Below are 44,062 nucleotides of genomic sequence, written 5' to 3'. Positions count from 1 at the left end.
ACAGAAAAAACAAGCGCACGGCGAAACCAGCAGTAAACCTAGGATAAAACCACCCCCCCCCCCCCCCCCCCCCCCCCCCTCGCCCCCGTCGTTCTCCGGTCGCGCTACTCCGTGTCGCGGCCGCCGATCAGGCCCGGTTCCAGGGTGACCCCGGGGAACGGGTTCGTCGGCGTGCTGCCCCCGCCGGTGGTGCCGTCCGTGGTGGTGCCGCCGGGCTTGCCGTCGCCACCCGGCTTGGCGGGCTTGCTCGGCTTGTTGGGCTTCGTCGGGTTGGTCGGCGGGGTGGGCCGGCCGGTGCCGCCGGGGTTCCCGGTGTCGGGGATGCCGACCATGACGAAGCTCGGGGCCTCGCGGCCGGCGAGGGCACCGCTGACCGCCTGCTTCCAGATCGGGCCGGGCAGCCCGCCGCCGTACACCTTGTCGTAGTACTGGCCGCCGATGGTGATGTTCTCCATCGACACCTGCTTGGAGCCGCCCGAGCCGACCCAGGTCGCGCCGGACATGTTCGGGGTGTACCCGACGAACCAGGCGTTGTAGCGGTTGTCGGTGGTGCCGGTCTTGCCGGCGCTCTGCCGGTCCGTCAGGCCCGCCGCCGTACCCGTACCGGAGTCGACCACGCCGAGCAGCAGGCTGTTGATCGTGTCGGCGGTCCGCTCCGACATCATCCGCTCGCACTTGGACTTCGGTACGGACAGCGCCTTGTTGTGGGCGTCGGTGATGGACTCGATGGAGACGGGGGTGCAGTACACGCCGCGGTTGGCGAAGGTCGCGTACGCGTTGGCCATGGTCAGCGGCGACATGCCCTCGGTGCCGAGCGCGATGGCCGGGACCTCGGGCAGCTTGGTGCCGTCGGCCGGGACCACGCCGAGCTTGGTGGTCATCTCGGTCACCGGGCACACGCCGGTCTCCGTGATCATCTGCACGAAGTAGGTGTTGACCGACTTGGCCATCGCCTGGTTCATGCCGTACGGGCCGACCTCGGACTCCTGCTCGTTCTCCAAGCGCTCGTGGGCGGTGTTGACCCAGGGCTTGTCGCCGCAGGTCTGCACCGGGCTCGGGTACTCCATCTGGTACGGGGAGGAGTACACCTTGCCGGGCGAGATGCCCTCCTCCAGGGCCGCGGCCGCGACGAACGGCTTGAAGGTCGAGCCGGTCGGGAAGCCGAAGCTGGATCCGCCCATCCGCTTGTCGACGGAGAAGTTGATCTGCGTCTCGTTCTTGTTGAAGCCGTACGGCTTGGACTGGCCCATGGCGACGACCCGGCCGGTGCCGGGCTGCACCAGGGTGACGGCCGTGGCGACCTTGTCGTCCTGGCTGACGTGGTCCTTGATCGACTCGTTGACCGAGTCCTGCGACTGCGGGTCCAGCGTCGTACGGACGGTCAGGCCGCCCCGGTTCCAGAGCTTGGCCCGCTCCTCGCGGGTCTTGCCGAACACCGGGTCGGTCAGGAACGTGTTGCGCACGTAGTCGCAGAAGAAGCCGGCGCCCTTGACGGCGGTGATGCAGCCGTTCTTGGGCCGGGTCACCTTCAGCTGGACGGGCTTCTTCTTCGCCTCGTCCGCCTCGGCCTGCGAGATGTCCTTCACGTCGACCATCCGCTGGAGGACGACGTTGCGGCGCTTCATCGCCTCCTGGCTGTCGTTCACCGGGTCGTACCGGCTGGGCGACTGCACGAGGCCGGCGAGCAGCGCCGACTCGTCCAGGGTGAGGTCCTTGGCCGGCTTGCTGAAGTAGCGCTGGGAGGCGGACTCGATGCCGTACGCCTGCTGGCCGAAGTACGTGATGTTGAGGTAGTTCTCGAGGATCTTCTTCTTCCCGAGCTCCTCCTCGACCTGGATCGAGAACTTCAGCTCGCGGATCTTGCGCCCGAGGCTCTTCTCCTGGGCCTCGCGCACCTTGGTCTCGTCGTCGCCGGCCTCCTCGACGAAGACGTTCTTCACGTACTGCTGGGTGAGCGTCGACGCGCCCTGGGCGGCGCCGCCCTCCTGCGCGTTGCGGTTGACCGCGCGCAGGATGCCCTTGAGGTCGACGGCGCCGTGTTCGTAGAAGCGCGAGTCCTCGATCGCGACGATCGCCTTCTGCATGTACGGCGAGATGGCCGTGAGCGGGACCACCTGCCGGTCACGCGAGTAGACCGTGGCGATCAGGCCACCCTCGGCGTCCAGAATCGTGGTGCGCTGACTGAGCGGCGGGGTCTTGAGATTGGCCGGGATCTCGTCGAACCCCTCGACCGTGCCCTTGGCGGCCAGCCCGAGGGCCCCGGCGCCCGGGATGGCGATGCCTGCCAGTACGACTCCGGAGAGAACGGACAGCCCGAGGAACTTGGCGGCCTGCTGCGGCCCCGTGAGCCCGGCGCCCGAGCGCTTCTTACCCATGGAGGGCAGCCTACGTTCTCATTCGCCGGACAGGCGCGAATGCCTTGGCCTAAGCTGTCCCCAACTGTCACAGCAGTGCGGTGCGACATCAACCCCTCGGCTTGATATTCACCCTCCCCGAACAGGGTGGACTTATGTCCGAATCTCACCGCCCACTCTGACGGCCGTCCGCCCCCAGTCCGCCGATTTCATCCTCATCGCCGGAATGGTCCGGCATGTCGTTCGATCACTCCGTCGGGTGATCTGCCGCTTACCCATAGTCCGTTCGGACCATTCAAGATTGGGCCCGTCGGGGGTGTTGCGCCGTCCCCGCCTTCCGTAACGTCCTCAACTGGCAGCGGTGAATATGCCGCTACCGCCGTGGGGGAGCCTCGATTCGGGAGAGGACGGCGCCGGGATGGGCTGGGTAACCGACTGGAGTGCGCAGGCAGCCTGCCGCACTACCGATCCGGATGAACTGTTCGTTCAAGGAGCGGCACAGAACAGGGCCAAGGCGGTGTGCACCGGGTGTCCGGTGCGGACCGAGTGCCTGGCCGACGCGCTCGACAATCGTGTCGAGTTCGGAGTGTGGGGCGGAATGACCGAGCGGGAGCGTCGCGCGTTGCTGCGCCGGCGTCCCACCGTCACCTCGTGGCGGCGGCTGCTCGAAACCGCCCGCATGGAGTACGAACGCAGCACGGGCATCCTCACCCTGGATGCCGATGCGGAGATGGACGTCCCGTACGAGACGTACGCGGCGGCCGGGTAGATCCCCCCGCGGTTCCGCGTACATCCGTCGCCGTACGGTCTCCTACGCTCCGGCCGGAATCCCGGCCGCGAGTCGTTCTCCGATGGCCCGCAGCCCGGCGAGGTCGTGCACATCGCCGGGCAGGGCGGCCACCTCGGTCACCGCCACCTCGGGGTGCCGTGAGGTGAACCGGTCGCGCGTGCGCTGCTCGCGCGCGATCACCTGCATGCGCTCGGCGTGCAGGCGAAGCAGTCCTGCCGCGATGTCGTCCGCTTCCGCGTCAGAGCCCGCGCCCGCGCCCGCCGTCGCGTTCGTGTCCGCGTTCGTGCCTGTGTCCTCGCGCTCGCCCGCGTCTGCGTCCGAGCCCGCGTCCCCGTCCCCGTCCCCGTCCGGGCCCGGTTCCGCGTACCCGTCTTCTGCGGCCGAGTCACGAAGTCCAGCTTTCCCGGCCTCCTGATCCACAATGCCGCCCCGCTCAAGATTGTCTGCGGCGGCCAGGGCGCGCTCGGCGGACAGCCCGTCGGCGCCGCTGCCGTGCACCCGGTTGAGGACGAGCCCGGCCAGCGGCATCCGCTCCGCGGCCAGCCGCTCCACGAAGTACGCGGCCTCGCGCAGGGCGTCCGGCTCGGGGGCCGCCACCACCAGAAAGGCCGTCCCCGGAGCCTGAAGCAGCCGGAACGTCGCGTCCGCGCGCGTGCGGAAGCCGCCGAACATCGTGTCCATCGCCGCCACGAAGGTCTGCACGTCCTTCAGCAGCGAGGCGCCCATCAGCTTGCTGAGCGTGCCGGTCATCAACGACATGCCGACGTTGAGGAACTTCATCCCCGCCCGGCCGCCGACCTTCGCCGGCGCCATCAGCACCCGGATGAACTTCCCGTCCAGGAAGGACCCGAGCCGCTTCGGCGCGTCGAGGAAGTCCAGCGCGGACCGGCTCGGCGGGGTGTCCACCACGATCAGGTCCCAGTCGTCCCGGGCCCGCAGCTGCCCCAGCTTCTCCATCGCCATGTACTCCTGCGTGCCCGCGAAGCCGGCCGACAGGGACTGGTAGAAGGGGTTGGCCAGGATCGCCCCGGCCCGCTCCCGGTCCGCGTGCGCCTCGACGATCTCGTCGAAGGTCCGCTTCATGTCCAGCATCATGGCGTGCAGCTCACCGCCGTCGCCGGCCACACCGGTGACCCTGCGCGGGGTGTTGTCGAGGGAGTCGATCCCCATCGACTGGGCCAGCCGGCGCGCCGGGTCGATGGTCAGCACGACCACCTTCCGGCCCCGCTCGGCCGCCCGCAGGCCCAGGGCCGCGGCCGTCGTGGTCTTGCCGACCCCGCCCGCGCCGCAGCACACGATGATCCGGGTGTCGCGGTCGTCCAGCAGCCGGTCCACGGACAGCTCCGGCGACGACGACGCGCCCACGGCCTCACTCATTCCTCGCCCGCCTGTTTCCGCAGCTCCGAGGCCAGCTCGTACAGTCCGGCCAGATCCATCCCCGCGCCGAGCAGCGGGAGTTCGTACGTCGGCACCTTCAGCTCCCGCAGCACGGCCCGCTGTTCGCGCTCCAGCTCCACCCGGCTCGCGTGCTCGGCGGCCTGCGCGAGCAGCGGCTCCACCAGCCGCTCCGCCTGTCCGCCGCGCCGGGCGCCGCCCAGGCCCGCCCGGGACAGCGCCCGGGCCACGCCGGCGCGCTGCTCGTTGCCCGCGGCCCGCAGCGCCTCCTCGTCCAGATGGTGCGGCCGGACCATGTTGACCACGACCCGCCCCACCGGGAGCCCGGCCCCCACCAGCTCGGCGATCCCGTCGGCGGTCTCCTGGACGGGCATCTCCTCCAGCAGCGTGACCAAGTGGACCGCCGTCTCCGGGGACTTGAGCACGTTCATCACGGCCTGCGCCTGGTTGTGGATCGGCCCGAACCGGGCCAGCCCCGCCACCTCGTCGTTGACGTTCAGGAAGCGGGTGATCCGCCCCGTCGGCGGCGCGTCCATGACCACGTGGTCGTACACGTACCGGCCGGCCTTGTCCTTGCGGCGCACCGCCTCGCAGGCCTTGCCGGTCAGCAGCACGTCCCGCAGCCCGGGCGCGATCGTCGTCGCGAAGTCGATGGCCCCGAGCTTCTTCAGCGCGCGGCCGGCGGACCCGAGCTTGTAGAACATCTGGAGGTAGTCCAGCAGCGCCCGCTCCGCGTCGATGGCGAGCGCGAACACCTCCCCGCCGCCCGGGGCGACGGCGATCCGGCGCTCCTCGTACGGGAGCTCCTCCGTCCCGAAGAGCTGTGCGATCCCCTGCCTGCCCTCGACCTCCACCAGAAGCGTCCGCCTGCCCTCGCGTGCGAGGGCGAGCGCGAGTGCCGCGGCAACCGTGGTCTTTCCGGTTCCGCCCTTGCCGCTGACCACCTGGAGCCTGCTCACAGCCTCTGAGCCTAACCATTCGGCCCTCGCGCCGCGCAGGACCCTCTCCCTCCGGTGGGATCCGGGGGCCGGCCGCGGCGGTCGCGCCGTGGTCCCGCCGCGCCGTCGCCGGCTCCGGCCGGGCGTTTCCCCCGTGCGACAGGCGATACGCTCGCCCCCATGACCAAGAAGTTCGAATACGCGACGGTCCCGCTGCTGGTCCACGCCACCAAGCAGATCCTGGACACCTGGGGCGAGGACGGCTGGGAGCTCGTCCAGGTCGTGCCCGGCCCGAACAACCCCGAGCAGCTCGTGGCCTACCTCAAGCGGGAGAAGGCATGAGCGGCGCCGTCGAAGCGAAGCTGGCCGACCTCGGCCTGACCCTGCCCGAGGTCGCCGCGCCGCTGGCCGCGTACCAGCCGGCCGTCCGCTCGGGCAACTACGTGTTCACCGCGGGCCAGCTCCCGATGGTCAGGGGCAGCCTGCCGGTCACCGGCAAGGTCGGCGCCGAGGTCTCGCCCGAGCAGGCAAAGGAGCTCGCCGCGGTCTGCGCGCTGAACGCCCTGGCCGCCGTGAAGTCCGTCGCGGGCGACCTCGACCGGATCGCGCGCGTGGTGAAGGTCGTCGGCTTCATCGCCTCGGCCCACGACTTCACGGCCCAGCCGGCCGTCCTCAACGGCGCGAGCGAGCTCCTCGGCGAGGTGCTCGGCGACAAGGGCGTCCACGCCCGCAGCGCGGTGGGCGTGGCGGTGCTCCCGCTGGACGCCCCGGTCGAGGTCGAGATCCAGGTCGAGCTGCTGCCCGAGGCCTGACCGGCCCCGGACGCACCCGGGGCTCCCCGAGGGATCCCCGGGGCCCTGCCGGGCCCGCACGCCCACGGTGCGCGGGCCCGCCGACGGCGCGCGGGCCCGCCCAGGGCAGGCAGCTCTCGAACATCGGGCCGGATGGCCGTAGCATCCCGGGCATGCCCAACGGTGAGCAGGGACAGCAGCAGACACACGGAGCCACCCCCGCCGGAGGGCAGTGGTACCCGCCGGAGTGGCCCGACCTGATCCGCGCGCTCGCGGACGGCTCCCTCACGCCGGTGGCGCCCAGACGGGCCGCCACCGTGATGCTGCTGAAGGACACCGCGGCCGGACCGGTCGTGCACATGCTGCGCCGGCGCGCCTCCATGGCCTTCGCCGGCGGCGCGTACGCCTATCCCGGCGGCGCCGTCGACCCGCGCGACGAGGACCGCCTCGTCGGCTGGGCCGGGCCTGGCCTGGACGCCTGGGCGGCCCGCCTGGGCACCGACGCCCGCACGGCCCAGGCCATCGTCTGCGGGGCCGTCCGCGAGACCTTCGAGGAGGCGGGCGTGCTCCTGGCGGGCGAGACCGCCGACACCGTCGTCGGGGACACCACCGGCGAGGACTGGGAGGCCGACCGGCAGGCCCTCGTCGCCCGCGAGCTGTCCTTCGCCGCCTTCCTCGACCGCCGCGGCCTGCGGCTGCGCTCCGACCTGCTCGGCGCGTGGGCCCGCTGGATCACCCCCGAGTTCGAGCCGCGCCGCTACGACACCTGGTTCTTCGTCGCCGCCCTCCCCGAGGGCCAGCGCACCCGCAACGCCTCCACCGAGGCCGACCGGACCGTCTGGATCCGCCCCGCCGACGCCGCGGACGGCTACGACAAGGGCGAGCTGCTGATGATGCCGCCCACCATCTCCACCCTGCGGTCCCTGGAGCCGTACCGGAGCGCCGCCGACGCCCTCGCCGCGGCCGCCGGCCGGGACCTGGCCCCCGTACTGGCGCAGGCGGCGCTGGAGAACGGCGAGGTGGTGCTCAGCTGGCCCGGCCACGACGAGTTCACCAAGCGCGTCACCTTCGGAGGTGGGTCGTGACCGATGCCGCAGCCCTGCCCGGACAACCGCGCGGAGTGGTCTCCTCCGGCCCGGCCACCGCCCGCGCCACGAACATCCTGGCCCCGAACCCGTCGGCCATGACCCTCGACGGCACCAACACCTGGCTCGTCTCCGAGCCCGACTCCGACCTCGCCGTCGTCATCGACCCCGGCCCGCTGGACGAGGCGCACCTGCGCGCGGTCGTCGAGACCGCCGAGCGGGCGGGCAAGCGCATCGCGCTGACCCTCCTCACGCACGGCCACCCGGACCACGCCGAGGGCGCCGGCCGCTTCGCCGAGCTCACCGGCACCAAGATCCGCGCCCTGGACCCGGCCCTGCGCCTCGGCGGCGAGGGGCTGGCCGCCGGGGACGTGATCCGCACCGGCGGCCTGGAGCTGCGCGTGGTCCCCACCCCCGGGCACACCGCGGACTCGCTCTGCTTCCACCTGCCCGCCGACCGGGCCGTCCTGACCGGCGACACGGTCCTCGGCCGCGGCACCACCGTCGTCGCCCACCCCGACGGGCGCCTCGGCGACTACCTCGACTCGCTGCGCCGGCTGCGCTCGCTGACGGTCGACGACGGCGTGCACACGGTGCTGCCCGGCCACGGCCCGGTGCTGGACGACGCGCAGGGCGCGGTGGAGTTCTACCTCGCCCACCGCGCGCACCGGCTCGCCCAGGTCGAGACCGCCGTCGAGAACGGCTACACCACCCCCCGGGAGGTCGTCGCCCACGTGTACGCGGACGTCGACCGCTCCCTGTGGCCCGCCGCCGAATGGTCCGTGCGGGCCCAGCTGGAGTACCTTCGAGATCACGGACTGATCCCCGGGGGACCTGAATGAACATGCTGATCCTGCTGCTCGCCCTGCTCGCCTGCGCCGCGTGGACCGCCTCGACGGTGACCCTGCGCACGAAGGCACTGGAGCGCAGGGCGGAGCGGCTGGAGCGGCGCCTGGGCCTGGTCCTGGACCACCTGGGCATCGAGGAGCCGGAGCCGGCCGGCCTGGACGCGGTACGGGCGCTGCTGCGCGATGGCCGCACCATCGAGGCGATCAAGGCGTACCGGGCGGCCACCGGGGCGGACCTGGCCGAGGCCAAGCGGGCCGTCGAGGACCTGGCGGAAGCCCTGCCGAGCCGCGCCTGAGGAGGGCGATGCGGCAGCACGCCGATGCACCGCACCGGACGACGCGGAAACGCACCCCACTTCCCCGAGGCCGCTTAGCGCGGGGTCTTGGTGCCGAGCCGGGCCGTGTACTCCTCCGCGAGCCACGGCCCGAGGTCCTCGACGAACGCGCGCGGCACGGCCGGGTCGGAGACCGGCTCCAGCGCCACCGCGGCCGCGGCCCGCATCTGCGCCGCGCGCTGCGGGTAGTAGCGGGCGAAGACCTCCGCGGACTCGGCGAGGTCGCTGGTCCAGCCGCCCCAGCGGGGCATGACGAGCATGAGCCCGGTGCGCACCAGGTGCCGGGCGAGGCCGCGGCTGAGCCGCCGGACGTCGCGGGGCGTGGCCGCCTCGTCCAGCCGGGCCCGCCAGCGGGGCAGGATGGCGGCCAGGTCGCCGTTGGTCTCGCGGGCCAGCCGGGCGTCCGGGCGGTAGCGGGGCAGCTCCTCGGCCAGGTCGGGGCCGAGCAGCGGGGTGCACAGGCAGGCCAGGAACCAGCCCATGTCGTAACGTTCCTGCTCGCTCAGCAGCCGGTCCCTGCCGTACAGCAGCACGCCGGCCCCGTCGATCTGCGGGAACTCCTCGTCCAGGGTCCGTGCCAGCACCTCGGCGGTGTCCCGGTCCTCGTCGGCGGGCTCGTGGTGCAGGGCGAGCAGCAGGTCGAGGTCGGAGCGCCCCGGGCGGGCGGTGCCGCGCGGTACGGACCCGTACAGGTAGGCGCTGTGCAGCCGGGGCCCGTACGCGTCGGCGATCAGGGCGCGCGCAGCGGCGACGACCGGCGCGAACGGCTCCTGCACCCGGCCCAGCGAGCCCTCCCGCTCGAAGTACCCGTACGCGTCCACTCCCCGAGGTTCCATGGGCCCACTGTGCCCGGTCGCGGGCGGGCCGGGGTGGGCGGGGCCCGTGGCAGCACGAAGGGGCCCCGCCCGGACCACCGGGCAGGACCCCTCTCGCGTATGCGGGTGCGTCAGCGCGAGCGCTTGGCGAGCCGCTCCACGTCGAGCAGGATCACCGCGCGGGCCTCCAGCCGGAGCCAGCCGCGGCCGGCGAAGTCGGCCAGGGCCTTGTTCACGGTCTCGCGGGAGGCGCCGACGAGCTGGGCGAGCTCCTCCTGCGTCAGGTCGTGCACGACGTGGATGCCCTCCTCCGACTGCACGCCGAAGCGGCGCGACAGGTCCAGGAGCGCGCGGGCCACGCGGCCCGGGACGTCGGAGAAGACCAGGTCGGACATCTGGTCGTTGGTCTTGCGCAGGCGGCGGGCCACCGCGCGCAGCAGGGCACTCGCCACCTCGGGCCGGGCGTTCAGCCAGGGCTGGAGGTCGCCGTGGCCCAGGCCGAGGAGCTTGACCTCGGTGAGGGCGGTGGCGGTGGCGGTGCGCGGGCCCGGGTCGAACAGCGAGAGCTCGCCGATCAGCTCGCCCGGGCCGAGGACGGCCAGCATGTTCTCGCGGCCGTCGGGTGAGGTGCGGTGCAGCTTGACCTTGCCCTCGGTCACGACGTACAGCCGGTCACCGGGGTCGCCCTCGTGGAACAGGGCGTCACCGCGTGCGAGAGTCACCTCGCTCATGGAGGCGCGGAGCTCCGCGGCCTGCTCGTCATCGAGCGCCGCGAAGAGCGGGGCGCGCCGCAGAACGTCGTCCACGAGTCTCTCTCCTATGTCGACCAGCTCAGGGGACCGTGTTCCCCATTTTGCCGGACGCCTCAAACAGTGCGATCAATCACAAGGATGCCGGACGTACGGGCATGCTGTGCGGCGAGAGGCCAATCGGGGTGGTGTTACCTGAGGTCCGGGCGGGCTCGGGCGGCCGGGCTTAGGCTGGCCGGGTGTCCAACAAGCCGGTGAGAGCACAGGCCAAGGGGTCCGCGCGAGTGACGGGCGCGGCCGATTCAGCTGTGGGCGAACAAGCCCCCGAGGAGGCACCCGAGCGGCTCGGGAAGCCCGAGAAGGCCCCGCCGAAGCCCCCGGGCAAAGCTTCGGCCAAGAAAACGGAATCCCGTCTGGCCATGGTGCGCCGCGCCCGCCGGATCAACCGGGAGCTGGCCGAGCTCTACCCGTACGCCCATCCCGAACTCGACTTCCGGAACCCCTTCGAGCTGCTGGTCGCGACCGTCCTGTCCGCCCAGACGACGGACCTGCGCGTCAACCAGACGACCCCGGCCCTCTTCGCCGCGTATCCGACCCCGGAGGACATGGCGGCCGCCGTGCCCGAGGAGCTGGAGGAGATCATCCGGCCGACCGGGTTCTTCCGGGCGAAGGCCAAGGCCCTCCTCGGCCTCTCGCAGGCCCTGCGGGACGACTTCGGCGGGGAGGTCCCGGGCCGCCTGGAGGACCTGGTGACCCTGCCCGGCGTCGGCCGCAAGACGGCCAACGTGGTGCTGGGCAATGCGTTCGGGGTCCCCGGGATCACCGTGGACACCCACTTCGGGCGGCTGGTGCGGCGCTGGAAGTGGACCGAGCAGGAGGACCCGGAGAAGATCGAGGCGGAGATCTGCGCGATCTTCCCGAAGAGCGAGTGGACGATGCTCTCGCACCGCGTCGTCTTCCACGGCCGCCGGATGTGCCATGCGCGCCGGCCGGCCTGCGGCGCCTGCCCGATCGCCCCGCTCTGCCCCGCGTACGGGGAGGGCGAGACGGACCCGGAGAAGGCGAAGAAGCTGCTGAAGTACGAGAAGGGCGGACAGCCGGGCCAGCGGCTGAACCCGCCGCCGGACTACCCGGGCCTTCCGGCCCCGCCCCTGGGCGGAGCCCCGGCAGCGGTCTGAGCAGGCGCGGGCCGCCGCCCACGGCGGCGGCCCGGTGGAACGAATCCGGACCGGGGCGGCGTTGTCCCGGTGACGGTACGGCGTCGGGACGTGCCGGGCCGGTGCCGGCAACAGCGACTCCAGGAAGCAGGGGTGCCTATGACGCGCGGAGCGCGGGACGACAGCGGAGTGGCCCAGGCGGCCGCGCCTCCGGCGCGGGTCTCCGGGCCGGTCTCCGGGCAGGGCTTCGGGCCGGGCTTCGGGCCGGGCTTCGGTCAGGGCTCCGCCGGGCGCCGCGACCTGCGCCTGAGCACCCGGGGCCTGCCCGACTGGCTGGACCCCGTCGTGGAGGCCGTGCGCACGGTCCGCCCGACCCAGCTCAGCCGGTTCCTGCCGCCCGAGGACGGCCGGGGCCGCCAGTCCGCGGTCCTCATCCTCTTCGGCGAGGGCCCCTCCGGCCCCGAACTGCTGCTCATGGAGCGGGCCGGGAGCCTGCGCTCGCACCCCGGCCAGCCCTCCTTCCCCGGCGGCGCCCTCGACCCGGAGGACGGCGACCCGCACACCACCGGCCCGCTGAACGCGGCGCTGCGCGAGGCCGAGGAGGAGACCGGGCTCGACCCGGCCGGGGTCCAGCTCTTCGGGGTGCTGCCCCGCCTGTACATCCCGGTCAGCGAGTTCGTCGTGACCCCGGTCCTGGGCTGGTGGCGCGAGCCGAGCCCGGTGGGCGCCGTGGACCCGGGCGAGACGGCCCGCGTCTTCACCGTGCCCGTGGCCGATCTCACGGACCCCGCGAACCGCGCCACCGCCGTGCACCCCAGTGGCCACCTGGGCCCCGCTTTCACCGTGAACAACGCTCTGGTCTGGGGTTTCACCGCCGGAGTGATCGATCGGATGCTGCACTTCGCAGGCTGGGAGCGCCCATGGGACCGGTCGAGGCAGGTCCCGCTCGACTGGCGCGCATGAGACGGTGGCCCACGTGAACGTGCTGGACATCCTGCTGCTGCTCGCTGCCGTGTGGTTCGCGATCGTCGGCTACCGCCAGGGTTTCGTCGTCGGCATCCTGTCGGTGATCGGCTTCCTGGGCGGTGGCCTCGTCGCCATGTCCGTCCTCCCGCTGGTCTGGGACAAGGTGACCGACAACGGCACGAGGGTGTCCACCACGGTCGTGGTGGTCGCCGTCGTCGTCGTCATCGTCTGCGCCTCCATCGGACAGGCCTTCACCACCCACCTCGGCAACCGCCTGCGCCGCCACATCACGTGGTCGCCCGCGCGGGTCCTCGACGCCACCGGCGGCGCCCTGGTGAACGTCATCGCGATGCTGCTCGTCGCATGGCTCATCGGGTCGGCGCTCGCCGGCACCTCGCTGCCCACGCTGGGCAAGGAGGTCCGCAACTCCAAGGTGCTGCTGGGGGTGTCGCGGGTGCTGCCCGCCCAGGCCGGCACCTGGTTCTCGGACTTCACCTCCACCCTCGCCCAGAACGGCTTCCCGCAGGTCTTCAGCCCGTTCTCCAACGAGCCCATCACCGAGGTCAGGGCGCCCGACCCGGCGCTGGCGCAGAGCCCCGTCGCCGGGGCCGCCAAGCGCTCGATCGTGAAGGTCGTCGGCACCGCGCCCAGTTGCAGCAAGGTGCTGGAGGGCACCGGCTTCGTCTTCGCCCCCGGCAAGGTCATGACCAACGCCCACGTCGTCGGCGGCGTCACCGAGCCGACCGTGCAGATCGGCGGCGAGGGCAAGCTGTACGACGGGAAGGTCGTGCTCTACGACTGGGAGCGCGACATCGCCGTCCTCGACGTGCCCAAGCTGAAGGCGCCGCCGCTGGAGTGGGCCGACAAGGACGCGGTGAGCGGCAGCGACGCGATCGTCGCGGGCTTCCCGGAGAACGGCGCGTACGACGTCCGCTCGGCGCGTGTCCGCGGCCGGATCAACGCCAACGGCCCGGACATCTACCACCGGGGCACCGTCCGCCGCGACGTGTACTCGCTGTTCGCGACCGTCCGCCAGGGCAACTCCGGCGGCCCGCTGCTGACCTCGGACGGCAAGGTGTACGGGGTCGTCTTCGCGAAGTCCCTCGACGACCCGAACACCGGCTACGCGCTGACGGCGGACGAGGTCCGCGACGACATCCGGATCGGGAAGGTCGCCGAACGGCGGGCCGACAGCCAGGGCTGCGCCCTGTGAGCCGTGCGGACGGGCGAGCCGTACGGACGGGCGAGCCGTACAAACGGTGACCCGTACGGACGGTGATCCTTGGGCCCGGCTACGTCCGTGGATGGCGCAGCCGGGCCGACACCCAGCGGGCCCGGCGGCGCAGGATGCGCGGAATTCCGAGTCGGGGGTCGCGGCCCTCGCGGCCGGTCCTCCCGTGCCCGCCCGGCGTCACTGCCGGGCGGCGGTCGTGTGTGGTGTCACCGTGGTCGTGCGTCCAGCCCATACAACGAGCTGTGCCCGGGCGCCAAGGTCGGTAACCCCGTCCGGCGCTGCCAATTGGCCTATGCGCCGGGCAATTGAAGGACCGTAGGACAGTCGGAACGGCAATCCGTCAGATGGCCGCAGCCGCACGGGCGGGGCGGAGCACCGGGGTCACCGGTCGGGCTCCGGGTCCTTGAGCCAGTTCACGAGCTCGGTGGAGAAGGCGACGGGGTCCTCCTCGTGCGGGAAGTGCCCGAGCCCGTCGAACAGCCGCCAGCGGTACGGGGCTTCGACGTACTCGCCGGAGCCCGCGGCGCTGCGCGTGCGCATCACCGGGTCGAGCGAGCCGTGCAGGTGCAGGGTCGGCACCTGCACCGGCATCTTCATCCGGCGGTTGAACTGGAGCCCGTCCGGCCGGGCCATGGAGCGCATCATCCAGCGGTACGGCTCGATCGAGCAGTGCGCGGTGGACGGGATGCGCATCGCCCGCCGGTACACGGCGAGGTCTTCCTCGGCCCCGTCCTCCTGGAGCCGCGGCCCCGACCAGTCCCGGATCAGCTGCCCGACGAGGGCCCCGTCGTCGGCGACGAGCTGCCGTTCGGGGATGAACGGCCGCTGGAAGCCCCAGATGTGGGAACTCGCCCTGGTTTGTCCGAAGTCCGACAGCATGGCCGAGCGCCAGCGCCGCGGGTGCGGCATGGAGGAGACGGCGAGCCGGCGCACCAGCTTGGGCCGCATCACGGCCGCCGTCCAGGCGAGGTACCCGCCCAGGTCGTGCCCCACCAGGGCGGCGTCCGGCTCGCCGAGGGACCGGATGACGCCGGTGACGTCGAGCGCCAGGTTGGCGGGGTCGTAGCCGCGCGGGGTGCGGTCGCTGCCGCCCACCCCGCGCAGGTCCATCGCGACGGCGCGGTACCCGGCCTCGGCGAGCGCGGTCAGCTGGTGCCGCCAGGTCCACCAGAACTGCGGGAAGCCGTGGAGCAGCAGCACCAGCGGCCCGTCACCCAGCTCGGCGACGTGGAACCGGGCCCCGTTGGCCGCGACGTCCCGGTGCGTCCAGGGGCCGTCGAGGCGCACCGCCGTGGCGGCGGTGGGCGGGGGGCTGGAGTCCGGTGCGGTCGCTGTCATGAGGACGAGCGTGCCACACCCACAGCTTGGTCACTCACCGGCCGCGGGTGCGGCTTGACGGTCTGGAGGACGGCCGCAGTCTCCTTGAAGGAGGCGATGGACTTCTCCGGCGGCTTGACCTTCTTGAACTTGGACGTGGCGATCAGCGCGAGCAGGCCCGCGAGCAGCAGGAACGCCACGCCGACGATGAGGAAGGACCAGGCCAGGCCGAGCCCGAGGTTGTGGATCCCGTACGCCGCGGCGAAGCTCAGCACCGGCAGGGAGAAGAGGGCGAACACCCCGGCGATCGAGATGGCGATGCCGCCGGTGGCGCCGCGCCGGACGTCCTCGCGGAGCTCCGCCTTGGCGAGGGCGATCTCGTCGTGCACCAGGGCGGACATCTCGGCGGTGGCCGAGGCGACCAGCTGGCCGAGTGTGCGCTCGGCTCCTTGCGCCCCTTGGTCCACTGCACTCATCGCTCTCTCCCTCTGTCGTCGGCCGGCGGCTGTCCCCCGTCGGTCACTGCGTCAGTTCAGATCATGCCGGACGGTCGCCGCCGCCGCTGGACCCGGCCGCCCCTTCGGTCGGCGCGGCGGCCGCGGCCTTGCGCCGGTGCGCCGCGGCCTTCTCCTCGTGGATCCGCGCCATCCGCAGGTGGTAGTCCGGGTTGTGCTCCTCGTAGATGTCGGGGATGCCGTCGAGGTCCTCGTCGCGCTCCTCGGCCTCGGTCAGGGCCCGGTACGTGCGGTCGCGCAGCTTGAGCAGGACGCAGGCGACGGTGGCGGCGATGAAGGAGCCGATGAGCACGGCGGCCTTGACCTCGTCCGTGAGGACCGGGTCCCCGGCGAACGCGAGCTCGCCGATCAGCAGGGAGACCGTGAAGCCGATGCCGGCGAGCGAGGCCACGGCGAACACGTCGGGCCAGGCGAGGTCCTCGTTCAGCTCGGCCCGGGTGAAGCGGGCGGCCAGCCAGGTGCCGGCGAAGATGCCCACCGTCTTGCCGACGACCAGGCCGAGGACGACGCCGAGAGGCTCGGGCCGGGTGAAGACCTGCCCGATGGCTCCGCCGGAGAGGGCGACCCCGGCGGAGAACAGCGCGAAGAGCGGGACGGCGAGGCCGGCCGAGAGGGGGCGGACCAGGTGCTCGATGTGCTCGCCGGGGGAACGCTTCTCGCCCTTCCGGCGGGTGCAGCGCAGCATCAGGCCCATGGCGACGCCGGCGATGGTCGCGTGGACGCCGCTGTTGTACATCAGGCCCCAGATGGCCAGGGCGAGCGGGACGTACACGTACCAGCCGTGCACGCCCTTGCGCAGCAGGAACCAGAACAGGACCAGGCCGAGGAGCGCGCCTCCGAGCTGCGGGAAGCTGATGTCGCTGGTGAAGAAGACCGCGATGATCAGGATCGCGAAGAGGTCGTCGACGACGGCGAGGGTCAGCAGGAAGGCGCGCAGGGCGGACGGCAGCGAGGTGCCGATGACCGCGAGGACGGCGAGGGCGAAGGCGATGTCGGTGGCGGTCGGGACCGCCCAGCCGTCCGTCGACCCGCCGCCGATGACGTTGACGAGGGCGTATACCGCCGCGGGCGTGGCCATGCCGCAGACGGCGGCGATCACCGGGAGCGCGGCCGCTTTGGGGTCGCGCAGGTCGCCCGCGACGAGCTCGCGCTTGAGCTCGATGCCGGCGACGAAGAAGAAGAGGGCGAGCAGGCCGTCGGCCGCCCAGTGCTGGAGCGACAGGTCGAGGCCGAGGGCGGCAGGGCCGATGTGGAGGCTGCGGACGGCCTCGTAGCTGTCGCCGAAGGCGGGGATGTTGGCCCACAGCAGGGCGGCGACCGCGGCCACGAGGAGCAGGACGCCGCCAACCGTCTCGGTGCGCAGGGCATCGGCCACGAAACGCCGTTCGGGCAGGGAGAGAAGGCCGGGGAACGTGCGGCTGCGGCGGTCGGTGGAGCGGGGCGCGGCCACGAGAGGGCACCTCCGGGTGGTGGGACGGCATGGCGGAACTCGTTGCCGACCAGACTTCCCGGCGCACCTGCGTTTTTACGTTTCCCTAACCGTACAGGAGCGCGCAGGGACGAATCGGGTGATCATCACCTTATGTGCGAAAGGGGCATCCGGCGCGTCGCGCTGGATGCCCCTTTCCGGCTCCGATCCCTGCCAGGCCCGATCCCTGCCAGGCCCGATCCCTGCCAGGCCCGATCCCTGCCGGGCCGGGCCGGGCCGGGCCCGGCCCGGGCTCAGTCCTCGCTGCCGGCCGTGGGCAGCTTGCTCTGGATGAGGCCCATGACCGAGGAGTCGGACAGCGTGGTGACGTCGCCGAGCTCGCGGTTCTCCGCCACGTCGCGCAGCAGACGCCGCATGATCTTGCCGGAGCGGGTCTTGGGCAGCTCCGCGACGGGCAGGATGCGCTTCGGCTTGGCGATGGGGCCGAGGGTGGCGCCCACGTGGTTGCGGAGGTCCGCGACCAGGGCCTCGTCCTCGCTGGCCGTGCCGCGCAGGATGACGAAGGCGACGATGGCCTGGCCGGTGGTCTCGTCGGCGGCGCCCACGACGGCCGCCTCGGCGACCGCGGGATGCGAGACGAGCGCCGACTCCACCTCGGTGGTGGAGATGTTGTGGCCGGAGACCAGCATCACGTCGTCCACCCGGCCCAGCAGCCAGATGTCGCCGTCCTGGTCCTTCTTGGCGCCGTCGCCCGCGAAGTAGCGGCCCTCGAAGCGGGACCAGTAGGTGTCCACGAAGCGCTGGTCGTCGCCCCAGATGGTGCGCAGCATCGACGGCCACGGCTCGGTGAGGGCCAGGTAGCCGCCACCGCCGTTCGGGACCTCGTTGCCCTCGTCGTCCACGACCGTGGCGCCGATGCCGGGCAGCGCGCGCTGCGCCGAGCCGGGCTTGGTCTCGGTGACGCCGGGCAGCGGCGAGATCATCATCGCGCCGGTCTCGGTCTGCCACCAGGTGTCCACGATCGGGCAGCGGTCGCCGCCGATGTGCTTGCGGTACCAGATCCAGGCCTCGGGGTTGATCGGCTCGCCGACCGAGCCGAGCACGCGCAGGCTCGACAGGTCGAACTTCGCGGGGATGTCGTCGCCCCACTTCATGAACGTGCGGATCGCGGTGGGCGCGGTGTACAGGATGGTGACGCCGTACTTCTGCACGACCTCCCAGAACCGGCCCTGGTGCGGGGTGTCCGGCGTGCCCTCGTACAGCACCTGCGTGGCGCCGTTGGAGAGCGGCCCGTAGACGATGTAGGAGTGGCCGGTCACCCAGCCGATGTCGGCGGTGCACCAGTAGACGTCGGTCTCCGGCTTGAGGTCGAAGACGGCGTGGTGGGTGTAGGAGGCCTGCGTCAGGTAGCCGCCGGAGGTGTGCAGGATGCCCTTGGGCCTACCCGTGGTCCCCGAGGTGTAGAGGATGAACAGCGGGTGCTCGGCGTCGAAGGCCTGCGGTGCGTGCTCGGCGGACTGGCGGCCGACCGTCTCGTCCCACCACAGGTCGCGGCCCTCGGTGAAGGCGGTCTCCTGGCCGGTGCGGCGCACCACGAGCACGTGCTCGACCTGCGGGCACTTGGCGACGGCCTCGTCGATGGCGGGCTTGAGGGCGGAGGGCTTGCCGCGGCGGTAGCCGCCGTCGGCGGTGATGACCAGCTTGGCGTCGGCGTCCTGGATGCGGGAGGCCACGGCGTCGGCGGAGAAGCCGCCGAAGACCACCGAGTGCGCGGCGCCGATCCGGGCGCAGGCGAGCATCGCCACGACGGCCTCGGGGATCATGGGCAGGTAGACCGCGACCCGGTCGCCGGCCCCGATGCCCAGCTCGGTCAGGGCGTTCGCGGCCCGGGAGACCTCGTCCTTGAGCTCGGCGTAGGTGATCGCGCGGCTGTCGCCCGGCTCGCCCTCGAAGTAGAGGGCGACGCGGTCGCCGTGGCCGGCCTCGACGTGCCGGTCCACGCAGTTGTAGGCGACGTTCAGCCTGCCGTCCGTGAACCACTTGGCGAAGGGCGGGTTGGTCCAGTCGAGGGTCTCGGTCGGCTCCACAGCCCAGGTGAGGCGGCGGGCCTGCTCGGCCCAGAAGCCCAGCCGGTCCGCCTCGGCCTCTGCGTACGCCGCTGTCGTCACATTGGCGGCGGCGGCCAGATCGGCGGGCGGTGCGAACCGCCGCTCCTCCTTGAGCAGATTGGCCAGGCTCTCGTTGCTCACGACATCTCCCTTTCCCAGGGTGTCCGTTGCGTCCCCTTGGGCATAGCTCATCAGTCGGGCGCCCAGGTGACAAGGGTTGGCCCAGAATTGGTTTAGACCTATAGCGCGCCGGGGCCGCGCGCGCGAGCGGCCCCTTCCCGCCGCAGGGCGCGGGAAGGGGTCGACCGGTTGCACGGATACGGGAGGTTATCGGTTCAGGCCGCCCTGGCGTCAGGCGTGTTGGCCGACAGTGTCAAAAACCCGGCAGTCGAAAAAATCCTCTCCCTCCGACAGCAGGTAGGCCTGGGCCTCGCCCACGTGGAAGTACATTCCGTGCAGCTCCAGCGTGCCGTCGGCGAGTCGCCGGGCCACCGATTCGTGCGCCCTGAGGTGCTCCAGCTGCTGCACCACATTCGTCAGGCACAGCTGTTCGACGGCGTCCGCGGGGAGCCGGCCCGAGATCCGGGCCCAGGCGTGGTGGCGGCTGTCCATCCGCCTCAGGCTGGGCAGGCCGTGCCGCAGCCACCGGCTCAGCGGGGTCGCCGGGTCCCCCGGGACGGAGTTGAGCAGGGCCTGCATGGCGCCGCAGCCGGAGTGTCCGCACACGGTGATGCTGTCCACCCTCAGCACGTCCACCGCGTACTCGATGGCCGCCGCGACGGAGTCGTCCGAGGTCTCGGCTCCCGGCAGGGGGACCAGGTTGCCGACGTTGCGGACGGTGAACAGGTCGCCCGGACCGCTGGCCGTGATCATGCTGGTCACGAGGCGGGAGTCCGCACAGGTCAGGAAGAGCTGCGAGGGCCGCTGCCCCTCGCGGGCCAGCCGGGCGAGCTCGTCGCGGACGTGCGGGGCGGTGTCCCGCTGGAAGGCGGTGATGCCGCTGGCGAGCCGGCTGGCGCCGCGGGTGCGCGGGGCCGGGGTCCGGTGGTCGCAGTGGTTCTTCCACGGGGTCCAGGGCCGGCAGCAGTGGTGGCCGTCCCGCCGGGCGCCGAGCTCGCCGCCCGCCCTGGGGGCGGCGCCGGGCCGGCCGCCGTCCGGCCGGTCGCCGTCGGGCCCACCCCCGTCCGGCCGGTCGCCGTCCGGTTCGTCGGCGTCCAGGGCGGCGGCGCCGGAGGCCGCCGCCGGGCGGCCCGTCACCTCCAGTGAACCGCCGTGCGCCAGATGGGAGTCCTGCCAGTCCTGGAGCGTCTCGTACGCGGCGTGGTCCATGAACGAGCCGTCCAGCTCGATGACCACGTGCCCCCGGTGCGGGACCTGGTTCAGCATCCGGCTCAGCCTCGGCACCGCGAGGAACGTCAACTGCCCGCGCACCCACACGTGGTGGGCGCCGTCCCGCTCCTCCACGGTGATCCGGGTCCGGGTCAGCCGGTGCAGGGCCACGGCCACGGCCGCCGCGATCCCGATGGCGACGCCCTCCAGGACGCCGCCGAGCACCACGGCCACGACCGTCGTGGCGTACACCAGGAACTCCCGGTGTCGGGTGATGTTGCGCATGTGCGTGATGCTGACCATCTGCACCCCGACCGCCATCACGAGCGCGGCCAGCGCCGCCAGCGGGATCAGGTCGAGGGCCGGGACCAGCAGCGCGGCCGCGAGCACCACCCACAGGCCGTGCAACATGGCCGATTTCCGACTGGCCGCCCCGGACTTGACGTTGGCCACGCTGCGCACGGCCACACCGGTGATCGGCAGTCCGCCGCACGCTCCGGAGACGATGTTCGCCGCACCCTGGCCGCGCAGCTCCCGGTCGAGGTCGGCGCGCGGCGGCCGGTCGGCCGTACGGCGCTCGGAGGCGATCAGCTTGTCCGTGGCGACCGCGGACAGCAGGGACTCCACGCTGCCGACCAGGGTGATCGTCAGGGCGGCGGCGATGAGGCCGAGGACCGGGCCCTCGGGCAGCTCGGGCAGGGCGTGGCTGCGCCAGGACGGCAGGTCCACCCGCGGCAGGCTGAGCCCGCCCAGTGCCGCGCAGGCGGTGGCGGTGGCGACGGCGGCGAGCGCGGCCGGCACCTTGCGCAGGGCCCGGCCCTGCCGCCCCGGGAGCCGCGGCCAGCCGAGCAGGACGGCCAGGGTCAGCGCGCTGACGCCGAGCGCGGTCGGGTGGATGTCGGCCAACTGGCCCGGCAGCCCCTTGACGTTGGCGACGGCCGAGCTCTGCGGCGTGCCGCCGAGCACGATGTGCAGCTGGGCCAGGGCGATCGTGACCCCGATGCCCGCGAGCATGCCGTGCACGATGGCGGGGCTCACCATCAGCGCGGACCGGGCGGTGCGCAGGGCGGCGAGCCCCAGCTGGCAGCAGCCCGCGAGCACGGTGATGGCGCAGGTCGTGCGCCAGCCGTAGCGCTGGATCAACTCCGCGGTGACGACGGTGAGTCCGGCGGCGGGACCGCTGACCTGGAGCGGCGCGCCGCCCAGGCACCCGGCCACGATGCCGCCGGCGGCCGCGGCCACCAGGCCGGCCTGGAGCGGGGCGCCGGTGGCCAGCGCGATGCCGAGGGAGAGCGGCAGGGCGATCAGGAACACGGTCAGGGAGGCGGACAGGTCCGCCGCGAGGTCGGTTCGGGGCTTCTCGCCGGGCGTGTTGCCGAGCTCGTCGGATGGGCGCTTGGGGAAGGAAGTGGCTGTCACGGTCCCGTCTCCTCTGTGAGGGATGAAGCGGCGGGAATCGGTCGATGGCGGTGTAAAGCTGTCAGAAGTTCCAACACTCAGTAAACGAAAGGTAATGCAGAGTAAAGCTCTGCGAAAGACGATACGGGCGAATGGCCGAGAGAATCCCCCTCATGGGTGATTAAGCATTTTGTACGGCTTGTCATACCTTCTCCGAGGTGGGTCGCGTGGGACGTTGCGGCGCGGAAGCGAAGTCCCGCGGTGCAACTGGAGGAGAGGTGGACGGATGATCGCCGCCACGAAGAAGACCGCCGGCGGCCTGGTCGCCATGGCCCTGGTTCTGGGGGCCGCCGGCTGCAGCAGCTCGGAGTCCGCCCGGCCCCGGGTGAAGAAGGGCGCCGCCGCCCCGCAGGCCCCCGGCAGTGTGAACCGGCCCATCGGCGACGGCTCGACCGCGTTCACCGGCCCGCAGCCGAACGTGCAGAAGGTGCGCAGGCTGAAGCCCGGCGAGAAGCCGCCGCAGTTCGTGGTGTTCTCGTGGGACGGGGCCGGCGAGGACAGCCAGAGGCTCTTCTCGCACTTCCGCGAGGTCGGCAAGAGGTACAACGCCCGGATGACGTACTTCCTCAGCGGCGTGTACCTGCTCCCGGAGGAGAAACGTTCCCTCTACACCGCCCCGCAGCACTCGTCCGGCAGCTCCGAAATCGGCTTCGGCGACCTCCAGGGCATCAGGGACACCACCGTGCAGCTCCGCGCCGCATGGCTGGAGGGCAACGAGATCGGCACCCACTTCAACGGCCACTTCTGCGGCCCCGACGGCGGCGTCGGCACCTGGTCCGTCGAGGAGTGGAAGAGCGAGATCACCCAGGCCAAGTCCTTCGTCAAGAACTGGAAGACCAACGCCGGCCTGAAGGACATGGAAGCGCTCCCCTTCGACTACGACAAGGAGCTCATCGGCGCCCGCACCCCCTGCCTCGAAGGCCAGAAGAACTTCATGCTCGCGGCCAAGGAGATGGGCGGCTTCCGCTACGACTCGAGCGGCATCAGCAAGCAGGTCTGGCCGAAGAAGACCGACGGCCTGTGGGACCTGCCGCTCCAGCTGGTGCCCCTGCCCGGCCGCGCCTTCGAAACCCTGAGCATGGACTACAACTACCTGGTCCACCAGTCCGGTACGGCCACGCAGGGCGACCCCTCGCAGCACGCCTACTGGGGCAACCAGATGCGCGACGGCCTGCTCCAGGCCTTCGAGCGGGCCTACGGGGGCAACCGCGCGCCCCTGATCATCGGCAACCACTTCGAGTCCTGGAACGGCGGCACCTACATGCGCGCCGTCGAGGAGACCATCAAGACCGTCTGCACGCGCCCGGACGTCCGCTGCGTGCCCTTCCGCGAGCTCGCCGACTGGCTGGACGCACAGGACCCGAAGGTCCTGGAGTGGCTGCGCACCCTCGACGTCGGCGAAGCACCGAAGGAGGGCTGGACGAAGTTCCTGACGGCGGGGCCGCCGGCCGAGCCGACCGCCCCCACCGGGGTCAAGCCGGCTGCGGAGCCGGACACGGAGCCGGCTGCAGCGGATGCGGGCGAGGACTGAGCGCCTGCGCCGCCCCCGGCGCGCCGCCGGCCTCCTCGCGCAGGACGAATCCGGGGTCGACCTGGGCCGCCAGGTCGACCCCGGTCTTCGCGTTGCCCCAGCTCTCCGCGTTCCGCAGGTGGAAGTGCACCATCTGCGCCGTGTACCGCTCCCAGTCGCGCAGGGCGTACGAGCCGTCGACCGCCTCCCGCAGGACCTGGAGGGCCTGCCGGTTGTCCGCCTCCAGCTGCCCGAACGCGGGCGGCCGGCCCTTCTCCATCGCCCGCACCCAGTCCGAGTGCCCGACGGTCACCAGCAGGTCCTCGCCCACCTCGTCCCGCAGGAACGCCACGTCGTCCGGGCCCTGCACCTTGTTGCCGACGACCTTGAGCGCGATCCCGAAGTCCCGGGCGTACTCCTTGTACTGGCGGTAGACGCAGACGCCCTTGCGCGTCGGCTCGGCGACGAGGAACGTCACGTCGAAGCGGGTGAACATGCCCGAGGCGAAGGAGTCCGAGCCGGCGGTCATGTCGACGACGACGTACTCGTCCGCCCCGTCGACCAGGTGGTTGAGGCAGAGCTCCACCGCCCCGACCTTGGAGTGGTAGCAGGCAACGCCCAGGTCCGACTCGGTGAACGGCCCGGTCGCCATCAGCCGTACGGGCCTCCCGTCGAGCGGCACCGGGCGCGCGCAGGCCTCGTACACCGGGTTGTCCTCGGTCACCCGCAGCAGGCGCGAGCCCGCGCCCGGCGGCGTCGTCTTGATCATCGAATCGGCCGACGCGATCCGCGGGTTGGAGCCCCGCAGGTACTCCTTGATCAGCGGCAGGTGCGCGCCGAGGGCAGGCAGCGCGGCCGCCTGCTCCTCGTCGAGGCCGAGCGCGGCGCCCAGGTGCTGGTTGATGTCGGCGTCCACCGCGACGACCGCGGCCCCGGCTGCGGCGAGGTGGCGGATGAACAGGGAGGACAGGGTCGTCTTGCCGCTGCCGCCCTTTCCCACGAAAGCGATCTTCATGTTCACGAAGCGTAGCCGCTGTATCGCTTTGGGTGGCGCATCCGAGTGAAGAAGACCACTCCAAGGGGGGTCGGTGCCGAGGGCGTCGAGTGCGTAGTCTCCCTACTTATGAGTAGCGCTGCCGACCCGCTGGCCGCCCTGGGTTCGCTCCCGGGCGTTGCCGAGACCGTGGACTCCGTACGCAAGGCCGTGGACCGGGTGTACGGGCACCGGATCATGCGCCGCCGCAGCGCGGAGCTCACCTCCGAGGCCGCCCTCCGCGGGGCCCGCGGGAGCGCGGCGCTGTCCGGGGCGGACTGGGCGCTGGAAGAGGTGCGCCGCCGCACCGACTTCGGCGCGGACCCCGAGGCGCGCACCGTCGGTGCCGCCCTGCGGCTCACGGCCGAGGCCGGGCAGCTGCTGAGCATCTGGCGGCAGTCGCCGCTGCGCGTGCTGGCCCGCCTGCACCTGGTCGCCTCCGGGTCGACGGCCGACGGCGATGTGGTCGGCCGGCCCCGCCTGGCCGGCGAGCCGGTGGACGAGCCCCTGGTCGGGGAGCCGCTGCCCTCCGCCGACGAGGTCGCCGGCCGGCTGGACGGCCTGTCGAGGCTGGTGATCGCGGGCACCGCGGCCCCGGCGCTGGTGCTGTCGGCGGTGGTGCACGGGGAGCTGCTGGCGCTGCGCCCGTTCGCCTCGTACAACGGGCTGGTCGCGCGGGCGGCCGAGCGCATCGTGCTGATCAACAGCGGTCTCGACCCGAAGGCGGTCTGCCCGGCGGAGGTCGGCCACGCGGAGCTGGGGCGGGATGCGTACCTGACGGCCTTCGCCGGCTACGTGTCCGGGACCCCGGAGGGCGTGGCGCAGTGGATCGCGCACTGCGGGCGGGCCGTGGAGCTGGGCGTCCGGGAGACGACGGCGGTCTGCGAGGCGCTGCAGCGCGGCGCGGCGTAGCGCCCGAGGGCCCGTACGCAGGTCCGTACACAGGGTTGCGGCGACACCGTCCTGCTGTGGTGCCGCCGCTGGCATTCACGCCCAGTTACCAAGCGTCCTCGATATGCGCCCATCAGGTCGGGGTCTTTGCCCGCTTTCCTGGTGTGGCTGGCCCGTAATCGACGGGTCGACGTCGCGTGGGTGCTCGGCGTTCCTGCAATTCGGTCCGTGGGCCTCTACTGCGTTCTTAAAGATGATCCTCTCGGATGTTCTTCGGTCTCGCGGGCCGTGATTCCTTTGTACTCCGCTTCGGTGGCAAGCGGAACCCCTGGCTGATTTTTTTACTTTCCAGGATGATCGCGGACGAACCGGACGGGCGTGTCCGTGCAGGTCGGGGCCCCGGGCCGGCCGCCGCCGGCCGCCGCCCGCGGCCGCTCGGCCGCGGGCGTGCGGTGCGGCAGGTCCGGGGCCGGCGGTGCGGCTCAGGCGGAGGCGGCCGCGGCTGCGGCGGTGCCCGCGGTGGCGGCGGCTGCGGCGGCGGCCAGCGCGCCGGAGCGGCGCCGGTTCGCGTACCAGACCAGCCCGGCGGTGGCCGCGGCCGCACCCACCGCCGCGGCGGCGACCAGCGCCGGGCGGGTGGGCATGGACAGCCCGGGGAGCCGCTGCTTCAGCCGCACCGGCCGGTTGAACACCAGCACCGGCCACTCGCGCGCCACCGCCTCGCGCCGCAGCGCGCGGTCGGGATTGACGGCGTGGGGGTGGCCGACCGCCTCCAGCATGGGGATGTCGGTCACCGAGTCGCTGTACGCGTAGCACCGGGACAGGTCGTAGCCCTCGGACTCGGCCAGCTCCCGCACGGCCTCGGCCTTGGTGGGGCCGTACGCGTAGTACTCGATCTCGCCGGTGAAGCAGCCGTCCTCGCCGATGACCATCCGCGTGGCGACGACCCGGTCCGCGCCGAGCATCTCGCCGATCGGCTCGACCACCTCTGCACCGGACGTCGAGACGATCACGACATCGCGGCCCGCGGTGTGGTGGGCCTCGATGAGGGAGGCGGCCTCGTCGTAGATCAGCGGATCGATGAGGTCGTGCAGGGTTTCGGCGACGATCTCGCGCACCTGCTGGACGTTCCACCCCTTGCAGAGCCCGGACAGGTACTCCCGCATCCGCTCCATCTGATCGTGGTCCGCGCCGCCGACCAGGTAGATGAACTGGGTGTATGCGGTGCGCAGTACGGCCCGGCGGTTGATCAGACCGCCGTGGTAGAAGGACTTGCTGAACGTCAGAGTGCTTGACTTCGCAATGACCGTCTTGTCCAGGTCGAAGAAGGCTGCGGTGCGGGGCGACGAGTGCGGCAAGGGCTGGATTTCCACGCCCCGAGCATATGCGCCCACCATTCGGCGTAAGGTGTGGCGCGTGGGTTTGCCTGAGAAGGCTCTCGGGTACACCATGGAAGTCACGGATCGTTCGCGACCGTGCTAACCCGGTCTGGCTCCTCCCCCCCCGAGTCGGACCGTGGGGACGACCCCCGCTCTCCCCCCCGGCGGGGGTCGTCGCATGTCCGGACGCGGTTCGCGTCCTCGCCTCCGGTGCCGGGTGCCCATTCCCGCGGCCCTCCCTCCTCGGCGGGCCTGCGTGGTCGAGGCCCTCACCCCATCAGACTCGTTACGGTGCGTAGTGGTTCCGCCGCGCTCCGGAACTCACCTGTTGGAGTGACGGAGTTATTCACAAGGTTCCCGTTGTCCACGGTTTTCGAGCAAGATCCACTTCTTTTTCCGGATCGCTGCACGGTGATTCCGGCCGCGAAGTCCGCGGCACTGGGATTTGCGGTGAGAAGGGGGCGGAGACCGTGGCTGGATCGAAGTCGTGTGAACTGCGCGAGCGGGCCGGGTCAGACGGAATCAGGCCGGTGGCTCCGGAGGGCGGGCCGGCGCCCGCGGGCGGCCGGCCGCTGATCATCACCGAGGACCCGCTGCTCCTCGACGACCTGCTGCGGCTGTGCGCGGCAGCAGGCGCCGAACCCCACGTGCACCACGCGGTGCCCGGGCGAAGCGGAGGCGGCGGGGCCGTCGGCGAGGGCACCGCGGGGCCGCCGGGGAGCGCCGGCGGGCCGCCCGACAGCACCGGCGGTCCGGCCGGAAACGTCGGGTGGGACACCGCGCCGCTCGTCCTCGTCGGGGACGACGCCGCCCGCCGGGTGCGCGGGGCGCCGCGCCGGCCCGGGGTCCTCCTCGTCGGCAGGGACCTGGACGACCCCCTCGTGTGGCAGCGCGCGGTGGAGATCGGCGCCGAGGAGGTGCTGAGGCTCCCCGACGCCGAGACCCTGCTCGTCGACCGCATCGCCGACGTGGTCGAAGGGGCCGGGAGGAGCGCCCTGGCCGTCGGGGTCATCGGCGGCAGCGGCGGCGCGGGGGCGTCCACCCTCGCGTGCGCCCTGGCCGTCAGGGCCGCCCGGGCCGGAGAGCGGACCATCCTCATCGACGGCGACCCGCTCGGCGGCGGCATGGACGTGCTGCTCGGCGGGGAGAGCGCCGAGGGGCTGCGCTGGCCGGACCTCGCCGGTTCCCGCGGCCGGGTCGGCGCGGGAGCGCTGGAGGAGTCCCTGCCCGAGCTGCACGCGCTGCGCGTACTGAGCTGGGACCGCGGGGACCGGGTGGTGGTGCCGCCCGCCGCCATGCGCTCCGTGGTCGCCGCTGCGCGCCGCCGCGGCGGGGTCGTGGTGGTGGACCTGCCCCGCCGCGTGGACGAGGCCGTCGCCGAGGCACTGGCCCAGCTCGACCTGGTGCTGCTGGTGGTACCGGGCGAGCTGCGGGCGGTGGCCGCGGCGGGCCGGGTCGCGGCCGGGGTGCGGATGGCGGCCCGCGACGTGCGCGTGGTCGTACGGGGCGGGCCGGCGGGCGGACTCGACGCCGAAGCGGTGGCCGGGCTGCTGGGGGCGCCGCTGGCCGGGGAGGTGCCGGTCGAGGTGGGGCTCCCGGGGCGGGTCGCCGAGGGGGAACCACCGGGCGGGCACGGGCGGGGCGCGCTGGCGCGGTTCTGCGACGGCTTCTGGCGGCGGGTCCTCGGTCCGGCCGCCGACCGGGGGGTGACGGCATGAGCACGGTGCTGCTGGACGCGGTGCGCCGGCGGCTCGCCGAGACCGGGGCGGAGCCGACCCCGGCCCGGGTGGCGGCGGCCCTGCGGGCCCAGGGCCGGCTGCTGGGCGACGCGGAGGTGCTGGGCGCCGCGGCCGAGCTGCGGTCCGAACTGGTCGGTGCGGGCCCGTTGGAGGCGCTGCTCGCCGACCCCGAGGTCACCGATGTGCTGGTGGCCGCCCCGGACCGGGTGTGGGTGGACCGCGGCGGCGGGCTGGAGCTGACCGGGGTGACCTTCGCCGACGCCGACGCCGTGCGCAGGCTCGCCCAGCGGCTGGCCGCCGTCGCGGGACGCCGCCTCGACGACGCCCGCCCCTGGGTGGACGCCCGGCTGCCGGACGGCACCCGGTTGCACGCGGTCCTCCCGCCGGTGGCGGTCGGCTCGGCCTGCCTGTCGCTGCGGGTGGTGCGGCCGCGGGCGTTCACCCTGGACGAGCTGGTCGCGGCGGGGACGCTGCCGCCCGGCGGCCAGCGGCTGCTGCGGGACATGGTCGAGGCCCGGCTGTCGTTCCTCGTCTCCGGCGGGACCGGCACGGGCAAGACCACCCTGCTCAGCGCCCTGCTGGGGCTGGTCGGACCCGGTGAGCGGATCGTCCTCGCCGAGGATTCCGCCGAGTTGCGCCCCGACCACCCCCATGTGGTGCGGCTGGAGACCCGGCCCGCCAACCAGGAGGGTGCGGGTCTGGTCACCCTGGCGGACCTGGTCCGGCAGGCGCTGCGCATGCGGCCGGACCGGCTGGTCGTCGGCGAGGTGCGGGGAAGCGAAGTGGCGGATCTGCTGGCCGCGTTGAACACGGGACACGAAGGCGGCTGCGGCACTGTCCACGCGAATGCCGCCGGGCACGTCCCGGCCCGGCTGGAGGCGCTCGGAACCGCCGCGGGCCTCGACCGGGCCGCCCTGCACAGCCAGTTGGCGGCCGCGCTGACCCTGGTGATCCACCTGGTGCGGGACCGGGCCGGGCGGCGGCGGGTGGCCGAGGTGCACGTGCTGGAGCGGGACGCCACCGGGCTGGTGGTCACCGTGCCGGCGCTGCGCTGGTCCGCCCGGGGGTTCGCGCGGGAGTCCGGCTGGGAGCGGCTGCGTCCGCTGCTGGGAGGTTCGCGGTGAACGGCGCGGGGGTGGTGCCGGTGCCCGTGTTCGCCGGGGTGCTGTGCGCCGGGACGGCCGCCTGGGCGCTGTCCGGGGGCGACCGGGTGTCCCGGCGGGCCCGGGTCCTGCTGGCGGGAGGCGGACCGGCGGTGCCCGGCGGACCGGCCTGCCGGGAGCGGCTGCTGGTCGCGGTCAGGGAGCGCGCCGTCCGCTGGCGGGAGTGGGCCTGCCTCGGGGCGGGGCTCGCGGTCGCGCTGCTGGGCGGCTCGGTGATCCCGCTGGTGGCGGGTGCCGCGGCCGTGCCCCTGGTGCGGCGCTGGCTCCGCGCGCGGCAGCGGGAGCGGGACCGGTCCGCGCGGGCCGCCGAGGTGATCGCCCTGTGCGGGGCGGCGGTGGGCGAACTGCGGGCCGGGGCCCAGCCCGGGCAGGCCCTGACGGCGGCGATGCGCCGGACGGTCGCGGGCCCGGGCGGCCCGGGAGCGGCGGAGACGGCGGTGCTGGCCGCCGCCGCGTTCGGCGGGGACGTTCCCGCCGCGCTGCGCCAGGCGGCGCGGGAGCCCGGGGCGGAGGGGCTGGCCGGGATGGCCGCCTGCTGGCGGATCTCCGTGGACGGCGGCGCGGGCCTGGCCGCCGGACTCGACCGGCTGGAAGGAGCGCTGCGGGCCGAGCGGGACCGCAGGGAGGCCCTGCGCGCCCAGCTGGCCGGGGCCCGGTCGACGGCGGCGGTGCTCGCCCTGCTGCCGTTGGTCGGGCTGCTGATCGGCACCGGGCTCGGGGCGGATCCGCTGCGCGTGCTGCTGCACACCCCGGTCGGGTGGGGCTGCCTGCTGGCAGGCGGGGTCCTGGAGGGGCTCGGGCTGCTGTGGTGCCGACGGATCGTACGGACGGGGGAGCGGTGATGGGCGGGCTCGCGGTCCACAGGCTGGGGACAGCGCTGTGCCTCGCGGTGGCGGTGCTCGGCGCGGTGTCCGCGGTCGTGGCACACGTCCGGGCGCGCACGGCCCGCCGCAGGGTCGCCGCGCTGCTGCCGGCGGGACCCCAGAGGCGGCGGCCCGTCCTCGGGGCGCGGATACGGGGCCTCGCGGGGGCGTGGTGGGGCCCGGCGGGGGTGCTGCTGGCGGTGTGGGTGCTGGTCGGCGGGGCGCCGGGGGCGGCGGCCGGCTGCGCTGCGGCCTCCGCGGCGTGGTGGCTGCGCCGCCGGATGCCGGGCAGGACGGCCGGGGCCGGGGTGGAGGAGGCGGAGCGTCAGCTGCCCTTCGCCGCCGATCTGTTGGCCGCCTGTCTCGCGGCCGGGGCCGGGCCGGTGGAGGCCGCGGAGGCGGTGGGTGAGTCGCTGGGCGGCCCGGTGGGCGAGCGGCTGGCGCTGGCCGGGGCGGAGGTGCGGCTCGGCGGTGAACCGGGCGCGGCCTGGGGGAGGGTGGCGCGGATCCCGGGCGCAGGGGCGCTCGCCGCGTGCCTGGAGCGGGCCGCGCGGACGGGGGCGCCGGCGGCGGAGCCGGTCGCACGGCTGGCGACCGCCCTGCGGGAGGAGCGGTCCCGGCAGGCGGCCGCCCGGGCACAGCGGGCGGCGGTGCACGTCACCGCACCGGTGGGGCTGTGTTTCCTCCCCGCGTTCCTCGCCGTCGGAGTGGCTCCGGTGGTGATCGGAATGGCCTCGGGCCTTCTCTCCGGAACGTGAGATCGCGAAACACGCCCGGTAGGTAAATCAGAACTGAGATCACGTCAAGAACGAATATCAGCGGGAGGTTGTCATGAGGATCATGTGGTTTCGTGTGCGGGCGGCGCTCGGCGGCCGGGCGGGCGATGCGGGGATGTCCACTTCCGAATACGCCATGGGCACGATCGCGGCGTGTGCATTCGCAGCCGTTCTGTACAAGGTGGTGACGAGCGACGTGGTGTCCTCGGCGCTCCAGTCGACCATCGGGAAGGCGCTCGATGTGCCGTTCTGAGCGAAAGCCGCGGCGTATCGGCGGACGGGGAAGCGACCGGGGATATGTGACGGCGGAGGCCGCGCTGGTCATTCCCGCGCTGGTGCTGTTCGCGGCGCTGCTGGTGTGGGCGCTGATGGCGGCAGCCGCGCAGATCCGCTGTGTGGACGCGGCCCGGGCCGGTGCCCGGGCGGCGGCCCGGTCGGAGCCGGCGGAGCAGGCGGTGGCGGCGGCCCGGGCGGCCGCTCCGCCCGGCGCCGAGGTGGCGCTGGAACGGGAGGGGGACCTGTGGCGGGTGCGGGTGGCGGCGCCGCCGCCGGGGCCGGGCGGGCTGCCGGTACGGCTCGGGGCCCAGGCGGTGGCCCTGGCCGAGGACAGCGTGGGGCCGCCGCCATGAGGGGCGACCGGGGCTCGGCCACGGTGTGGGCGGCGCTGGTGGCGACCGTGCTGGGGGCGGTCTTCGGCGGGGTGCTCCTGCTCGGGCAGGCGGTGCTGGCCCGCCACCGAGCCGCGGCCGCCGCCGACCTGGCGGCCCTGGCCGCGGCGGCGACCTGGGCGCACGGCCCGGAGGCCGCCTGCGCCGCCGCCCGCCGGGTGGGCCGGGCCCAGGCCGCCGACCTGTCCGCCTGCGTCCTCCGGGGCGAGGTGGCAGAGGTGGCCGCCCGACCCGCGGCCGGCCCCTTCCGGCCGGCGATCACCGCCCGAGCCGGCCCGCCGCAGGCCGCCGCCCCGGACGACCCGCAGGCAAACACCGTTCCGGCCCCGTCGCCGGCCGTCACCGGCCCGAGCCGCTCGCCGGCTGTCGCCGCCCCCGGCCCGTCGCAGGCTGCCACGGGGCCGGCGGGGGCAGGGGGCGGGGCTCAGGTGGCCGCGGACAGCAGGCGGGTCAGCAGGCGGACGGCGCCGCGCTTGTGGAGGGGGTCGTTTCCGTTGCCGCACTTGGGGGACTGGATGCAGGACGGGCAGCCGGCCTCGCACTCGCAGGCGGCGATGGCGTCGCGGGTGGCCGTCAGCCAGGCCAGCGCCGTGTGGAAGGCCCGCTCCGCGAAGCCGGCTCCGCCGGGGTGGCCGTCGTACACGAAGACCGTGGGCAGGAGCGTGTCCGGGTGCAGCGGGACGGAGACGCCCCCGATGTCCCAGCGGTCGCAGGTGGCGAACAGCGGGAGGAGGCCGATGGAGGCGTGCTCGGCGGCGTGCAGGGCGCCGCCGAGGATCTCCGGGCCGATCCGGGCCTCGTCGAGCTGGTCCTCGGTCACGGTCCACCACACGGCCCGGGTGCGCAGGATGCGCGGCGGCAGGTCCAGCTTGGCCTCGCCGAGCACCTCGCCGGTGATCAGCTTGCGGCGGAGGTAGGACACCACCTGGTTGGTGACCTCCACCGAGCCGAAGCAGAGCCGGGCGTCCCCCCACGGGATCTCGGTCTCGGTCTCCAGGACGGAGATGGAGGTGGTGTCGCGGGCGGTGGTCGAGAAGGGCGGGCTGGCCTCCTCGACCAGGGCGACCGAGTCCTCCAGGTCCAGCCGCTGCACCAGGTAGGTGCGGCCCTGGTGGAGGTGGACGGCGCCGTCGTGGACGGCGGTGTGCGCCGCGGACGCGTCGACCGTGCCCAGCAGGCGCCCGGTGGAGGACTCGACGATCTGCACCGGGCGGCCGCCGCCGCCCCGGATGTCGGTCAGGTCCGTCGCCCGCTCCCGGCGCGTCCAGTGCCAGGCCGTGGCCCGGCGGCGCAGCAGCCGCGCCGCCTCCAGCTGCGGCATCAGACCCGTGGCCGCCGGGCCGAACAGGGCGAGGTCGTCCTCGGTCAGCGGGGACTCGGCAGCGGCCGCGCACAGGTGCGGGGCCAGGACGTACGGGTTGTCCGGGTCCAGGACCGTGGCCTCCACCGGTTGGCGGAACAGGGCCTCCGGATGGTGGACGAGGTAGGTGTCCAGCGGGTCGTCCCGGGCGATCAGCACGGCCAGGGCCCCCTGTCCCGCACGCCCGGCCCGGCCCGCCTGCTGCCACAGCGAGGCCCGGGTGCCCGGGTAGCCGGTGATCAGGACGGCGTCCAGGCCGGCCACGTCCACGCCCAGCTCCAGGGCGGTGGTGGCGGCCAGGCCGAGCAGCTCGCCGGAGTGCAGGGCCTGCTCCAGCGCGCGGCGCTCCTCGGGCAGGTAGCCGCCCCGGTAGGCCGCGACCCGGCGGGGCAGGGACCGGTCCGCCTCGGCGAGCCGCTCCTGGGCGATCACCGAGATCAGCTCGGCCCCGCGTCGGGAGCGGACGAAGGCCACCGTGCGGACCCCCTGGACGACCAGGTCGGTCAGCAGGTCGGCGGTCTCCGCCGTGGCGGTGCGGCGCACCGGCGCGCCCTTCTCGCCCCGCAGGTCGGTCAGCGGCGGCTCCCACAGGGCGAAGACCACCTCCCCGCGCGGCGAGGCGTCGTCGGCGACCTCGGTGACCGGGAGGCCGGTCAGCCGGGACGCGGCGGCCGCCGGGTCGCTCGCGGTGGCGGAGGCCAGCAGGAAGACCGGCTCGGCGCCGTAGCGGGCGCACAGCCGCCGCAGCCGCCGCAGCACCTGTGCCACGTGGGAGCCGAAGACGCCCCGGTAGGTGTGGCACTCGTCGACGACCACGTAGCGCAGGGTGCGCAGGAAGGAGGCCCAGCGGGCGTGCCCGGGCAGGATCGCGCGGTGCAGCATGTCGGGGTTGGTCAGGACGTAGTTCGCGTACTGGCGGACCCATTCGCGCTCCTCGACCGGCGTGTCCCCGTCGTAGACGGCGGGCCGGACCGCGTGGCCCAGCGGCGCGGCGAGCTCCCGCACGGAACGTCGCTGGTCGGCGGCCAGAGCCTTGGTCGGGGCCAGGTAGAGGGCGGTCGCACCCCTCCCGTTGGGGGCCTCGGCGCCGTCCGCGAGGGCGGAGAGCACGGGGGCGAGGTAGGCCAGCGATTTGCCCGACGCGGTGCCGGTGGCGACGACCACGGACTCGCCGTCGAGGGCGTGCTCGGCGGCCGCTGCCTGGTGTGCCCACGGGTGTTCGATCCCCGCAGCCCGGATCGCGGCTACGACATCCGTTCGGATGCGGTCGGGCCACACGGCATGACGACCCTCCCGGCGGGGCAAGTGCTCCGTATGGGTGATGCGCGCAGCTCGAAGAGACCCCCGTGACAGGCGGTCCAGAACCGTGTCGGGAGCGGGTCGCGGGTCCTCGGGTGCCGTGGGACGACCGGGGCGGTGAGTATTGGCCATTGGAACCGAGTGTGTCACCGGCGTGCGGGACAATGGTCCGAAGGCGTCGTGCGCGCCTGCCGGTAAGTGATTGAATGCCATCGCGGCAGCCAATCCCTCCCCCGCTCTCGGGTGGGGAGGCCCCTGGGGGGCGCCGCTCGATAGCAAGGTGCTGGAGGATCCGTGGACCTGTCCCTGTCGACTCGCACTGTCGGCGACCGCACGGTCGTGGAGGTCGGTGGCGAGATTGATGTGTATACCGCGCCCAAGCTGCGCGAGCAGTTGGTCGAGTTGGTGAACGACGGCAGCTACCACCTGGTTGTCGACATGGAGCGGGTGGACTTCCTCGACTCCACCGGCCTCGGTGTGCTCGTGGGAGGCCTCAAGCGCGTCCGTGCGCACGAGGGCTCGCTGCGCCTGGTGTGCAACCAGGAGCGCATCCTGAAGATTTTCCGCATTACCGGCCTGACCAAGGTGTTCCCGATCCACACGACGGTGGAGGACGCCGTCGCCGCCACCGACTGACGAGTTCCGCCCCGGTGCGCCGCGCGGCGGCGCCCGGGGAGGGAGCCGAAGAGCAGCGGGGGCGCGGGCCGTGGGCGGTCCGGGCCCCTGTAAGGCACGCCCGTAGTCCGAGGGGGACGCAATGGCCACCGTTGAACTGCGCTTCAGCGCCCAGCCCGAGCACGTCCGGACGGCCCGCCTGGTCGCGGCCGCCGTGGCACGGCGGGCCGGCGTGGAGGAGGCCGTGCTCGACGAGGTCCGCCTCGCGGTGGGCGAGGCCTGCTCGCGCGCCGTGGGCCTGCACCTCAGCAACGGGCTCACCGCGCCCGTACGGGTGGTCCTGACCGAGGAGGAGAAGCTGTTCTCCATCGAGGTCGGCGACGAGGTCCCCGGGCCGGGCGGCGGGCCGGGAGACACCGTGCCCGGGCTCGACGCCGCCCTGGACCCGGATGCGGACACCGAGGACGAGATGGGGCTCGCGGTGATCAGCGGGCTCGTCGACGACGTCGAGGTGACGACCAGTGAGCGGGGCGGAACCATCCGGATGAGCTGGCCCGTTTCGGCGAACCCCGAACTCTCCTAGGCCGTGTAGCCCCTCCTGCCCGGCGTATTATTCGATCTTATTCAAGGCCCTGCTGAGCAGGGCCTTTTTCGTGCCCGCAGGAAATTCCTAGATCGATGACCACGGGTCAATGCCTTTGCCCCATTACCTCTTTCGGGGGTAATGGAGTGGCGCGATCTATTGGTGGGGGGCGAGAGCAGGCCAATTCCGTTTCCTGCGCACTGTTTTGCTCGGGACCGGCTCCCTACAATCCGTCCACATCTTGAGCTCATCACGTCAAGGAGGACGAATGACGGGGCTCTTCACCCCTGAAGCGCCGGACGGCACAGCCGATCTGGCCGCCGCGGTACTCACCGATGACAATCGGCTCATCGTGATGGTGATCGCGGCCGTGGCAATTGCCGCACTCGTCGTCGCGCAGATCCTGGTCCGCCAGGTTCTCTCCGCCGACGAGGGAACCGACAGCATGAAGAAGATCGCCGCCGCCGTACAGGAAGGCGCCAACGCCTACCTGGGCCGGCAGCTGCGCACCCTCGGCATCTTCGCCGTCGTCGTGTTCTTCCTGCTGTTCCTGCTTCCCGCCGACGACTGGGCGCAGCGCGCGGGACGCTCCGCCTTCTTCCTCGTGGGCGCGCTCTTCTCGGCGACTACCGGCTACATCGGCATGCGCCTCGCGGTCCGCGCCAACGTCCGCGTCGCCGCCGCCGCCCGCGAGGCCACCCCCGCCGAGGGGGAGCCCGCCAAGGACCTCACCGACGTCTCCCACAAGGCCATGCGGATCGCGTTCCGCACCGGCGGGGTCGTCGGCATGTTCACCGTCGGCCTCGGCCTCCTCGGCGCCTCCTGCGTCGTCCTGGTCTACGCGGCCGACGCCCCGAAGGTCCTGGAGGGCTTCGGCCTCGGCGCCGCGCTGATCGCGATGTTCATGCGTGTCGGCGGCGGCATCTTCACCAAGGCCGCCGACGTCGGCGCCGACCTGGTCGGCAAGGTCGAGCAGGGCATTCCGGAGGACGACCCGCGCAATGCCGCGACCATCGCCGACAACGTGGGCGACAACGTCGGCGACTGCGCCGGTATGGCGGCCGACCTCTTCGAGTCGTACGCCGTCACCCTCGTGGCCGCCCTCATCCTCGGCAAGGCAGCCTTCGGCGACCTGGGCCTGGCCTTCCCGCTCATCGTTCCCGCCATTGGCGTCGTCACCGCGATGATCGGCATCTTCGCGGTCTCCCCGCGCCGTTCCGACCGCAGCGGCATGACCGCCATCAACCGCGGCTTCTTCATCTCCGCCGTGATCTCCCTGGTGTTCGTCGCCATCGCCGTCTACGCCTACCTGCCGGCCACCTACCAGGAGCTCGTCGGCGTCGAGAACACGGCGATCACCCAGCACTCCGGCGACCCGCGGGTCCTCGCCCTCGTCGCCGTCGCCATCGGCATCGTGCTCGCCGCCCTGATCCAGCAGCTCACGGGCTACTTCACCGAGACCACCCGCCGTCCCGTCCGGGACATCGGCAAGTCCGCGCTGACCGGCCCCGCCACGGTCGTCCTCGCCGGCATCTCCGTCGGCCTGGAGTCCGCCGTCTACACGGCGCTGCTCATCGGGCTCGGCGTCTACGGGGCCTTCCTGCTCGGCGGCACCTCGATCATGCTCGCGCTCTTCGCGGTGGCCCTGGCCGGCACCGGCCTGCTCACCACCGTCGGCGTGATCGTCGCCATGGACACCTTCGGGCCCGTTTCCGACAACGCCCAGGGCATCGCCGAGATGTCCGGCGACGTCGAGGGCGCCGGCGCCCAGGTCCTCACCGACCTCGACGCCGTCGGCAACACCACCAAGGCCATCACCAAGGGCATCGCCATCGCCACGGCCGTGCTCGCCGCCGCCGCCCTGTTCGGCTCGTACAACGACGCCATCTCCACCGCGGTGAGGGAGGTCGGAGCCAAGGCCGGGGAGATGAACCTCAGCCTCGACATCGCCCAGCCCAACAACCTCGTCGGGCTGGTCCTGGGCGCGGCGGTGGTGTTCCTGTTCTCCGGCCTCGCCATCAACGCGGTGTCCCGCTCCGCGGGCGCCGTGGTCTACGAGGTGCGCCGCCAGTTCCGCGAGCGCCCCGGAATCATGGACTACACCGAGAAGCCCGAGTACGGCCGCGTCGTGGACATCTGCACCAAGGACGCACTGCGCGAGCTCGCCACCCCCGGCCTGCTCGCCGTCATGGCGCCCATCGCGGTCGGCTTCGTCCTCGGCGTCGGCGCGCTCGGCGCGTACCTCGCGGGCGCCATCGGCTGCGGCACGCTGATGGCCGTCTTCCTCGCCAACTCCGGCGGTGCGTGGGACAACGCCAAGAAGCTCGTCGAGGACGGCCGCCACGGCGGCAAGGGCAGCGAGGCCCACGCCGCGACGGTCATCGGCGACACGGTCGGCGACCCGTTCAAGGACACCGCCGGCCCCGCGATCAACCCGCTGCTCAAGGTCATGAACCTGGTGGCGCTGCTGATCGCGCCGGCCGTCGTGCAGTTCAGCTACGGCGTCGACAGCAGCCCGACCGTCCGCGCGATCGTCGCGGTCATCGCCATCACCGTGATCGTCGCCGCCGTGTACGTCTCCAAGCGGCGCGACATCGCGGTCGGCGACGGGGGCGACGGCACGGGAACCGAGCGGGTGGCGCAGCAGCCGGCCGACCCCGCGGTCGTGTCCTGACACGGCGGGTCTCCCCGAGGGACCGAAGGCACGTCCGAACGGCGGGCGGGCGGCGCGGACTGACGCGCCGTCCGCCCGCCGTTCTGCGTGGCCGGAAGGGGGCCGTGTATCTTCCGGGCCGAGAGCCTGCGAAGGGACCAATCCGGTGAACAAGAAGCTTGCGTCCGCGGTGTCCGGCGGTGCGGTACTGATGCTCGTGCTGTCCGGGTGCGGCGGCGACGACGGCAACGAGAAGGCCAACGCGTGGGCCAAGAAGGTCTGCGACAAGTGGTCGCCCGAGCTGAAGAAGATCGAGACGGCCAACGCCGACATGAAGCGCGTGTCCAGCGCGACCACCAAGCCGGACGAGGTGCAGAAGACCGACTCCGCGGCCTTCCAGGCCCAGTCCGATGCGTACAAGGCGATGAGCGCCGCGGTGTCGTCGGCGGGGGCCCCGCCGACCAAGGACGGCCAGGCGACCCAGACCGCTGCGGTCCAGGGCTTCGACGCCGCGTCCAAGGCCTACGCGGACCTGAAGGCGAAGATCGACGCGCTGGACCCCAAGGACCAGAACAAGTTCGCCGACGGCCTCAGCCAGCTCTCGGCCGGCATCGCGGAAGCCAACAAGGGCAGCAAGGAGGCCTACGACAAGCTCACCGCGGGCGGCCTGGACAGCGCGATCAACAGCCAGAAGGGCTGCAAGGTCACGGCGCCCGCCAAGTGAGCCCCGGCGGCCGCGCCGTGGCCCGTGCGGCACACGGATCCGCGCCGTCAGCCGACACAATGGACGGGTGAGTACCACCAACCTTCCCGCGCCCGACCGCGCCGCCGAACTCCGCGCCGCCCTGCTCGCCGCCGGCTTCACCGCCGACGGCCTGCTGGAGCTGCTCGGCGCCCCCGCCTACGCCGCGCTGGCCCGCAGCGAGACGGTCCCCGCCCTGCGCGCCACCCGAAGCCGCGGCACCGGCCCGCTCGCGAGCCTGGTGCGGCTGTTCCTGCTCCAGCAGCCGGAGCCGTACGCGCACGCGGCGCAGGCGCTGCCCGTCGAGGCGGCGCTGGCCGACGGCTGGCTGCGCCGGGGGGAGGCCGCCGACGGCGAGGACACGGTGCTCGCCACCGTCGACATCCGCCCGTACGGGGGCCCGGACGGCGAGGACTGGTTCATCGTCTCCGACCTCGGCTGCGCGGTCGGCGGGGCCGGCGGGATCGGCAGCCGTGACGAGGGCGTGGTCCTCGGTGTCGGCGGCGCCTCCACCACGCTGGCCGGGATCACCGTGCGCACCCCGGTCGCCGGCGCCCTCGACCTCGGCACCGGCTCCGGCATCCAGGCCCTGCACGCCGCCCGGCACGCCACCCGGGTCACCGCCACCGACGTCAACCCGCGGGCCCTGGACATCACCCGGCTGACGCTGGCGCTGTCCGGGGCCCCGGAGGCCGAACTGCTCCTCGGGTCGCTGTTCGAGCCGGTCGGCGAGGCGACATACGACCTGATCGTCTCCAACCCGCCGTTCGTGATCTCCCCCGGCGCGCGGCTGACGTACCGGGACGGCGGCATGGGCGGCGACGACCTGTGCCGGACCCTGGTCCAGCAGGCGGGCGCCCACCTCAACCCGGGCGGGTACGCCCAGTTGCTCGGCAACTGGCAGCACGTGGAGGGAGAGGACTGGCGCGACCGGGTCCGCTCCTGGGTGCCGCGCGGCTGCGACGCGTGGATCGTGCAGCGTGACGTGCAGGACGTCACGCAGTACGCGGAGCTGTGGCTGCGCGACGCGGGGGACCACCGCACCGAACCCGCCGAGTACGCACGCCGGTACGAGGACTGGCTCGACGAGTTCGAGGCCCGCAAGACCAAGGCGGTCGGCTTCGGCTGGATCACCCTGCGCCGCAGCGACGCGGCCGAGCCGTCGATCGTGGTCGAGGAATGGCCGCACACGGTGGAACAGCCGCTCGGCGACGCCGTCCTCGCCCACTTCGCCCGCCAGGACTACCTGCGCGAGCACGATGACGCGGCCCTGCTGGACGCCCGCTTCGTCCTGGTCGACGAGGTCGTTCAGGAGCAGGTCGGCGCGCCCGGGGCGGAGGACCCGGAGCACGTCGTGCTGCGGCAGAACCGCGGCATGCGGCGCGCCACCACGGTGGACACGGTCGGGGCGGGCTTCGCCGGCGTGTGCGACGGCTCGCTCAGCGCGGGCCGGATCCTGGACGCGATCGCGCAGCTGGTGCAGGAGGACCCGGTCGCGCTCCGGGACCGGACGCCCGAGGCGATCCGGATGCTGGTCGGGCAGGGCTTCCTGGAGCCGGTCGTCGACCGCTGACCCGGTCCGGCCCCGCCGCCACCCCCGCCCGCCTCCGTCCCCGCCCCCGCCCCCGCCGCCCGGTGCCGGTGCCGCAGCTGTGATGTAACCCGCGGTTCGCCCGCCGTTCTCCCGCGGCTGGCAGGCTCCCGGGTACGAGGTCGGCCGGCGGGGACCCCGGGGTGCCGGGGGGATTCCGGGGGAGCCCGAGAGCGGCGCGGCCTGTGGCCCGGTGACAAGGGAGAACGGCATGGAACGCGGTCCGGCGATCTTCGCGGCGGCCGTGTTCCTGCTGTTCGGGACGGCTCTGCTGGCCTGGACGGGGGCGCGTGCCCGCGGTGGCGCGCCGGTGGCCGAGGGCGTGCGCCCGGCTGTGGCCGTACCGCTGGCCCTGCTCGGCGGCGCGACGGCGGTGGCCCTCGGCGTGTGGTGCCTCACGCGGCTCTGAAGCCGCGGGATTCGGGAAACCCTCGAGATCGGGCGGATCCGGGAGAATCGGGGAGATCCGGAAGATCCGGAAGATCCGGGGAGCCGGGGGATCCAGGAGATCCAGGAGATCCGGGAGGTCCGCGAACAGATCCGCGAGTGGGTCCGCGGGCGGATCCGTGAGCCCGCCTCCGCCCGCCTCCGCCGGGATTCCGCCCCGGCCGCCGCGGCGAATGCCGACCGATTCGCGCCGATGCCGGCCGACGGAGGAAACCGGACGTCAGGCGGGGTGCGGGCGCGCGGCCAGACGGCCCCCTGGCCACTCGGGCCAGTGATCGGGACGGGTCCGGCGGGGTATCCGGGCGGCAGGAATGGCACTTGTCGGGTTACCGTTCGAGTGGCCGTTGCGGGCTTGTGCCGTTTGACACGGGGGCGGGTTGTACCGTCACACTCCGCAGCGTCGCCGTACTGCGACCGAGTGCCGACCGGAGAGAAGAGCCAAGTTGTCCCCGACTAGCGAGACCGCACAGGGCGGCCGCCGACTTGTCATCGTCGAGTCCCCTGCCAAGGCGAAGACGATCAAGGGCTACCTCGGCCCGGGATACGTCGTCGAGGCGAGCGTCGGGCACATCCGCGACCTCCCGAACGGCGCCGCCGAGGTCCCCGACAAGTACACGGGCGAGGTCCGCCGCCTCGGCGTGGACGTCGAGCACGACTTCCAGCCGATCTACGTCGTCAACGCGGACAAGAGGGCGCAGGTCAAGAAGCTCAAGGAGCTGCTGGCCGAGTCCGACGAGCTCTTCCTCGCCACCGATGAGGACCGCGAGGGCGAGGCCATCGCGTGGCACCTCCAGGAGGTCCTCAAGCCCAAGGTCCCCGTCCACCGGATGGTCTTCCACGAGATCACCAAGGACGCGATCCGCGAGGCCGTCGAGAACCCGCGCGAGCTGAACCAGCGCATGGTCGACGCCCAGGAGACCCGCCGCATCCTCGACCGCCTCTACGGCTACGAGGTCTCGCCGGTCCTGTGGAAGAAGGTCATGCCGAAGCTGTCGGCGGGCCGCGTGCAGTCCGTCGCCACCCGCCTCGTCGTCGAGCGCGAGCGCGAGCGCATCGCCTTCCGCTCCGCCGAGTACTGGGACCTGACCGGAACCTTCGCCACGGGCCGGGCCGGCGACCCCTCCGACCCCTCGACGCTCGTCGCGCGCCTGAACACCGTCGACGGCAGGCGCGTCGCGCAGGGCCGCGACTTCGGCGCGAACGGTCAGCTGAAGAACGGGGTGCTGCACCTCGACGAGGCGAACGCGCGGGCCCTGGCCGCCGCGCTCGCGGACAGCTCGTTCGCCGTCCGCTCGGTCGAGTCCAAGCCGTACCGCCGCTCCCCGTACGCGCCCTTCCGTACGACGACGCTCCAGCAGGAGGCCTCGCGCAAGCTGGGCCTCGGGGCCAAGGCGTGCATGCAGGTCGCGCAGAAGCTGTACGAGAACGGCTTCATCACCTATATGCGTACGGACTCCACGACGCTCTCGGACACGGCCGTCGCGGCCGCCCGCGCGCAGGTCACGCAGCTCTACGGGGCCGACTACCTGCCGGAGAAGGCCCGCGTCTACGCCGGCAAGGTCAAGAACGCGCAGGAGGCGCACGAGGCGATTCGCCCTTCGGGTGATCGTTTCCGCACGCCCGCCGAGACCGGCCTGACCGGCGACCAGTTCCGCCTGTACGAGCTGATCTGGAAGCGGACCGTCGCCTCCCAGATGAAGGACGCGACCGGCAACTCGGTCACCGTCAAGATCGGCGGCGTGGCCGCCGACGGCCGGGACGCCGAGTTCACCGCCTCCGGCAAGACGATCACCTTCCACGGCTTCATGAAGGCGTACGTCGAGGGTGCGGACGACCCGAACGCCGAGCTCGACGACCGCGAGCGGCGCCTCCCGCAGGTCGCGGAGGGCGACGCGCTGGCCGCCGAGGAGATCACGGCGGACGGCCACGCGACCAAGCCGCCGGCCCGCTACACCGAGGCCTCGCTGGTCAAGGAGCTGGAGGAGCGGGAGATCGGCCGCCCGTCGACGTACGCGTCGATCATCGGCACGATCCTGGACCGCGGCTACGTCTTCAAGAAGGGCACGGCGCTCGTGCCGTCCTTCCTGTCGTTCGCCGTGGTCAACCTCCTGGAGAAGCACTTCGGCCGGCTCGTCGACTACGACTTCACGGCGAAGATGGAGGACGACCTCGACCGCATCGCCCGCGGCGAGGCCCAGGCCGTGCCGTGGCTGAAGCGGTTCTACTTCGGTGCGGAGGGCGACGCCGTGCAGGCCGGCCCGGCCGACGGCGACCACCTCGGCGGCCTGAAGGAGCTGGTCACGGACCTGGGCGCGATCGACGCCCGGGAAATCTCCTCCTTCCCCGTCGGCGAGGGCATCGTGCTGCGCGTCGGCCGGTACGGGCCGTACGTGGAGCGGGGCGAGAAGGACGCCGAGGGCCACCAGCGGGCGGACGTCCCGGGCGACCTGGCTCCGGACGAGCTGACGGTCGGGTACGCGGAGGAGCTCTTCGCCAAGCCGAGCGGCGAGTTCCACCTCGGCCAGGACCCGGTCAGCGGGAACGAGATCGTGGCGAAGGACGGCCGGTACGGCCCGTACGTGACGGAGATCCTGCCCGAAGGCACGCCGAAGACGGGCAAGAACGCGGTGAAGCCGCGGACGGCGTCCCTCTTCAAGTCGATGTCGCTGGACACGGTGACCCTGGACGACGCGCTGAAGCTGATGTCGCTGCCGCGGGTCGTGGGCGCCGACGCCGAGGGCGTGGAGATCACGGCGCAGAACGGCCGCTACGGCCCGTACCTGAAGAAGGGCACGGACAGCCGCTCCCTCGAGACCGAGGACCAGCTCTTCACGATCACGCTGGACGAGGCGCTGGCGATCTACGCGCAGCCGAAGCAGCGGGGCCGCGCAGCGGCCAAGCCGCCGCTGAAGGAGCTGGGCACGGACCCGGTCAGCGAGCGCCCGGTGGTGGTGAAGGACGGCCGGTTCGGCCCGTACGTGACGGACGGCGAGACGAACGCGACGCTGCGGCGGGACGACGACGTCGAGACGATCACGCCGGAGCGGGGCTACGAGCTGCTCGCGGAGAAGCGGGCGAAGGGTCCGGCCAAGAAGACGACGGCGAAGAAGACCGCGGCCAAGAAGACGACGGCGAAG

General features: G+C 72.9%; 37 protein-coding genes and 1 pseudogene (1 of these 38 cut by a window edge). 25 read left to right on the top strand and 13 right to left on the bottom strand.

What is annotated here, in order from left to right:
- Window positions 1–104: 104 nt before the first annotated feature.
- Window positions 105–2,375 carry a transglycosylase domain-containing protein gene (locus tag AC068A_RS21305; RefSeq protein ID WP_478587066.1) on the bottom strand — a complete coding sequence of 757 codons (2,271 nt, stop codon included), beginning with the start codon at window positions 2,373–2,375 and terminating at the stop codon, window positions 105–107.
- Between the two features lie 397 nt (window positions 2,376–2,772).
- Between AC068A_RS21305 and AC068A_RS21300 the strand changes: the two genes are divergently transcribed.
- Window positions 2,773–3,123, top strand: a complete 351-nt coding sequence (locus AC068A_RS21300) for a WhiB family transcriptional regulator (protein ID WP_478587064.1) — start codon at window positions 2,773–2,775, stop codon at window positions 3,121–3,123.
- Window positions 3,124–3,165: 42 nt separating this feature from the next.
- On the opposite strand, the gene bagB is transcribed toward AC068A_RS21300, so the two are convergent.
- Both bagB and bagA read right to left on the bottom strand, forming a co-directional pair.
- A complete protein-coding gene (gene bagB, locus AC068A_RS21295) occupies window positions 3,166–4,521 on the bottom strand; it encodes an ATPase BagB (protein WP_478587062.1) in 1,356 nt (451 codons plus the stop codon).
- Window positions 4,518–5,498, bottom strand: a complete 981-nt coding sequence (gene bagA / locus AC068A_RS21290) for an ATPase BagA (RefSeq protein ID WP_478587060.1) — start codon at window positions 5,496–5,498, stop codon at window positions 4,518–4,520. Before bagA ends, bagB begins: the two co-directional genes overlap by 4 nt.
- 159 nt (window positions 5,499–5,657) lie before the next feature.
- On the opposite strand from bagA, the gene AC068A_RS21285 reads away from it, so the two are divergent.
- The 5 genes from AC068A_RS21285 to AC068A_RS21265 all read left to right on the top strand — a co-directional run bounded on the left by AC068A_RS21285 (window position 5,658) and on the right by AC068A_RS21265 (window position 8,497).
- On the top strand, window positions 5,658–5,819 hold the full coding sequence (locus AC068A_RS21285) for a Sp36 family protein (RefSeq protein ID WP_007264966.1): 162 nt from the start codon (window positions 5,658–5,660) through the stop codon (window positions 5,817–5,819).
- Window positions 5,816–6,289, top strand: coding sequence for a RidA family protein (locus AC068A_RS21280; RefSeq protein WP_478587058.1), 474 nt, complete (start codon window positions 5,816–5,818; stop codon window positions 6,287–6,289). The genes AC068A_RS21285 and AC068A_RS21280 overlap by 4 nt, the downstream gene beginning before the upstream one ends.
- A 152-nt stretch (window positions 6,290–6,441) precedes the next feature.
- Entirely contained in the window at window positions 6,442–7,353 is a 912-nt protein-coding gene (locus tag AC068A_RS21275; RefSeq protein ID WP_478587056.1) for an NUDIX hydrolase, read from the top strand.
- Window positions 7,350–8,195 (top strand): MBL fold metallo-hydrolase, encoded by an 846-nt coding sequence (locus AC068A_RS21270; RefSeq protein ID WP_478587054.1) that lies wholly within the window; start codon window positions 7,350–7,352, stop codon window positions 8,193–8,195. The genes AC068A_RS21275 and AC068A_RS21270 overlap by 4 nt, the downstream gene beginning before the upstream one ends.
- Window positions 8,192–8,497: a hypothetical protein gene (locus AC068A_RS21265; protein WP_478587052.1), complete on the top strand. Its 306-nt coding sequence runs from the start codon at window positions 8,192–8,194 to the stop codon at window positions 8,495–8,497. Before AC068A_RS21270 ends, AC068A_RS21265 begins: the two co-directional genes overlap by 4 nt.
- 74 nt (window positions 8,498–8,571) lie before the next feature.
- On the opposite strand, the gene AC068A_RS21260 is transcribed toward AC068A_RS21265, so the two are convergent.
- On the bottom strand, window positions 8,572–9,372 hold the full coding sequence (locus AC068A_RS21260; protein WP_478587050.1) for a nucleotidyltransferase domain-containing protein: 801 nt from the start codon (window positions 9,370–9,372) through the stop codon (window positions 8,572–8,574).
- A 110-nt stretch (window positions 9,373–9,482) separates the two neighbouring features.
- A complete protein-coding gene (locus AC068A_RS21255) occupies window positions 9,483–10,157 on the bottom strand; it encodes a Crp/Fnr family transcriptional regulator (protein ID WP_010473292.1) in 675 nt (224 codons plus the stop codon).
- 362 nt (window positions 10,158–10,519) lie between these two features.
- Between AC068A_RS21255 and nth the strand changes: the two genes are divergently transcribed.
- The 3 genes from nth (at window position 10,520) to AC068A_RS21240 (ending at window position 13,436) form a co-directional block, all read left to right on the top strand.
- The gene (gene nth / locus AC068A_RS21250) at window positions 10,520–11,278 is read left to right on the top strand and encodes an endonuclease III (RefSeq protein ID WP_478587072.1); all 759 of its coding nucleotides are present in this window, start codon (window positions 10,520–10,522) and stop codon (window positions 11,276–11,278) included.
- 138 nt (window positions 11,279–11,416) lie between these two features.
- The gene (locus tag AC068A_RS21245) at window positions 11,417–12,220 is read left to right on the top strand and encodes an NUDIX hydrolase (protein ID WP_478587048.1); all 804 of its coding nucleotides are present in this window, start codon (window positions 11,417–11,419) and stop codon (window positions 12,218–12,220) included.
- A gap of 13 nt (window positions 12,221–12,233) precedes the next feature.
- Entirely contained in the window at window positions 12,234–13,436 is a 1,203-nt protein-coding gene (locus tag AC068A_RS21240; protein WP_478587046.1) for a MarP family serine protease, read from the top strand.
- Window positions 13,437–13,838: 402 nt separating this feature from the next.
- Here AC068A_RS21240 and AC068A_RS21235 read toward each other — a convergent pair whose 3' ends face one another.
- From AC068A_RS21235 to AC068A_RS21215, 5 genes are all read right to left on the bottom strand, one after another.
- Window positions 13,839–14,795: an alpha/beta fold hydrolase gene (locus AC068A_RS21235; protein ID WP_478587044.1), complete on the bottom strand. Its 957-nt coding sequence runs from the start codon at window positions 14,793–14,795 to the stop codon at window positions 13,839–13,841.
- Window positions 14,792–15,250 (bottom strand): phage holin family protein, encoded by a 459-nt coding sequence (locus tag AC068A_RS21230; RefSeq protein WP_478587042.1) that lies wholly within the window; start codon window positions 15,248–15,250, stop codon window positions 14,792–14,794. The genes AC068A_RS21235 and AC068A_RS21230 overlap by 4 nt, the downstream gene beginning before the upstream one ends.
- Window positions 15,251–15,311: 61 nt before the next feature.
- Complete coding sequence (nhaA, locus tag AC068A_RS21225) at window positions 15,312–16,739, bottom strand: Na+/H+ antiporter NhaA (protein ID WP_478587040.1); 1,428 nt, start codon at window positions 16,737–16,739, stop codon at window positions 15,312–15,314.
- A gap of 272 nt (window positions 16,740–17,011) precedes the next feature.
- Window positions 17,012–18,967: an acetate--CoA ligase gene (gene acs / locus AC068A_RS21220; protein ID WP_478587038.1), complete on the bottom strand. Its 1,956-nt coding sequence runs from the start codon at window positions 18,965–18,967 to the stop codon at window positions 17,012–17,014.
- Window positions 18,968–19,177: 210 nt separating this feature from the next.
- Window positions 19,178–21,574: a SulP family inorganic anion transporter gene (locus AC068A_RS21215; protein WP_478587036.1), complete on the bottom strand. Its 2,397-nt coding sequence runs from the start codon at window positions 21,572–21,574 to the stop codon at window positions 19,178–19,180.
- Window positions 21,575–21,839: 265 nt separating this feature from the next.
- On the opposite strand from AC068A_RS21215, the gene AC068A_RS21210 reads away from it, so the two are divergent.
- A complete protein-coding gene (locus tag AC068A_RS21210) occupies window positions 21,840–23,144 on the top strand; it encodes a polysaccharide deacetylase family protein (protein WP_478587034.1) in 1,305 nt (434 codons plus the stop codon).
- On the opposite strand, the gene AC068A_RS21205 is transcribed toward AC068A_RS21210, so the two are convergent.
- Entirely contained in the window at window positions 23,086–24,138 is a 1,053-nt protein-coding gene (locus AC068A_RS21205) for an ATP-binding protein (RefSeq protein WP_478587032.1), read from the bottom strand. The two genes, AC068A_RS21210 and AC068A_RS21205, sit on opposite strands and share 59 nt — an antisense overlap.
- A gap of 108 nt (window positions 24,139–24,246) precedes the next feature.
- Between AC068A_RS21205 and AC068A_RS21200 the strand changes: the two genes are divergently transcribed.
- Window positions 24,247–25,068: a Fic family protein gene (locus AC068A_RS21200; protein ID WP_478587030.1), complete on the top strand. Its 822-nt coding sequence runs from the start codon at window positions 24,247–24,249 to the stop codon at window positions 25,066–25,068.
- 461 nt (window positions 25,069–25,529) lie between these two features.
- Here AC068A_RS21200 and AC068A_RS21195 read toward each other — a convergent pair whose 3' ends face one another.
- The gene (locus tag AC068A_RS21195) at window positions 25,530–26,444 is read right to left on the bottom strand and encodes an HAD family hydrolase (protein ID WP_478587028.1); all 915 of its coding nucleotides are present in this window, start codon (window positions 26,442–26,444) and stop codon (window positions 25,530–25,532) included.
- Window positions 26,445–26,947: 503 nt separating this feature from the next.
- Between AC068A_RS21195 and ssd the strand changes: the two genes are divergently transcribed.
- The 7 genes and pseudogenes from ssd to AC068A_RS21160 all read left to right on the top strand — a co-directional run.
- Entirely contained in the window at window positions 26,948–28,144 is a 1,197-nt protein-coding gene (gene ssd, locus AC068A_RS21190) for a septum site-determining protein Ssd (protein WP_478587070.1), read from the top strand.
- Window positions 28,141–29,289: a TadA family conjugal transfer-associated ATPase gene (locus AC068A_RS21185; protein ID WP_478587026.1), complete on the top strand. Its 1,149-nt coding sequence runs from the start codon at window positions 28,141–28,143 to the stop codon at window positions 29,287–29,289. The genes ssd and AC068A_RS21185 overlap by 4 nt, the downstream gene beginning before the upstream one ends.
- Window positions 29,286–30,170 (top strand): type II secretion system F family protein, encoded by an 885-nt coding sequence (locus AC068A_RS21180; RefSeq protein WP_478587024.1) that lies wholly within the window; start codon window positions 29,286–29,288, stop codon window positions 30,168–30,170. Before AC068A_RS21185 ends, AC068A_RS21180 begins: the two co-directional genes overlap by 4 nt.
- Window positions 30,170–30,949 (top strand): type II secretion system F family protein, encoded by a 780-nt coding sequence (locus tag AC068A_RS21175; protein ID WP_478587022.1) that lies wholly within the window; start codon window positions 30,170–30,172, stop codon window positions 30,947–30,949. The genes AC068A_RS21180 and AC068A_RS21175 overlap by 1 nt, the downstream gene beginning before the upstream one ends.
- A gap of 73 nt (window positions 30,950–31,022) precedes the next feature.
- Window positions 31,023–31,220, top strand: coding sequence for a DUF4244 domain-containing protein (locus AC068A_RS21170; RefSeq protein ID WP_478587020.1), 198 nt, complete (start codon window positions 31,023–31,025; stop codon window positions 31,218–31,220).
- On the top strand, window positions 31,207–31,596 hold the full coding sequence (locus AC068A_RS21165) for a TadE family type IV pilus minor pilin (protein ID WP_478587018.1): 390 nt from the start codon (window positions 31,207–31,209) through the stop codon (window positions 31,594–31,596). Before AC068A_RS21170 ends, AC068A_RS21165 begins: the two co-directional genes overlap by 14 nt.
- Window positions 31,593–31,901, top strand: a pseudogene (locus AC068A_RS21160) (Rv3654c family TadE-like protein); the annotation flags it as partial. The gene AC068A_RS21165 and the pseudogene AC068A_RS21160, both read left to right, overlap by 4 nt.
- Window positions 31,902–32,059: 158 nt before the next feature.
- Here AC068A_RS21160 and AC068A_RS21155 read toward each other — a convergent pair.
- A complete protein-coding gene (locus AC068A_RS21155; RefSeq protein ID WP_478587016.1) occupies window positions 32,060–34,507 on the bottom strand; it encodes a DEAD/DEAH box helicase in 2,448 nt (815 codons plus the stop codon).
- 81 nt (window positions 34,508–34,588) lie between these two features.
- On the opposite strand from AC068A_RS21155, the gene bldG reads away from it, so the two are divergent.
- The 7 genes from bldG to topA form a co-directional block, all read left to right on the top strand.
- The gene (gene bldG, locus AC068A_RS21150; protein ID WP_030152678.1) at window positions 34,589–34,930 is read left to right on the top strand and encodes an anti-sigma factor antagonist BldG; all 342 of its coding nucleotides are present in this window, start codon (window positions 34,589–34,591) and stop codon (window positions 34,928–34,930) included.
- A 121-nt stretch (window positions 34,931–35,051) separates the two neighbouring features.
- Window positions 35,052–35,492 (top strand): ATP-binding protein, encoded by a 441-nt coding sequence (locus tag AC068A_RS21145; protein ID WP_478587014.1) that lies wholly within the window; start codon window positions 35,052–35,054, stop codon window positions 35,490–35,492.
- Between the two features lie 268 nt (window positions 35,493–35,760).
- The gene (locus AC068A_RS21140; RefSeq protein ID WP_478587012.1) at window positions 35,761–38,166 is read left to right on the top strand and encodes a sodium-translocating pyrophosphatase; all 2,406 of its coding nucleotides are present in this window, start codon (window positions 35,761–35,763) and stop codon (window positions 38,164–38,166) included.
- A 145-nt stretch (window positions 38,167–38,311) separates the two neighbouring features.
- Window positions 38,312–38,869, top strand: coding sequence for a small secreted protein (locus tag AC068A_RS21135; protein WP_478587010.1), 558 nt, complete (start codon window positions 38,312–38,314; stop codon window positions 38,867–38,869).
- A 67-nt stretch (window positions 38,870–38,936) separates the two neighbouring features.
- Window positions 38,937–40,460, top strand: coding sequence for a DUF7059 domain-containing protein (locus AC068A_RS21130; RefSeq protein WP_478587008.1), 1,524 nt, complete (start codon window positions 38,937–38,939; stop codon window positions 40,458–40,460).
- Between the two features lie 229 nt (window positions 40,461–40,689).
- The gene (locus AC068A_RS21125; RefSeq protein ID WP_385675918.1) at window positions 40,690–40,887 is read left to right on the top strand and encodes a hypothetical protein; all 198 of its coding nucleotides are present in this window, start codon (window positions 40,690–40,692) and stop codon (window positions 40,885–40,887) included.
- A 481-nt stretch (window positions 40,888–41,368) separates the two neighbouring features.
- On the top strand, window positions 41,369–44,062 hold the 5' portion of the coding sequence (gene topA, locus AC068A_RS21120) for a type I DNA topoisomerase (RefSeq protein ID WP_478587006.1). 156 nt of this gene lie beyond the right edge of the window; the window shows 2,694 of its 2,850 coding nt (coding positions 1–2,694); it begins with the start codon at window positions 41,369–41,371; its stop codon lies beyond the right edge, outside the window.

Source organism: Streptomyces sp. NPDC043854 (assembly GCF_056436005.1).
The sequence above is the reverse complement of the archived record's forward strand: the minus strand, read 5'-3'. Positions and strand labels throughout refer to the sequence as shown.

Coding starts and splice junctions, on each gene's coding strand:
- AC068A_RS21305 (WP_478587066.1), bottom strand. CDS start 2,375: ATGGGTAAGAAGCGCTCGGGCGCCGGGCTCACGGGGCCGCAGCAGGCC.
- AC068A_RS21300 (WP_478587064.1), top strand. CDS start 2,773: ATGGGCTGGGTAACCGACTGGAGTGCGCAGGCAGCCTGCCGCACTACC.
- bagB (WP_478587062.1), bottom strand. CDS start 4,521: ATGAGTGAGGCCGTGGGCGCGTCGTCGTCGCCGGAGCTGTCCGTGGAC.
- AC068A_RS21285 (WP_007264966.1), top strand. CDS start 5,658: ATGACCAAGAAGTTCGAATACGCGACGGTCCCGCTGCTGGTCCACGCC.
- AC068A_RS21280 (WP_478587058.1), top strand. CDS start 5,816: ATGAGCGGCGCCGTCGAAGCGAAGCTGGCCGACCTCGGCCTGACCCTG.
- AC068A_RS21275 (WP_478587056.1), top strand. CDS start 6,442: ATGCCCAACGGTGAGCAGGGACAGCAGCAGACACACGGAGCCACCCCC.
- AC068A_RS21265 (WP_478587052.1), top strand. CDS start 8,192: ATGAACATGCTGATCCTGCTGCTCGCCCTGCTCGCCTGCGCCGCGTGG.
- AC068A_RS21260 (WP_478587050.1), bottom strand. CDS start 9,372: ATGGAACCTCGGGGAGTGGACGCGTACGGGTACTTCGAGCGGGAGGGC.
- nth (WP_478587072.1), top strand. CDS start 10,520: ATGGTGCGCCGCGCCCGCCGGATCAACCGGGAGCTGGCCGAGCTCTAC.
- AC068A_RS21245 (WP_478587048.1), top strand. CDS start 11,417: ATGACGCGCGGAGCGCGGGACGACAGCGGAGTGGCCCAGGCGGCCGCG.
- AC068A_RS21235 (WP_478587044.1), bottom strand. CDS start 14,795: ATGACAGCGACCGCACCGGACTCCAGCCCCCCGCCCACCGCCGCCACG.
- AC068A_RS21230 (WP_478587042.1), bottom strand. CDS start 15,250: ATGAGTGCAGTGGACCAAGGGGCGCAAGGAGCCGAGCGCACACTCGGC.
- AC068A_RS21210 (WP_478587034.1), top strand. CDS start 21,840: ATGATCGCCGCCACGAAGAAGACCGCCGGCGGCCTGGTCGCCATGGCC.
- AC068A_RS21205 (WP_478587032.1), bottom strand. CDS start 24,138: ATGAAGATCGCTTTCGTGGGAAAGGGCGGCAGCGGCAAGACGACCCTG.
- AC068A_RS21200 (WP_478587030.1), top strand. CDS start 24,247: ATGAGTAGCGCTGCCGACCCGCTGGCCGCCCTGGGTTCGCTCCCGGGC.
- AC068A_RS21195 (WP_478587028.1), bottom strand. CDS start 26,444: ATGGTGGGCGCATATGCTCGGGGCGTGGAAATCCAGCCCTTGCCGCAC.
- AC068A_RS21185 (WP_478587026.1), top strand. CDS start 28,141: ATGAGCACGGTGCTGCTGGACGCGGTGCGCCGGCGGCTCGCCGAGACC.
- AC068A_RS21175 (WP_478587022.1), top strand. CDS start 30,170: ATGGGCGGGCTCGCGGTCCACAGGCTGGGGACAGCGCTGTGCCTCGCG.
- AC068A_RS21170 (WP_478587020.1), top strand. CDS start 31,023: ATGAGGATCATGTGGTTTCGTGTGCGGGCGGCGCTCGGCGGCCGGGCG.
- AC068A_RS21165 (WP_478587018.1), top strand. CDS start 31,207: ATGTGCCGTTCTGAGCGAAAGCCGCGGCGTATCGGCGGACGGGGAAGC.
- AC068A_RS21155 (WP_478587016.1), bottom strand. CDS start 34,507: ATGGCATTCAATCACTTACCGGCAGGCGCGCACGACGCCTTCGGACCA.
- AC068A_RS21145 (WP_478587014.1), top strand. CDS start 35,052: ATGGCCACCGTTGAACTGCGCTTCAGCGCCCAGCCCGAGCACGTCCGG.
- AC068A_RS21140 (WP_478587012.1), top strand. CDS start 35,761: ATGACGGGGCTCTTCACCCCTGAAGCGCCGGACGGCACAGCCGATCTG.
- AC068A_RS21125 (WP_385675918.1), top strand. CDS start 40,690: ATGGAACGCGGTCCGGCGATCTTCGCGGCGGCCGTGTTCCTGCTGTTC.